Origin of the sequence: Edwardsiella hoshinae NBRC 105699 = ATCC 33379, from assembly GCF_000474215.1 — a bacterium.
Classification (GTDB): domain Bacteria; phylum Pseudomonadota; class Gammaproteobacteria; order Enterobacterales; family Enterobacteriaceae; genus Edwardsiella; species Edwardsiella hoshinae.
The window spans coordinates 115343-162173 of sequence record NZ_BAUC01000021.1; the positions used below are offsets into that span (position 1 = coordinate 115343).

The 46831-nt window shown below is 51.3% G+C and carries 48 protein-coding genes, 1 tRNA gene and 2 pseudogenes; 28 read left to right on the plus strand and 23 right to left on the minus strand.

The window, feature by feature from the left end; genetic code table 11:
• Positions 1-64: 64 nt before the first annotated feature.
• From iscX to trmJ, 9 genes are all read right to left on the minus strand, one after another.
• The gene (gene iscX, locus EHO01S_RS10165; RefSeq protein ID WP_024523856.1) at positions 65-265 is read right to left on the minus strand and encodes a Fe-S cluster assembly protein IscX; all 201 of its coding nucleotides are present in this window, start codon (positions 263-265) and stop codon (positions 65-67) included.
• Between the two features lies 1 nt (position 266).
• On the minus strand, positions 267-602 hold the full coding sequence (fdx, locus tag EHO01S_RS10170; RefSeq protein ID WP_024523857.1) for an ISC system 2Fe-2S type ferredoxin: 336 nt from the start codon (positions 600-602) through the stop codon (positions 267-269).
• Positions 603-604: 2 nt separating this feature from the next.
• A complete protein-coding gene (gene hscA / locus EHO01S_RS10175; RefSeq protein ID WP_024523858.1) occupies positions 605-2455 on the minus strand; it encodes a Fe-S protein assembly chaperone HscA in 1851 nt (616 codons plus the stop codon).
• Between the two features lie 30 nt (positions 2456-2485).
• Complete coding sequence (gene hscB / locus EHO01S_RS10180; RefSeq protein ID WP_024523859.1) at positions 2486-3004, minus strand: co-chaperone HscB; 519 nt, start codon at positions 3002-3004, stop codon at positions 2486-2488.
• Between the two features lie 67 nt (positions 3005-3071).
• A complete protein-coding gene (gene iscA, locus EHO01S_RS10185) occupies positions 3072-3395 on the minus strand; it encodes an iron-sulfur cluster assembly protein IscA (protein WP_005289574.1) in 324 nt (107 codons plus the stop codon).
• 66 nt (positions 3396-3461) lie between these two features.
• Positions 3462-3848 carry a Fe-S cluster assembly scaffold IscU gene (iscU, locus tag EHO01S_RS10190; RefSeq protein ID WP_024523860.1) on the minus strand — a complete coding sequence of 129 codons (387 nt, stop codon included), beginning with the start codon at positions 3846-3848 and terminating at the stop codon, positions 3462-3464.
• Between the two features lie 30 nt (positions 3849-3878).
• Positions 3879-5093 (minus strand): IscS subfamily cysteine desulfurase, encoded by a 1215-nt coding sequence (locus EHO01S_RS10195; protein ID WP_024523861.1) that lies wholly within the window; start codon positions 5091-5093, stop codon positions 3879-3881.
• Positions 5094-5162: 69 nt separating this feature from the next.
• A complete protein-coding gene (iscR, locus tag EHO01S_RS10200; protein WP_024523862.1) occupies positions 5163-5660 on the minus strand; it encodes a Fe-S cluster assembly transcriptional regulator IscR in 498 nt (165 codons plus the stop codon).
• A gap of 224 nt (positions 5661-5884) precedes the next feature.
• The gene (gene trmJ / locus EHO01S_RS10205) at positions 5885-6622 is read right to left on the minus strand and encodes a tRNA (cytosine(32)/uridine(32)-2'-O)-methyltransferase TrmJ (RefSeq protein WP_024523863.1); all 738 of its coding nucleotides are present in this window, start codon (positions 6620-6622) and stop codon (positions 5885-5887) included.
• Between the two features lie 228 nt (positions 6623-6850).
• On the opposite strand from trmJ, the gene suhB reads away from it, so the two are divergent.
• On the plus strand, positions 6851-7654 hold the full coding sequence (gene suhB / locus EHO01S_RS10210) for an inositol-1-monophosphatase (RefSeq protein ID WP_024523864.1): 804 nt from the start codon (positions 6851-6853) through the stop codon (positions 7652-7654).
• Positions 7655-7840: 186 nt separating this feature from the next.
• On the plus strand, positions 7841-8872 hold the full coding sequence (locus tag EHO01S_RS10215) for a PRD domain-containing protein (RefSeq protein WP_024523865.1): 1032 nt from the start codon (positions 7841-7843) through the stop codon (positions 8870-8872).
• A 49-nt stretch (positions 8873-8921) separates the two neighbouring features.
• Here EHO01S_RS10215 and glyA read toward each other — a convergent pair whose 3' ends face one another.
• Positions 8922-10175, minus strand: coding sequence for a serine hydroxymethyltransferase (gene glyA / locus EHO01S_RS10220; RefSeq protein WP_024523866.1), 1254 nt, complete (start codon positions 10173-10175; stop codon positions 8922-8924).
• 357 nt (positions 10176-10532) lie between these two features.
• Here glyA and hmpA point away from each other — a divergent pair, with 357 nt between their 5' ends.
• The 3 genes from hmpA (at position 10533) to EHO01S_RS10235 (ending at position 14087) form a co-directional block, all read left to right on the plus strand.
• Positions 10533-11726: an NO-inducible flavohemoprotein gene (hmpA, locus tag EHO01S_RS10225; RefSeq protein ID WP_024523867.1), complete on the plus strand. Its 1194-nt coding sequence runs from the start codon at positions 10533-10535 to the stop codon at positions 11724-11726.
• Positions 11727-12340: 614 nt separating this feature from the next.
• The gene (locus EHO01S_RS10230) at positions 12341-13549 is read left to right on the plus strand and encodes a tyrosine-type recombinase/integrase (RefSeq protein WP_024523868.1); all 1209 of its coding nucleotides are present in this window, start codon (positions 12341-12343) and stop codon (positions 13547-13549) included.
• 64 nt (positions 13550-13613) lie between these two features.
• Positions 13614-14087 (plus strand): hypothetical protein, encoded by a 474-nt coding sequence (locus EHO01S_RS10235; RefSeq protein WP_024523869.1) that lies wholly within the window; start codon positions 13614-13616, stop codon positions 14085-14087.
• 51 nt (positions 14088-14138) lie between these two features.
• On the opposite strand, the gene EHO01S_RS10240 is transcribed toward EHO01S_RS10235, so the two are convergent.
• The 3 genes from EHO01S_RS10240 to EHO01S_RS18305 all read right to left on the minus strand — a co-directional run bounded on the left by EHO01S_RS10240 (position 14139) and on the right by EHO01S_RS18305 (position 16914).
• Entirely contained in the window at positions 14139-14837 is a 699-nt protein-coding gene (locus EHO01S_RS10240) for an inovirus Gp2 family protein (protein WP_024195773.1), read from the minus strand.
• A gap of 301 nt (positions 14838-15138) precedes the next feature.
• The gene (locus EHO01S_RS10245; protein ID WP_024523870.1) at positions 15139-16665 is read right to left on the minus strand and encodes a YfjI family protein; all 1527 of its coding nucleotides are present in this window, start codon (positions 16663-16665) and stop codon (positions 15139-15141) included.
• Between the two features lie 24 nt (positions 16666-16689).
• Positions 16690-16914 (minus strand): helix-turn-helix transcriptional regulator, encoded by a 225-nt coding sequence (locus EHO01S_RS18305; RefSeq protein WP_016239813.1) that lies wholly within the window; start codon positions 16912-16914, stop codon positions 16690-16692.
• Positions 16915-17017: 103 nt separating this feature from the next.
• Between EHO01S_RS18305 and EHO01S_RS10250 the strand changes: the two genes are divergently transcribed.
• Positions 17018-18868, plus strand: a complete 1851-nt coding sequence (locus tag EHO01S_RS10250) for a hypothetical protein (RefSeq protein ID WP_024523871.1) — start codon at positions 17018-17020, stop codon at positions 18866-18868.
• Positions 18869-19885: 1017 nt separating this feature from the next.
• On the opposite strand, the gene EHO01S_RS17555 is transcribed toward EHO01S_RS10250, so the two are convergent.
• From EHO01S_RS17555 to EHO01S_RS10280, 6 genes are all read right to left on the minus strand, one after another.
• Positions 19886-20251 (minus strand): hypothetical protein, encoded by a 366-nt coding sequence (locus tag EHO01S_RS17555; protein WP_232238239.1) that lies wholly within the window; start codon positions 20249-20251, stop codon positions 19886-19888.
• A 493-nt stretch (positions 20252-20744) separates the two neighbouring features.
• Complete coding sequence (locus tag EHO01S_RS10260) at positions 20745-23783, minus strand: type III restriction-modification system endonuclease (RefSeq protein ID WP_197923099.1); 3039 nt, start codon at positions 23781-23783, stop codon at positions 20745-20747.
• A gap of 1 nt (position 23784) precedes the next feature.
• Positions 23785-25656: a site-specific DNA-methyltransferase gene (locus tag EHO01S_RS10265; RefSeq protein ID WP_071991012.1), complete on the minus strand. Its 1872-nt coding sequence runs from the start codon at positions 25654-25656 to the stop codon at positions 23785-23787.
• 60 nt (positions 25657-25716) lie between these two features.
• A complete protein-coding gene (locus EHO01S_RS10270; protein ID WP_001568524.1) occupies positions 25717-26571 on the minus strand; it encodes a DUF4391 domain-containing protein in 855 nt (284 codons plus the stop codon).
• Positions 26564-29830, minus strand: coding sequence for a helicase-related protein (locus EHO01S_RS10275; RefSeq protein ID WP_024523874.1), 3267 nt, complete (start codon positions 29828-29830; stop codon positions 26564-26566). The genes EHO01S_RS10270 and EHO01S_RS10275 overlap by 8 nt, the downstream gene beginning before the upstream one ends.
• Before the next feature lie 14 nt (positions 29831-29844).
• On the minus strand, positions 29845-30024 hold the full coding sequence (locus EHO01S_RS10280) for a helix-turn-helix domain-containing protein (RefSeq protein ID WP_001568522.1): 180 nt from the start codon (positions 30022-30024) through the stop codon (positions 29845-29847).
• A gap of 288 nt (positions 30025-30312) precedes the next feature.
• On the opposite strand from EHO01S_RS10280, the pseudogene EHO01S_RS18865 reads away from it, so the two are divergent.
• The 18 genes and pseudogenes from EHO01S_RS18865 to EHO01S_RS17565 form a co-directional block, all read left to right on the plus strand.
• A pseudogene (locus tag EHO01S_RS18865) lies at positions 30313-30604 on the plus strand (group II intron reverse transcriptase/maturase); the annotation flags it as partial.
• A 448-nt stretch (positions 30605-31052) separates the two neighbouring features.
• Positions 31053-31928: a GTPase family protein gene (locus EHO01S_RS10285; protein ID WP_024523875.1), complete on the plus strand. Its 876-nt coding sequence runs from the start codon at positions 31053-31055 to the stop codon at positions 31926-31928.
• Between the two features lie 260 nt (positions 31929-32188).
• Positions 32189-32902, plus strand: a complete 714-nt coding sequence (locus tag EHO01S_RS10290; protein WP_021553286.1) for a helix-turn-helix transcriptional regulator — start codon at positions 32189-32191, stop codon at positions 32900-32902.
• Entirely contained in the window at positions 32899-33534 is a 636-nt protein-coding gene (locus EHO01S_RS10295; protein WP_024523876.1) for a hypothetical protein, read from the plus strand. The genes EHO01S_RS10290 and EHO01S_RS10295 overlap by 4 nt, the downstream gene beginning before the upstream one ends.
• 35 nt (positions 33535-33569) lie before the next feature.
• Complete coding sequence (locus EHO01S_RS10300) at positions 33570-34022, plus strand: YfjS/YafY family lipoprotein (protein ID WP_024523877.1); 453 nt, start codon at positions 33570-33572, stop codon at positions 34020-34022.
• Positions 34019-34471 carry a hypothetical protein gene (locus EHO01S_RS10305; RefSeq protein ID WP_000734138.1) on the plus strand — a complete coding sequence of 151 codons (453 nt, stop codon included), beginning with the start codon at positions 34019-34021 and terminating at the stop codon, positions 34469-34471. The genes EHO01S_RS10300 and EHO01S_RS10305 overlap by 4 nt, the downstream gene beginning before the upstream one ends.
• 62 nt (positions 34472-34533) lie before the next feature.
• The gene (locus EHO01S_RS10310) at positions 34534-35076 is read left to right on the plus strand and encodes a DUF4339 domain-containing protein (RefSeq protein ID WP_001104018.1); all 543 of its coding nucleotides are present in this window, start codon (positions 34534-34536) and stop codon (positions 35074-35076) included.
• 59 nt (positions 35077-35135) lie between these two features.
• On the plus strand, positions 35136-35588 hold the full coding sequence (locus EHO01S_RS10315; RefSeq protein ID WP_020837115.1) for an IrmA family protein: 453 nt from the start codon (positions 35136-35138) through the stop codon (positions 35586-35588).
• 76 nt (positions 35589-35664) lie between these two features.
• The gene (locus EHO01S_RS10320) at positions 35665-35898 is read left to right on the plus strand and encodes a DUF905 domain-containing protein (protein ID WP_024523878.1); all 234 of its coding nucleotides are present in this window, start codon (positions 35665-35667) and stop codon (positions 35896-35898) included.
• A 119-nt stretch (positions 35899-36017) separates the two neighbouring features.
• Positions 36018-36836 carry a DUF932 domain-containing protein gene (locus EHO01S_RS10325; RefSeq protein ID WP_001234406.1) on the plus strand — a complete coding sequence of 273 codons (819 nt, stop codon included), beginning with the start codon at positions 36018-36020 and terminating at the stop codon, positions 36834-36836.
• Positions 36837-37103: 267 nt separating this feature from the next.
• Entirely contained in the window at positions 37104-37574 is a 471-nt protein-coding gene (locus EHO01S_RS10330) for an antirestriction protein (RefSeq protein ID WP_024523879.1), read from the plus strand.
• A gap of 11 nt (positions 37575-37585) precedes the next feature.
• Positions 37586-38065 carry a RadC family protein gene (gene radC, locus EHO01S_RS10335; protein WP_000437750.1) on the plus strand — a complete coding sequence of 160 codons (480 nt, stop codon included), beginning with the start codon at positions 37586-37588 and terminating at the stop codon, positions 38063-38065.
• Positions 38066-38085: 20 nt separating this feature from the next.
• Positions 38086-38307, plus strand: a complete 222-nt coding sequence (locus tag EHO01S_RS10340; protein WP_000691981.1) for a DUF987 domain-containing protein — start codon at positions 38086-38088, stop codon at positions 38305-38307.
• Positions 38308-38330: 23 nt separating this feature from the next.
• Positions 38331-38690 carry a type IV toxin-antitoxin system YeeU family antitoxin gene (locus tag EHO01S_RS18335; protein ID WP_000066236.1) on the plus strand — a complete coding sequence of 120 codons (360 nt, stop codon included), beginning with the start codon at positions 38331-38333 and terminating at the stop codon, positions 38688-38690.
• Positions 38691-38740: 50 nt separating this feature from the next.
• Entirely contained in the window at positions 38741-39118 is a 378-nt protein-coding gene (locus EHO01S_RS10350; RefSeq protein ID WP_001194695.1) for a TA system toxin CbtA family protein, read from the plus strand.
• Complete coding sequence (locus tag EHO01S_RS10355) at positions 39115-39606, plus strand: DUF5983 family protein (RefSeq protein WP_000777682.1); 492 nt, start codon at positions 39115-39117, stop codon at positions 39604-39606. Before EHO01S_RS10350 ends, EHO01S_RS10355 begins: the two co-directional genes overlap by 4 nt.
• A 31-nt stretch (positions 39607-39637) precedes the next feature.
• The gene (locus EHO01S_RS10360) at positions 39638-39841 is read left to right on the plus strand and encodes a DUF957 domain-containing protein (RefSeq protein WP_000413747.1); all 204 of its coding nucleotides are present in this window, start codon (positions 39638-39640) and stop codon (positions 39839-39841) included.
• Positions 39842-39921: 80 nt separating this feature from the next.
• Positions 39922-40766: pseudogene (locus tag EHO01S_RS17565) on the plus strand (DUF4942 domain-containing protein).
• 132 nt (positions 40767-40898) lie between these two features.
• Here the strand turns inward: EHO01S_RS17565 and EHO01S_RS10370 are convergent.
• A tRNA-Asp gene (locus EHO01S_RS10370) sits at positions 40899-40975 on the minus strand.
• A gap of 133 nt (positions 40976-41108) precedes the next feature.
• Complete coding sequence (gene dnaQ, locus EHO01S_RS10375; RefSeq protein ID WP_024523880.1) at positions 41109-41840, minus strand: DNA polymerase III subunit epsilon; 732 nt, start codon at positions 41838-41840, stop codon at positions 41109-41111.
• 67 nt (positions 41841-41907) lie between these two features.
• Here dnaQ and rnhA point away from each other — a divergent pair, with 67 nt between their 5' ends.
• A complete protein-coding gene (rnhA, locus tag EHO01S_RS10380) occupies positions 41908-42378 on the plus strand; it encodes a ribonuclease HI (protein ID WP_024523881.1) in 471 nt (156 codons plus the stop codon).
• Here the strand turns inward: rnhA and EHO01S_RS10385 are convergent.
• A complete protein-coding gene (locus EHO01S_RS10385) occupies positions 42375-43097 on the minus strand; it encodes a class I SAM-dependent methyltransferase (protein ID WP_024523882.1) in 723 nt (240 codons plus the stop codon). The genes rnhA and EHO01S_RS10385 overlap by 4 nt on opposite strands.
• Before the next feature lie 31 nt (positions 43098-43128).
• Between EHO01S_RS10385 and gloB the strand changes: the two genes are divergently transcribed.
• On the plus strand, positions 43129-43884 hold the full coding sequence (gene gloB / locus EHO01S_RS10390) for a hydroxyacylglutathione hydrolase (RefSeq protein WP_024523883.1): 756 nt from the start codon (positions 43129-43131) through the stop codon (positions 43882-43884).
• Between the two features lie 69 nt (positions 43885-43953).
• Positions 43954-45333, plus strand: a complete 1380-nt coding sequence (gene mltD, locus EHO01S_RS10395; protein WP_035370461.1) for a murein transglycosylase D — start codon at positions 43954-43956, stop codon at positions 45331-45333.
• A 55-nt stretch (positions 45334-45388) separates the two neighbouring features.
• Here mltD and EHO01S_RS10400 read toward each other — a convergent pair whose 3' ends face one another.
• A complete protein-coding gene (locus EHO01S_RS10400; RefSeq protein WP_024523885.1) occupies positions 45389-46174 on the minus strand; it encodes an endonuclease/exonuclease/phosphatase family protein in 786 nt (261 codons plus the stop codon).
• A 301-nt stretch (positions 46175-46475) separates the two neighbouring features.
• Between EHO01S_RS10400 and EHO01S_RS19420 the strand changes: the two genes are divergently transcribed.
• The gene (locus tag EHO01S_RS19420) at positions 46476-46685 is read left to right on the plus strand and encodes a transposase (RefSeq protein WP_024523886.1); all 210 of its coding nucleotides are present in this window, start codon (positions 46476-46478) and stop codon (positions 46683-46685) included.
• Positions 46686-46831 lie beyond the last annotated feature (146 nt).

Sequence of the window (46831 nt, forward strand, 5' to 3'; positions counted from 1 at the left end):
GGGTGGCTTGCCCGGGCCAGGGCACTACGCCCACTCGCCCAACCCAACAACGGGGCAGCCCTGCTCACTCTGCTTCATCTAACCAAACCAGCAGGATCGCTTCCAGAATTTTTTCATTGGATGCGGCAGGATCGTCGTCGAACTCGTCAAGATCACAAATCCAACGATGCATATCGGTAAAACGCACGCTCTGTGGCGAGACGTCCGGGTGAGCGTCATACAGCGCCTCGCCGATGGCGCGGCTATCGTGCCATTTCAGTCCCACTTCAGTGCTCCCGCGCATGGTTGACGGTATAACGCGGGATCTCGACCACCAAATCCTCCCCTGCGACCCGAGCCTGGCAGCTCAAACGACTTTCCGGCTCCAAGCCCCAGGCCTTATCCAGCATGTCATCCTCGAGCTCACTGCTCTCCGCCAAGGAGTCGAACCCCTCACGCACGATGCAGTGACAGGTGGTACACGCACAGGATTTCTCACAAGCGTGTTCGATTTCAATCCCGTTACGCAGTGCGGCATCGAGGATTGTCTCGCCTTCCTGGGCCTCGATCACCGCGCCCTCGGGGCAGTGTTCCTGATTGGGCAGAAATACGATTTTTGGCATGTTTAAACCTCATCCACAGAGTGACCGGCCAGTGCACGACGGATGGAAGCATCCATGCGTCGCGCGGCAAATTCTTGAGTTTGTGCATCCAGCGCCTTGATCGCTGCTTCGATCGCCGCCGTATTATCGCCGGCGGCGGCGGTTTGCAGCGCATCCTCAACCTGGCGGATTGCCGCCAGTTCCTCTGCGCTCAACAGGGCACTGTCCTGTTGTAACGCGCCTCGCAGGCTTTCCAGCACACGCGCGGCCTCGACTTTTTGCTCCGCCAACATGCGGGCGCTGAGATCGTCTTCGGCGTTCGCCATCGACGATTGGATCATGCCGACAATCGCCTCTTCGCTCAGCCCATAGGAGGGCTTCACCTGGATGGCCGCCTGCACCCCAGTGGATTTTTCCATCGCGGTGACGCTGAGCAGGCCATCGGCATCGACCTGGAAGGTGACGCGAATATGCGCGCCGCCCGCCGGCAACGGCGGAATACCGCGCAGGGTGAAGCGCGCTAGGGAGCGATTGTCTTGCACCAGCTCACGCTCGCCCTGCACCACATGGATCATCATCGCCGTCTGGCCATCCTTGAAGGTAGTAAACTCCTGCGCTCGGGCCACTGGAATGGTGGTATTACGCGGGATGACCTTTTCGACCAGGCCGCCCATAGTCTCTAACCCCAGAGACAGCGGGATCACATCCAGCAGCAGCATCTCGGCGTCCGGTTTGTTGCCGACCAGAATGTCGGCCTGGATCGCCGCGCCGATCGCCACTACACGATCGGGATCAATTGCGGTCAGTGGCGGACGACCGAAGAAGTCTCCGACCAGAGTGCGTACCAACGGAACGCGTGTCGAGCCACCGACCATCACCACCTCAAGCACCTCATCGACACCGACGGCGGCATCTTTTAGCGCTCGACGGCAGGCCAACAGGGTACGTTTCACCAACGGAGCGATCAGCGCGTCAAACTGCTGGCGAGTCACCTGCCCCCGCCACTGGTCGACACGCACCTCAACCTGCTCCTGACTGCTGAGCGCGATCTTGGCCTCCACCGCGGCGTCCAAGAAGCGGCGTGCCAATCCGGCATCGCTGCGATCATGTAGCCCAGACTGCTCACGCAGCCAATCGGCTAACAGATGGTCGAAATCATCGCCGCCCAACGCGGAGTCTCCCCCGGTGGCCAACACCTCGAAGACCCCGCGACTCAGACGCAGGATGGAGATGTCAAAAGTACCGCCGCCGAGATCGTAGACCGCAATCACCCCTTCCTGCCCCGAATCCAAACCATAGGCGATGGCGGCGGCTGTCGGCTCGTTGAGCAGACGCAATACATGCAGCCCAGCCAAGCGCGCGGCGTCTTTGGTCCCCTGACGCTGCGCATCGTCAAAATAGGCCGGGACGGTGATCACCACCCCATCTAGCTCGCCGCCCAATGATGCCTGTGCCCGCGCGGAGAGTGCGGCAAGGATATCGGCAGACACTTGGATCGGGTTGACATTGCCCGCGGCGGTGATCAGTTGTGGCAGGCCATTCTCACTGGCCGTCATTTGGTAGGGCAAGTGGGGATAGCGCGCCTGTATGTCGGCCAGTGAGCGCCCCATCATGCGTTTGATCGAGCTGACGGTGTTGAGCGGGTCCGTGGCGGCCTGCGCACGCGCCTGCGTGCCAACGACTCGCCCTTCCGCCTGGTAGCGCACCACCGAAGGCAACAGGTGGCGTCCCTGCTCATCGGCCAGCGTTTCGGCCTGGCCGCTACGCACGGTCGCCACCAGAGAGTTCGTGGTGCCCAGATCGATACCCGCCGCCAGTCGACGCTGATGCGGTGCGGCGCTTAGCCCCGGCTCACTGATTTGTAATAACGCCATGTTCGCTTCCGTTAATCCGTCAAAATAGGGTTACATCCCCAGCAGCCGTTCTTCTAGCTGTTCAACCTGCTGGTGAAGTTTGTCGAGAAAGCGCAGCTTGCGTACGCTGTCGGCTGCCGATGACCATTCTTGACGATCCAATTCACCGACCAGCTGCGCGCTGCGCGTCTGCACCATTTTAGCGATCCTGGCAGCAAAGTTCATTAATGCCGCGTCGGCGTCGGCCTGCTGCGCTAACGTCTCCAGCTCTTCACGTAGCGCCATCTGCTCCATCAAAAAGGCCGTATCGTGCATCGTCTGCTGTTCATTCTTGATGTCGATGCCATGCAACGAGAGCAGATATTCGGCGCGCTTGAGAGGATGCTTCAGGGTCTGGTAGCCGTCATTGATGGTCGCGGCCTGTTGGATGGCGAGGAGACGCTCGCGCTCCGGCGCGGCGGCGAAACGATCGGGATGAAACTGGCGCTGCAACGCCTGAAAACGCGCAGCGAGCAGATTGCCGTCGACCTCATAACGTGTCGGCAACCCAAAAAGCGTGAAATAGTCCATGCCGTACTCTGATGCTGATAACGGAAATGCGGCGCCGTAGGGCGCCGACGGATGACGATGCGTGGAATTAGACGTTGAAGCTTTCGCCGCAACCACACTCGTTTTTGACGTTCGGGTTGTTGAACTTAAAGCCTTCGTTCAGCCCTTCTTTGACGAAGTCCAGCTCGGTGCCGTCCAGATAGACCAGGCTCTTACCGTCAACGATGACTTTCACCCCTTTATCTTCGAAAACCACATCGTCCTCATTCAGGACATCGACAAACTCCAGCACATACGCCATGCCCGAACAGCCCGAGGTTTTTACCCCCAGACGCAGGCCCAATCCTTTACCGCGATTGGTCAAAAATGTCTGTACGCGCTTTGCAGCGGAGTCGCTCATGGTAATCGACATACAACAACCTCAGTCAAAAATAGTCAGGGTGACGGCGGCCGAAAGGGCCGCCGCAGTCCGCGGTCATTACTCCGCGTTATGTTTGCTCTTATAATCGGCGATCGCCGCCTTAATGGCGTCTTCCGCCAGGATCGAACAGTGGATCTTCACCGGTGGCAACGCCAACTCTTCGGCGATATCGGTGTTCTTGATCTCCGCCGCCTGCGCTAGGGATTTCCCCTTAACCCATTCGGTCACCAGCGAGCTGGAGGCAATGGCAGATCCGCAACCATAGGTCTTGAAACGGGCGTCTTCAATGATACCCTCGTTGTTGACTTTAATCTGCAACTTCATCACATCGCCGCACGCCGGCGCGCCGACCATGCCGCTACCGACGGTCGGATCGCTATTATCAAAGGATCCGACGTTGCGCGGATTTTCGTAGTGGTCGATCACTTTATCGCTGTAAGCCATATCGATGCTCCTAAAATGGTGTCCTGAGGATTAATGGGCAGCCCATTCGATGGTGCTGAGATCCACGCCCTGCTTATGCATCTCCCACAGCGGAGAGAGGTCACGCAGACGGCCGATGGCGTTACGCACCAGATCGATGGCGTAGTCGACTTCTTCTTCCGTGGTAAAGCGCCCCAGAGAGAAGCGGATGGAGCTGTGCGCCAGCTCATCATTCAGGCCCAGTGCTCGCAGCACGTAGGATGGCTCCAGACTGGCGGAGGTACAGGCCGAACCGGAGGAGACGGCCAGATCCTTCAGCGCCATGATCAGAGATTCCCCTTCAACAAAGTTAAAGCTGACATTCAGGATATTCGGCGCCCCCTGCTCCAACGAGCCGTTCAGGTAAACCTCTTCGATATCCTTCAGCCCGTTCCACAGACGATCGCGCAGAGCGCGCAGACGCGGAACTTCCGTCGGCATCTCTTCCTTAGCGATGCGATAGGCTTCGCCCATCCCGACGATCTGGTGGACTGGCAGCGTACCGGAACGCATGCCGCGCTCGTGACCGCCGCCGTGCATCTGCGCCTCGATGCGCACACGCGGCTTACGGCGTACGTACAGCGCCCCGATGCCTTTCGGGCCATAAATCTTATGGCCCGAAAAGGACATCAGATCCACCTTCAGTTTGCTCAGATCAATCGGCAGTTTGCCCACACTTTGCGTGGCGTCGACATGGAAAATGATGCCACGCGCGCGGCACATCTCGCCGATGGTCTCAATATCCTGAATGATACCGATCTCGTTGTTGACATGCATGATGGAGACCAGGATGGTGTCATCGCGCATTGCCGCTTCCAGCTCTTGCAGATCGATCAGACCGTTGGATTGCGGCGCCATATAGGTCACCTCAAAGCCCTCACGCTCCAGCTGACGGCAGGTATCCAGCACAGCCTTATGCTCGGTCTTGCTGGTGATGATGTGCTTACCTTTCTTCTGATAGAAGTTAGCCGCCCCTTTGATCGCCAGGTTATCAGCCTCGGTCGCGCCAGAGGTAAACACGATCTCGCGCGGATCGGCCCCGACCAACTCGGCAATGTTGTTACGCGCCACATCTACCGCTTCTTCGGCCTGCCAGCCGAAGCGGTGAGAGCGGGAGGCCGGGTTACCGAAAGTACCATCGAGCGTTAGATACTGCATCATCTTCTCAGCCACGCGCGGATCAGCCGGCGTCGTGGCGGAGTAGTCCATATAAATCGGTAATTTCATTCTATTGCTCCGGACATCACTTCCAAAAATGATTTGTTTACGGGTGATCATTCAACGCCGTGCCTGCGCTTAAGCGCGCAGGTTCACGTTAATCATGTCCTGACGTCCAGCTGGCACGATGTTACGCCGAACGTCCATATCCTGCCGGTCGGCCACCACCAAGACCTCTTGGTTATTGACCAACTCCGCCAGTGAAATGTTATTGAGAAAACCGCTGATACGTTCGCTCAAATCACGCCATAAGGCGTGAGTCAAGCAGCGCGTGCCTCCCTGGCAGCCCCCCTTGCCCTGGCAACGGGTCGCGTCAACCGACTCATCGACCGCCGTGATCACGGCCCCCACGGCAATCTCTGCGGCATCTTTGCCTAACAGATAGCCACCGCCGGGACCACGCACGCTGGCGACCAGGCCGTTTTTACGCAGGCGAGAAAACAGTTGCTCCAGGTATGAGAGAGAGATCCCCTGGCGTTCTGAAATATCCGCCAACGGTACCGGCCCTTCCTGAGAGTGAAGTGCCACATCAAGCATGGCAGTTACGGCATAACGCCCTTTGGATGTCAGTCTCATGGCTAATAGTCCCTTTGGGAGTAAGAAGTGAAACATGCACGCTTATTCAACACGTTCATCCTCTCATTCCCGACCATTTCAGTCAACTATTTATCCTACTATTTTACTCAGGTATTGCCGTGCCGACCGGAGGGCGTTTATCCGTAAAAACCCGATGATAAGCTGATGGCCACTCGTCATGCAAAATACCCTAGTATCCTACTATGCTATAACGGCCAGACGCGTTAACTTTCGTGCCGTTCTGCGTGGTACTTATCAATAGAGGCCAAAATGCCGCGCAGAATGTTCAGTTCCTGTGCCTCGGGACGCGCACGGGTAAACAAGCGACGCAGGCGGTTCATCACCTGCCCCGGATTCTTTTCACGGATAAAGCCAGTATGATGCAGCGTCTGCTCCAGATGGTGGTAGAAACGCTCCAAATCATCCACCAGCGGATAGGCCGCATCGTCTGCCGGCGGGTACTTCGCCGCTTGGCGATCCAAGTGAGCGACACGGATCTCATAGCTGAGGATCTGCACTGCCATCGCCAGGTTTAGCGAGCTGTACTCCGGGTTGGCCGGGATCTGCACATGGTAATGGCACTTCTGCAATTCATCATTGGTCAGACCGACACGTTCACGGCCAAACACGATGGCCACTGGCGCATGCTCTGACTCCTGCGCCGCACGCTGACCGCACTCACGCGGCTCTAGCATCGGCCAAGGCAACGAACGCGAACGGGCGCTCGTCCCCACTACCAGGCTACACCCAGCAATGGCCGCGTCGAAGCTATCCACGATGGTGGCATTGCCAATCACGTCACTGGCGCCGGCAGCCAGGGCGATAGCCTGTGAATCGGGGCGCACCAGCGGATTAACCAGGTACAGATTGGTCAGCCCCATGGTCTTCATGGCGCGAGCCGTCGACCCCATGTTGCCGGTGTGGGAGGTTTCCACCAGCACGATGCGAATATTGTCCAGCATGCTTACTCATTACACGGTTGAATTGAGCTGACCATTTTACCATAAGCGACTATTAATGGTTTCGATTGATTTAGTCGTCGTAAACTCACAGGGATAAGCCTTTGATCTACATCACAGCTTCAATTAGCTTACGTCGAATCGTAAAACAGCGTGGTTGTTTGCCATACGCTTTGCTATACTCTGCGCCGTCTAAATTTCCCGTTCTTTAACATCTAGTGGAAGATTCCCATGCATCCGATGCTGAACATCGCCGTGCGCGCCGCGCGCAAGGCCGGTAACCTGATTGCCAAAAGTTACGAAACGCCCGACGCAGTAGAAGCCAGCCAGAAAGGCAGCAATGATTTTGTGACCAACGTTGATCGTGATGCGGAACACCTGATCATCGAGACCATCCGCAAGTCTTATCCTAAGCACACCATTATCAGCGAAGAGTGTGGCGAACTGTTGGGTGAAGATCACGAGATCCAATGGGTAATCGATCCGCTGGATGGCACTACCAACTTCGTTAAGCGTCTGCCGCACTTCTCCGTCTCCATTGCCGTCCGTATCAAAGGGCGTACCGAAGTCGCTGTTGTCTACGATCCGATGCGTAACGAGCTGTACACGGCTACCCGTGGTCAGGGCGCACAGCTCAACGGTTACCGCCTGCGTACCGGCCAAGCGAAAGATCTGAATGGCACCATTCTGGCTACCGGCTTCCCGTTCAAGGTGAAACATCACGCCGCTACCTACATCAAGATGATCGATAAGCTGTTTACGCAGTGTGCCGACTTCCGTCGTACCGGTTCCGCCGCGTTGGATCTGGCCTATGTGGCCGCTGGCCGAGTGGATGGCTTCTTCGAGATCGGCCTGAAGCCGTGGGATTTTGCTGCGGGTGAACTGCTAGTGCGTGAAGCGGGTGGCCTGGTCACCGACTTCGTCGGCGGTCACGGCTACCTGGCGAGCGGCAACATCGTCGCCGGCAACCCACGCGTAGTTAAATCGCTACTGGGTGCCCTGCGTGATGAACTGAGCGATGCGCTAAAGCGCTAATGCCACGCGCTGCATGACTGACACCCTGCCCGCTTGCGCGCAGGGTGTTTTTTTATCTGCCCCCCGCGTAACCAATATGCGTCACGTCCCGGCGCAAATTCGGTCTACTCCGACGGCGTGCCGTAACGGACTTTGCTATGCTTAAGCTTGATTGATTCCAGCGTTATCCAGGCCGGGGGAAAACCTATGCAGAACGCAAGCCCGCCGCCCGAGGCTCGCACACCCGCCGCTCGGCGCTGTACCTTGGCGCTGACCTTATTGATCGCCGACGCGCCACTGACATCGCAGCGTCTATGCCAGATTAACCACCAGCTCCCCCAGGAGGCGGAGGCCGATCTGAGTCATCTGATCGGCGAGATGATGCGCTATCACGCCTTACATCTCAGTTATCACCCACGTCAAGGCTATCGCCTGTATGGTTCGGCCTATGAGTGGCGTCTGTGTCTACTGCATTGGCTCCAACGGGGAATACGGCTCTCCCCCGAACGCTCACAGAGCCTGCTGTCCAGCGCACTGCAACAGGTCGGTGCCCCGTTCCCCCCTGAGACGACTCTAGCGCGACTTGACGCCTTACTCGATCAAAGTACCCCGCCATCCTGCTTCACTTTCAGCGCCCGCCAGAAACAGATCATCGGCTTGATGTTGCTGTTTGCCTACCTACAACACCAACGTCATCCGCTAACTACCCTGCTGCCCTGCTGGCTCCCCGCCATCCATCGCCGCGCCTTACAGCAGAAGTGTGAATATGACAGTGCAGGCGCGCTGTGTCAGTTCCTCTTCAAGCATCTCGCTTTTGAAGTACGCCAACAGGAGCAGCTATTCACTACTCTGATGCTGAGCCTGCTAAAGAATCACAACGCCGCGCCGCGAGATAACGAGCAGGATCGTATCCTGATGCAAGAGGTCGAAGGAAGTGTGGAGCACGTAGAGGTGTGCAGCGGCATCCGCTTTCCCCAACGAGAGCAACTCTGCTCTCGGCTCTTCGCCCATCTGGGCGCCGCCATCGAGCGCGCGCGCTTCGGTATTCGCATCGGCACGCCACTGCTGGCTGAGTTGGAGTCGCATCACCCGGGTCTCTTGACCCTGACCCGCGACAGTATCGCCGGATTGGAGCGTCATTACCGCATCCGCTTCTCTCCCGAGGAGTTAAGTCTGATCGCCGTCAGTCTCGGAGCCTGGTTGATGCAAGCGGGCAAACTGCAAGAAACGGCATCATAAAAAAGCCCGCACGGCGGCGGGCTCGATAATGCAAGTTAAGTCTGTACGATCAGGCATAGACCGGCAGACGGGCGCAGATCGCCAGAACCTTCTGCTGGGTGCGCGCGATCACCGCTTCATCATGGATGTTATCCAGCACGTCGCACATCCAACCGGCCAGTTCACGCGAGTCCGCCTCGTTGAAGCCACGGCGCGTGATCGCCGGGGTACCGACGCGGATGCCGGAGGTGACGAACGGACTTTGCGGATCGTTTGGTACGCTATTTTTGTTAACGGTGATGTTGGCGCGCCCCAGAGCGGCATCCGCCTCTTTACCGGTTATCTGCTTGTCGACCAGATCCACCAGGAACAAATGGTTTTCGGTTCCGCCGGAGACGACCTTGTAGCCGCGTTGCAAGAAGACCTCGACCATCGCCTTAGCATTTTTCGCAACCTGTTGCTGGTAACGGGTAAACTCAGGCTCCATCGCCTCTTTCAACGCCACCGCCTTAGCGGCGATAACGTGCATCAACGGGCCGCCCTGCGCCCCAGGGAACACGGCGGAATTCAGCTTCTTATACAGCGCCTCATCCAACCCTTGCGCCAGGATCAGACCACCGCGCGGACCAGCCAAGGTCTTGTGAGTGGTCGTGGTGACGACATGGGCGTGAGGAAGCGGATTCGGATAGACGCCAGCGGCGACCAATCCTGCCACATGCGCCATATCCACAAACAGATACGCACCGATGCTGTCGGCGATCTCGCGCATCCGCGCCCAATCGACGACGCCGGAATAGGCGGAGAAGCCGCCGATAATCATCTTCGGACGATGCGTCTGCGCCTGTACGGCCAAATCGTCATAGTCAATTCGGCCCTGGGCATCGATGCCATAAGGCACCACGTTATACAACTTACCGGAGAAGTTAACCGGAGAGCCGTGAGTCAGATGGCCGCCGTGCGCCAGATTCATCCCCAATACCGTATCGCCTGGCTGCAACAATGCGGTATAAACGGCGAAGTTAGCTTGCGACCCGGAGTGCGGTTGTACGTTGGCATAATCGGCACCGAATAATGCCTTGGCGCGATCGATAGCCAGTTGCTCGACCTGATCCACATACTCGCAACCGCCGTAATAACGCTTGCCCGGATAACCTTCAGCATATTTATTGGTCAATTGGGAACCCTGAGCCTGCATGACTCGAGGACTGGTATAGTTCTCCGAGGCGATCAGCTCAATGTGCTGCTCCTGACGCTCCACTTCCTGCTGCATTGCCTGCCACAATTCGGCATCGTAATCGGCAATGTTCATTTCACGCTTTAACATCCGTTTCTCCTGACTCAGCTAACCGTTTTTGAGTAAATCTTGGCTCCCACAGCCAATACAACCCCACCCAAACGGGTACTCGACCACAGTGTAATCTGTTTTTAGCTTGTTAAAAACACCCTTCCCTGATTTTTACGCAAACGTTTGGCTTGGGATGACACAAGGGAAAATGCCAGCACTAACCGATGTTACATTCGTGTACTAAGCCACGTTCGCTCGCATAAAAAATCATCACTACCGTAACGCTAATCGCTGCACATCGGCAATGACTGATTTACAACGACGCCAAAAATGATTAAGTTGTATTTTAAATGCAATTTAATCATTGCCGACCATCACACCAGTAAAGGAAACGCTATGTTAGATGAGAAGAGCATCGCGATAGTGCAATCAACACTGCCCCTACTGCAACAGTATGGGCCAGGGCTGACCAATCACTTCTATCAACGTATGTTAAGCCATCACCCTGAGTTACAAGCCATTTTCAATATGAGTCATCAGCGCAACGGCGCTCAGCGTGAGGCCTTATTCAATGCTCTTTGCGCCTATGCCGCACACATCGATCATCCCGCCACATTGAGCACCGCCGTAGAGCGCATCGCCCACAAGCATGCCAGCTTCGCTATCCAACCGGAGCAATACGCCATCGTCGGCCACCATCTGCTCAAGACCCTGGAGGAGGTGTTTAATCCCGGCGAAGACGTGTTGACGGCCTGGAGCAAGGCCTACGCTGTATTGGCGCAAATATTTATTGAGCGCGAGACTCAGTTGTATCGGCAACAGGCAGCACAACCGGGCGGCTGGCAACATCAGCGTGCATTTCGCATCAGTGAAAAACGTAAGGAGAGCACGCTGATCACCCGCTTTACCCTGGTACCCGTGGATGGAAAACCCGTAGCTGACTTTCTACCGGGACAGTACCTGGGGGTCTATGTCCGCCACCCCAGTCTAGCTCGTCAGGCAATCCGTCAATACTCCCTGACTCACGCGCCGAATGGCTGCGATTACCGCATCGCCGTCAAACGCGAGGAGCAAGGTGCCGTCTCGCGCTACCTGCACGATGTCGCACAACCTGGCGAGACGCTATACCTGTCCGCCCCTTGCGGGACGTTCACCCTCGACGTGCCCCCACCGACGCCAGTCACGCTAATCTCTGCCGGCGTCGGCGCCACGCCACTACTCAGCATGCTCGACAGCCTGAGCACCCAGGGACACCAGGCGCCGCTCTACTGGTTGCATGCCGCCGAAAACGCGCAAGTATGGGCCTTCGGCGCGGAGGTCGAACGCCTGCTATCGACGCTACCCCAAGCACAGGCCCATCTCTGGCTACGCCAGGATACGCACGCCGCGCCAGTTCTCCGACAAACACGTTGCCATGCTGGCATAATGGATCTCACTATGTTGGGCAAGGCGTTGAACGATACCAACATGCAGTTCTATTTCTGTGGCCCGGTTGGTTTTATGCAGCACGTGGCTCAACAGCTAGTCGCCCAGGGTGTCGATACCGGGCGTCTGCATTATGAATGCTTCGGGCCACATAAGATCTTGTGAGCCCAAATACCACAACTACGTAGGCCTAATAGAACGGATGGCGACAGCACGTCGCCCATCCATGTTCGCCCCCCTCCGCCACAACCCTGCTACGCGAACGCTTCCTGCGCACTAATTGCTCAACAGAGAGGCGGTGTAAATCGCCGACCAACCAGCGCGGACTACGCTGACACTGTCCCGGGCTGATGGGACGGTGGCACAATAACCGCACTCAGCCTCGCCAGGGAAGGATGAATGCGCATGAATAGCCGCATGCGGTTCAACACAGACTCACCTTGCGATGGTCAACCTGGGGCAGTAAGAGATGCCGCATGACTTAACCGGCGCTCGGCGTAGAGTAGCGGGGATGGCACCAGACTCAAGCGACGCCGAGAAAAGAGATAAAGAAAAACCCCGGTTCATTGCTGAACCGGGGCTTAGAATAGTGGCGGAACGGACGTCCGCTTGATATAAATCCGATTTGGTACGACAACGTCAACTAAACCCGCACAAATACAGTAAATCACACTATTACCCGTCCGATGTATGTTAGCCCAATCCAAAGAAAGCTTCAATTAATGGCATACCAGATGGCATACTGAAGACATACTTAGATTTAAAGGAAGCCACCACTTATGGCCTTACTCACGGATACCAAAGCCCGTCATATCAAACCCAATGACAAACCGATTTCGCATGGTGGTGTCACTGGCCTTACACTACATCCCTCTTCCACTAAAGGACGCGGAAAGTGGGTGCTACGCTACGTCAGCCCTGTCACTCAGAAACGACGTAATGCCGGTCTTGGCTCTTACCCTGAAATCGGTATTGCCGAAGCGGCTAAACTCGCGCAAACCATGCGAGAACAATTATCGGCTGGAGATGACCCTCTTGAACTCAAAAAAGCGGAGACGACCAAAATCGTAATTCCGACTTTTGAAGAGGCTGCACGAAAAGTTCATACTGAGTTGCTGCCAGGATGGCGTAACAAAAAGCATGCCCGGCAGTGGATATCTACACTCGAACAGCATGTGTTTCCTGCTATGGGGACCGTTCCTCTTGATGCGATTACGCCAGCCAATGTTGCGGATGTTTTGCGTCCTTCGTGGATGACTATCCCCGAAACCTCCGGACGGGTAAAACAGCGTATTCATAAAGTAATGCAGTGGGCCTGGGCTCATGGGTTCTGCTCAGCCAATCCTGTTGATGTTGTAGACCACCTCCTTCCCCAGCAGGTCAGCGCCAGTATACGTACTGAACATCAGCCTGCCATGCCATGGAAAGTCATACCGTTATACATCGCCAGCCGCGTTTATACTGAAGATCGTTACAACGTTAGCCGAGGATTACTATTGTTTGTCATACTGACAGCATGTCGTTCGGGCGAAGCTCGTGCGATGGAATGGTGCGAAATTGATTTTAAACGCAAGATCTGGACCATCCCACCAGGTCGAATGAAAGGCGGTGTCCGGCACAGGGTACCTCTGTCTCAGCAGGCAATTGGGCTACTTGAACAAATGAGAGGATTACATGAGATGCTGGTATTCCCTTCCCCCAGAAAACAAACTGTTCTCTCCGATATGGTTTTGACATCATTTTTGCGTAAAACCAAAGCTATCAGCGATACCCAGGGACGATTTGCTGTCGCGCATGGATTTCGTTCCAGCTTCCGTGACTGGTGCAGTGAACAACGCTATCCGCATGATTTAGCTGAACGAGCACTGGCTCATACTATCAGGAACAAATCTGAAGCAGCCTACCATCGTACCGACCTGTTGAATGAACGACGGCCGATGATGCAGGCATGGGCAGATTACGTTATGTCTGCGGTCTCGACGACCTGAGAAAGCCGTTTTCGCATCTGCAGAGACTTTCAACCCCACTCATATAATAGACCTGGAGGCGTTTTTGTTTACCATTGGAGCTGCACGTGAAGAGGCGAATAGATTTCGGGAACTACTCGAAAAATGCGATCCGTCAACAACCTACCTCATCCCTCACGGCTTTCCTGTCATGAGTTGCAAGCTTTGCTCAATGTTACTTTCCTTCCACTTTCTACAATTATGGCCCGAACTGGAATTGAAAGGGGTCACTGGAGTCACCGGTAAAAATGGCGCGATTACTCACTTCTGGCTGGAAGTGGGTGATTACGTTATTGATATCACAGGGGATCAATACAACGTCATCAGCACCAGCGAACTAAACGAAGCTATCGTAAAAAACAGGCCTTTTGTGCCTGTTCACGTCGCTCACCAAAAGGACAGCTATCTCTATAATTTATTTAAAATACAAGGGAGTGAACTCTTAACCTATGGTTTTCCGACAATCGGTAATGATTTTATTGATGAGATGGAATGCGATTATCGCCAGCTTGTCGGGTGAGGATGAATAATGCAGACCTGTACTTTTATCGGCAAGTCTGCAACTGAAGTTCTATTTGTCGCTCAAGGATCGCTGTATTAGCTGGCTTGTGCCAAAGTTGCGATAACCGTCATGGAAGTCTTTACTGTAGTCTTTGGCCAGATAGGCTACCCGTAGCAGAAAGTCATAATAATCAGCACTTAACGTTAACGCATCATCCCGAGTGAACCACGCGCTGTGATTCTTCGGAAAATGCGGGAGATAAGCATATTCAGGATAATCAAGACCAATGGCGCTGCACCAGGCTTTCTGTATCCGGGTCCCCATATTATCAGCGTCAGGCTTTGTATAATCTCCCAGATAGGCATAGGCCTCTCTGTCAAACAGCAGAACCAGATGGTAGTGAGGATGTTCCCCGGTAACCCGTTCCCTGGCCCAGATATAGCCGAGTGGCACAGGCTCACCAGGCCTGCCAGAACGCTTGTGTTCTTCCCTTAACTGGCTTTTAAGGGATTCCATAGCCCGAGTAATGGCTTTCTCATCATCCTTCTGAAAGCATATCGGCAAGTCCGGCTCTCCTGGCACATGGGACTGAGCAAACCTCAGGTCAGCGCGCAGAGCGAATATCCGGTTATAGTTTTCCAGATAATTAGATATTACAGTCAGCGATCGACGAAGCATATGTCTTGATATTTTCGAATCATATTTATCTTCAGCTTCCTTCTGCAGTAATTTAAACTCTCTCTCGGTTAAATCATAAGGTAATTTCATAATAATATCTTTCAGCAACATTCATTAGATATAGGGTAGCAAGCAGCTACCCATGCAATTAGGCATACAGGTTCCCTGCAGGGATGTATTATCTCTGCTGATATATAGGTTTGATTATTATGCTGACATATACCGACGTTTAGTGTATTGACGTAAGAGCACCTACAAACAACGATAAATATATTACATATACCGACTAATCAATACGGATAATAATCCTACTCTCAACAACGAAACCCGCAGCACACTAAGGGTTATGAGATGCATAACCTCCTGATAAATCGTAAAAATCACTCTGAAGTTATTCTCTCAGAGGGACGCTACTGATAGCACTACCTCCCCCATGATATTCTGGTATACCTTTCAAAGCCTTGTGTTCTGTATCCAGTTCTGAAGGTGCCATTTCGGAAGCCAGGTATTTGACATAATGCGTTCCGCTTTCGTCTTCCCACAACTGGACTTTACCTTCATCAGCAAGCTGTTCCAGAACAGGCTCAAGATCAGCTTTTTTTCTGAGCGAACGATGTATATCCTGCATCATGTCACGCCTTAAAAAATCATAAGACCCATTTTTAACGAGGTGATTTTCAAGCCACCTGAGTACTCTTTCAGAATGGGAAGGCCCCCTGACCACATCCATTTTTACAATAAAATGATTAAGATGCCATTCCGCTATTAACAACGCAGCCTCCAGAGTTTCCAGCGTAATAACGGTTGAGTCAGGAGTGATAAACAACTGCATCACAGCAGCACTCCTGGCTGTATGTTCGCAGTACCGTGCAGCCCAGTCGTTATAATGGTACAGCTTTCCCCCCGGCTGCATCAGATACTTAACGTGCCTGCCAACATCATGTAACCGCTTCCTTGCATCAGGTGCAAAAGTCATACAGATACGGGGTTGATTTTTTTTTCTGCGTTCAATCCCTGCAAGTAAATGTTTTTTCTGAATGGCATAAAACTTTTCTAGGTCGGACTCATCGCCAGAAACCAGCTCACCAATATCAATTAGTGTGGTGAGCAATGTAAGATCCATGGTTAACGTGCGCGCATAAATTCCCGTAGATCGTATTGTGTTACCCAGTGATTTCAGTGTGCTGTCATGTAGCTCCGGTTGTGTCATCAACAGTATACCAAGCCGGGGATCTTTAATATCTGTGACACCCGTTGACGCACGACTGATCCGATAATCATCACCACACCATAGCGTATTATGAATTGCGATCTTACGGCGCATGATGCTTTCATACAGAGCACTTCCCTCGTCAGAGGTGATACCCAGACTGGAGTATTGCCCCAGCTCTTTCAGAAGGGCTTCCGGCGTGGGATCCGTTACCGTCAGATGCACCCTTACAGGCTTAACCGGTTCATTTCTGAGACATTCATCCAGTTCATTTCTGGCTGTCTCCACTCCCTCTTTCTGGCGTACAGCTTTCTGAAACGATTTCTTAAGGCTCTTACATTCTTCATCCCATAGCACGTGTTGCCGTTCATACTCCTTCAGTCTGACTGAAAACACCTCTGCCAGCTCACGTTCAGTCTGATGAATTTGCGCCATAATGAGCCTGTATACTGTCGTTTTTTTGCTTCCGGACCTTGCCAGTATTATGTGAAAATGCGATACAGGAACGATAATATCATCATCAATTTCAACATCATACATATCCTGGCAGGCCAGAGCCATGCTCCCCTGGAGGGTTGCAAAGATAAGCTCAACCGCCGCGCTGGTTTTGCCATATATGAAAGATATGATTTGTTGAAAAAACGTCAAAATTGCTCTGGTGTTCAGATTAACATGATGATTTTGAGTTTTTTTATGGGTAAGCTTCATTGCATAGTCTCTTTTGAGAAAAAATTAAACGCTTCTGGAGGCGATCCACTCATCAACGGAAGTGGAACGCCATCCAACGGAAGCAGCACCAAGTCTCACGGGTTTTGGAAACGTTTCGTCGTAATACCTGGATTCGGGATTTAGCTTTTCATAGATAGTTGACCGGGACAGACCGACTATCTTCGTCAGTTCTCTCATGCGCAGAATGCGCTGTTGTGGCTCTGATTGTCTGGTGTAAACAGATGACATTTTCGATTCTCCTGTTGGATGTCTCTGGCTGTGGTCGCAATTTTCCACAGGAGCTGAAATACTGTCTCCGTAAAAAAAACAAAACCAACCGCAGGGAGTGACAATGCACACTTTTGCCAGTCTGATGTACGATGTTTATCGGTCTTTTGGCTTATTCAGTAAAGGGAACAGGCGGGCTGCTATACGGGGGGCTGCGACCTTTTCCAGCCATCAGCGCTTTTTCGGTAATCGTGAGGATGAAAGACATCAGGAACAGAAACACTATGATGAAATCATCGGGGTTCTTGATGCAGAACAGGTGTTCAGCACAACTCAACGAAGGGAGATTTTTTACAAATACGAGCAACTTTATAATGCCCTGATGGCTCGCCCCGTCTTTACTGAACTGAGCCGGGAACAAATAAAAAAGCGATATGCTCTGCATATAATCCCCAGATTAATCGCACTTGACATATATAAAACGTACAAAGACGAAAACAAAAACTGTTTTTATCACCATATACACCAGTTCTTGCTGAAAGATTATTGCCCATGCTGGCAGGATAAAAAGAAAGGGGGTTTATCTGCTGTCCAGAAGTATCTGAAAAGTTTAGCAAGAAAACAAAAGTTCTCTCATACAGATTCAGAAAACCTGGCGCCTCTTTTCAAAGTAATTGAAAATATCCGCCCAGGTAATACACAGAAAAAAAGCACGCTGGAAGCATCAATTATAGACTGCATTAAGGCGTATTCTGGCATTGTTGACGATGATACGCTTAACAGCGTCAGAGTCAGTCTTGATAATATAAAAAAAGCCCATTACTCCCTGACCGTACTCCTTAATGTCGAACGAAAACTCCCTGTCATTAACATCATATCACGGTACTACAGAAACTATGTAGACAATGGAATAAAACCCGGAAATATATCAGCAATGTTATGCAGACTACTGTATGAGCCAGAACCCCATGATTTTATCCATCATGATACCATGATTAACTCAATTGCGGATTATTATCATGAGAGAGTAATAAAACCGTTCTCCCTGAATATAAACGAGGAATGTTTACAGAGTATCAGCGCATTAAAAAACATCATTTTCAACTTCAATGATAAAACCATTATCTCCGAAGCACAGTTAACTGACATCGCTGTAAAATTAAAAAAAGAATCCCATAAACAGTTTATTCAACCGTATATTGAACTCTGGAAGGTTATAGATTTAATCAGTAAAGGCGAAACAGAGGAAGCATTTGAGAAAGTCAAAACTATTTCTCTGGACGATTTACCTGCAGGATATCTGGCATCCGCTTTTTTAGTTATCCATATTGCATTACGTATAAAATTTGAGAGAAAAAACATTAAAAATGGTGTTTTCTCATCATCTGTAACATCCATCCTGGAAAATCAGGGGGGGTACGCTGACTATATTCCCGTCAGTCAGGCTTATACAGAAACCCACAGTGACGGTTCTGTGATGAAAAGTACTCTCCTTTCTGAATCCATTTTATCAGATGCCAACAATCTGACCATCATGCGTTCGGTAAGGATGTATAATAACATGGTCAGGAGAATAAGTGACTGTAATGACCTTGAGCTGGAAGGCATTTATCCTGAGTCTGTTTACGGGCTTCTGGATAAAGTTGATACTATCCTGGGTAAGATACTCAACATTATCTTTTCTAAAAAAATCACTTCCAGTCAGGATTTAGCCTTCATCCTGAAAAATAATGAAATTCTGACCCGAAGTGAACTGAATGATAGCCTTACAGGCATACTGGTTAACTGTCCTCTTTTGGCGTGCGTACGGGACATCGAGAGTCTGATAAAATATCTTCGCTGTCCGGGGGAGGAAATAAGAAATATGATTCTTTCAGTTGATAAAAATTTGTGGGATTTGATATATGGAGCCCTGAAGATTCTGGAGGAAGAAAGAAAGATACAGGCGGGAAAAACACAGGGAGGTGGAAGATAAGTGCATATTTTTGCATCTCCCCCCGGCTACAGTGGCTACGCGTAGCCACTGTAGCCGGGGGGGCTTACATTGAAAGTAACATTTTACTATTCATAAAATGCCGGTAAATCAATACTCTGGGTATGCTCCGGCTTTTTTTGTGCTATATCAATACCCGAACCAGGTCACTGCTGCTCCCAGGAGAAAAATTGGTTCGTAGCAATTCGTTTATTACTGGAACAAATCCAATAATTTATAAAACGCTTCGTTAACCACTCTATTTAGTCAATCTAGGCTAGCACCACCCCATGATTATGCCGTGACAAACAACAATACCGGGTAATTTTAAGTGATTATATAAGGTTCATTTGTGCGGTAGAGAGGTTACGACTATAATGTAAGCTCCCCCAGAGCGTCAGTATCAACAGGATAAACAGATTTAACTGCCTCAATATTTTTATTGTCGGATAATACTAGCTTTCACGAATTTGCAGAATATATTTTTGTTAGGTTATTTAACCTCCGCTCTGACGATTCCGGTAGTCCTAGCAGGATAAGAAATTATACCAACTCTACGGTATAAAAATTAATTGACTGAGCATTAATATATTGAACATGGATACACTCGTTTTATCATTAGTTGTAATGATAACAGGCTTGTTCCCGAAGAGTTATTAACTTTCCATGGAAAGCTCATTGCTTCATGCATTATATCCATCTCCAGCAAAAATTGATTTACTCAGGATTAACTTCAGCTATATCCTTGACTGCTCCACTTCCCTGAAAACTGCAAATACGTGCTGGACTGCTACTCTCCAGATTATATCCAAGAGTTCGAAGAGCTGGTTCATCGTCAGAACCATCTGAGCAAACTCGAAATCAAAATTCACGAAGAAGGGGAACAGAATTTCGTCGTTAACCGTAAGTCACCCCGGAACGGGCCTTCTCTGCGGAGGAAGGCCATTTTACTTAAGGCATAAGCGGTAGAGTTGAGTGATAACCCTTCCATAATTTCATTTTCTAACACACTAATTTAATTTAGTGTGAATTTCCACTTTTAGTCATTATCGCTATCGCTTCATCGATAGTCGGTATTGTAAAGAGAGAATTCTCTCTACAATCCTTGCGAATAACCTTCCTGTTTTTTTGAACAGAAATGTTTTCGCACCAGGCTAATGTCCCGGTGAAATGCTTTTCTTCCATCCTCATATCTAGAAAAGCAAGTCGATCATTAAGGGATTGCATATCTTCAGTTACAGTAGAAGGACCTGATTCTAACAGTTCCAGACGGCTTTCCACATCAGCAACCTTGCCTTTAACCTGTGAGACGTCTTCTGCCAACTTTTCATGTCTGTGGATAGTATAAGCAAGTGCTCGTGAGTCTTGGGCGAATATCTCAGCCATTTGCGCTAAGGCAGATCCTTTCGCTTCTGGTGGAGGTGGGTATATATACCTAATGCTTAGTCAACGACAGTATGGCCTCATGGGATAACCATTTTTGAAAGTGCTCACCAGCTGCGCTTCGGTCGCTCGAAATGACTCAATACAAACCTAGTTGGAGCTATAACTTTCGCCGTAGGAATTAATGACCATTATTTGGCCAGCATCAACAGGCTGGCCATCTAAAGTAACAAGTCGTTTAGTTGCACGCTCTGGAAAGATAATATCCTTTGACTGCCTATCTTCTTCAATGTCCTTTAGTACCTTAGCCAAGGAGGTTTTCAATGTTCCATTGGGCGCATACAAAGAGCACACGCCGTCAATGCTATTAATTCTGGTAAAGTCTAACTACTCCACCAGTTTATTGATGCTGTAACAGTTCTCCAGATCCAGTCCAAGTTTCATTTCGACTTCTTTTTCAAATCGTTCATTTCAAAAAACTGTGCATTAACACAGCTCACGCATACCTACTTGAAAACTCGTCCATCGAATTAGATACCGTAAAATTCACCTCATCACCCAATGCTTCAAAGTGTGCATAACCACATTTGATTTTGGTATTTTCCTCCGGACGTCTTTCCACGGAGAAGAGCGTGCTTTTGGTTTCGACAACGAAGTAGAGTTTTTCCTTGCCATCCTTTTCGATTAGAACCGCCCAGTCGGGGTTATAGCCGCCTAATGGGGTATCGATTTTGAACCAACCAGGGAGTTTGGCGTAAAGTTTGATATCCTCGTTTCGCTCGAAGGCCGAAGCGAATTCCAATTCGATATCAGAGTCGTAAACCACGTGGTCGAAGACGGACTTCTCGACTTTAACCATGTTGTCTTTCAAGTAGCCAAATAACTCGTTCTGTTGGAATAACTCCTGAGCATAGAACTGATCATCACCAATCTTTTGGTACTTGATGCCGTCGACAATAAACAGGCGCATCTGACTTTTGATAATGTTGGCAGACTGCTCAATAAACTTCTGCGGGTTGTTCTTGAATGATTCCAGGCGGCCACTTTTGTTGATAATGGCAACTATAGTGCGGCGCGTCAGGTTGGTTTCATTCTGTAAATAAGTGATCAAATCGGGCAAATCGAACGCGCGGGATTCGTACACACGGGTTGTTTCCTGAACTTGTTGTGTATGCACTCCACTACGGTCTATTTCAGTCTTCGCCTTGCGGTAAGTGAAACGAGCCTTGCCCACCTGAAGGTTAACTTTGATCTCTTCGGCGCACTTTTCGATCAGCGCGTTGGTATCAAAGTCCACACGGAACGTGGTTTTGTATTTAATACGATCCCACAGCGCCTGGAACTCGGGGCTCAGATAGACCGCTTTGTTCAAGGAAACCTTAACTTTGTCATCACGATTCTTGATGTTCAGATTACCGGATACTTTTTTCAGTACCGACACAATCTGTGCTACATAGGGCTGAAATGCCTCAGGCAACGCCAGAGTACCATTCTTCAATGACGCCTTAAGGCTATCCTGCACTTTACCCTTGCTGTCAATATGGCCTTCGCTCTGCAAGTGTTCCCACAACTGCTTCGACGCCTCGGCACCTAAGTATTCGTGATTGTGGTCGTCAACCGGTACCACGATATTGGCAAACAGGTGCTTCTCGACCACGCCAAACTTGATGCCTTCCTCGTTTTCTATTTCCTTCTGCAATTGCTCTGCAAATTGCTCGTAGGATTCATTAGCCATCACAGTGAGGGTATTCACCGCAAAGCCATGCACCCGCTCGCCATCCTGATTCACACAAATGCGCAAGCCACGACCGATCTCCTGACGTTTTTTAATGACCGATGTGGTTTCGTTCAGGGTGCAAATCTGGAACACGTTGGGGTTGTCCCAGCCTTCCTTGAGCGCTGAATGGGAAAAAATGAATTTCAGTTTGCAATCAAAACTCAACAACCATTCCTTATCTTTCATAATGGTGTTGTAAGCACTGCCATCAGATTCGCTGCTTGCCGCCTTGCCATCTTTTCCAATTTTAGATTCTTTGAGCATTTCCTTGCCTGACGAATCTTTTTTCTTATCGATCGCAAAATAACCGTTATGCACGCCTTGTGCAGCTGTATCCAGATCGGCACCTTCAAATAACTGGCTGTACTTGGGTTTGCGAATGGCGCGATCGTATTCTTCCTCAAACATCAGGGCGAACTTACCCTTTTGCGGGTTACCGTTTTCGTCATACCAGCGGTAGTTGGCAACCTTATCGATAAAAAACAGGCTCAGCACCTTAATGCCCTGTGGGCGCAGGCGCATTTCTTTATCGAGATGCTCTTCAATGGTTTTGCGGATCTGCAGGCGTTTAAATTCATCCGGATCAACTTCTCCCAAGGCCTGACCTAGTTTCAGAATATCGGGCTTACTGGTAAAGCTGATGTATTCATTGCCCTGTTCGCAGTAGATGTCATCAATAATGTAGCCGTCATATACATCGCGGCCACCGCTGTACCTGGTATCCAGCAAATCAGCTCCGCTGGTCACCGTGACTTCCTTGCGCTTGATGCTGCCATTCTTCAGGCGAGCATCAATTTCGATTTTGGCACTGATCGGGCTTTTTTTATTGTTCACACTGACCAGCTTGATATAGGCCTTATTGTGGTAGTCCTTAACCTCAATGCCTGCCACTTCAATCTGCTTAACCAGTTTTTGCTCGTAGGCATCAACAGAGTCCAGCTTGTAGAGCATATGGTGCTTTTCCACATGGGTCGCCGAATAACGCAGTGTACACATGGGGTTAAGCGAGGCGATGGCTTCTTTACTCTTATCGGTGGTGTCAACGCTTTGAGGTTCATCGATAATCACAATCGGGTTGGTTTGCTGGATAAATTCAATCGGCTTGGCACCGGTCATGCGGTCGTGTGCGCGGTGAATAATGTTGGCTTTGTTCTCTTGCTCCGGGTCGGTAAAGCTTTTCCGGAATGCATCGATATTGATCACCATAATCTGTATATCAGGGCTGGTCGCAAAGTTACGCACATCCGACAGCTTACTGGAATCGTAAGTGAAATAGTCAAAGGCAACGTTTTCGTACAGCTCTTTAAAATGAGTCGCCGTAATTTCCAGTGACTTCTGCACACCTTCTTTAATGGCGATGGACGGCACCACAATAATAAACTTGGTAAAGCCATAGAGCCGGTTCATTTCGAACACTGTACGCAAGTAAACGTAAGTTTTACCAGTACCTGTTTCCATCTCCACCGTTAAGTGAATACCGTCTTTGGAGTCAAAAGTCTCCGAAGGAGCTAGGCCATTTTTCAGCTGTATTGTGCGGATATTGGCATGGATGTCTTCATCCAGCAGGCGTAGGCGGTTACCAATACCCAAGCTATCTTCCTTAGTACCATAAAACAGCGAGCCTTCCTCCCAGGATTGCAAAGGTGCCACCGTGAAATTGGTATGGCAGATTTCCTGACCAGCGAATACTCCCGTTACCGACTCAATCGCCTGACGCTGATAATCCAGATTGGCATCGAACTGAATCTTCATACTCATCTTACAGGCTCCTTACGTCTTCGATACCGGCCTGCTTGAGAATCTGTACCGCGTTGGTTTTTACCACGTCGTCGGCAAAACCGGCGTCTTTGAAGACTACGCGCATAATTTCTGGATTCAGTTCGTCTTTGAGCTTGGCAATGCCTTCCACCACGTCGAGGGTAATATCGTCCGACAGACAGATCATCAGCGCACCCATGCCGATATCAAAGACTTTATGACCCGCCACGCTATGTTCGGTAATCGGCAAGGTCAGATCCAGACCGTACTTCAGCAGCACCTCGTAGAGCACATCCTCTTCTTCACGACCATGTTTGATATTGGAAATCTGATCTTCCAGATCCTGCTCCGTCAGATCAAAGTCCAGCTCCCAAGGCTTAATATTGGTGGAGTCGAGCTTGAGTACTTTGAAGCCAAGGTCGCCTTGGTAGTCAGGATTTTCTTGTTTAATTTTGGCTGCCGCCCGGCGAATGCGTTCTTTGCTTATTTCAGCGATGGTTTTATAGCCTGATTTATACGCTTCGGAGCTCGCACTGATCAGCTCAGGAAGTTGAACCATAATGTATCGTCTAGACCCATTATCTTGAAGATTCAGATGGAGAACTGCTTGTGCAGACGAGCATGATCCGGAAAAGAAATCCAAATATATACCTGATTTGTCTGATTCGTCATTTATCTCAAATCCGAAGAAGAATTCTATTAGCGATGTAGGCTTTGGAAAACTAAATATATTGGGACCAAGCAGCTCCTCTACTTCTTTGGTACCCTCTTGGTTAAAGGGGCCATTTAAAAGTGAAAGAGGCTTTCCTTTCCTTTCATTACCTTGCTCGTCAATAAGATATACCTTATATCTCACACTGTAAGAGCCATCAGCCTTTTTCTTAATGACGACCTCATTATCTTCGATAGCTTTCAACAATCGTTCTTTTGCCCAGACCCACTGTTTCTTGGGCTTAATAATATCGCCATCATACTCAATGTCATATTGAAGGTTTTTCCTATCATCCATGCTTGTCGTCATAAGAGGCTGAGTAAAATAGCCACCTCTTGTGTTATATTTTTCGTCCTTCTTATTATAAGTTCCCCTTTGATCCTCAGATAACTTTGAAGATATATTTATCAATTCTGATTTTGAGTAACAGAGAATATACTCATGAACCTCGATAAACCCTTTAGTCTTGGCTCCAGCCCCATACTTATTTTTCCATGAGATAGAACCAACAAATCTCTCTTCACCAAATACCTCGTCACACATCAACTTAAGATTGTGATACTCATTATCATCTATTGAAATAAATATAATGCCATCATCCTTCAACAGGTTTCGAGCAAGCTTAAGACGAGGGTACATCATATTTAGCCAGTCTGTATGATAGCGCCCATTGGTCTCCGGGTTACTTGATAAGCTTCGACCGTCACCATCCACCTGACCGGTAATCTCTTTGTAATTTTTGATATTGTCTTTAAAGTTATCTTTATAAACAAAATCCTTACCGGTGTTATACGGTGGATCGATATAGATCATTTTTACTTTTTTATGATAGCTCTTTTGCAGCAGCTTCAGCACTTCAAGGTTGTCGCCTTCGATAAACAAGTTCTGAGTGGTATCCCAATCGACAGACTCTTCTTTGCAGGGGCGTAAGGTACCGGCACTTGGGGTTTGTGCCAGCATGCGGGCTTTGCTTTTGCCATTCCAGGTAAAGCTGTAACGCTCTTCACGGCCATCAATGTAGCCACCCAGCACTTCTTTTAAAGCATCAAAATCCACTTTACCTTCGGTAAATACCTCCGGAAATAGTTCTTTGAGTTTGCTGATATTGTCAGCGACTATGTCCATGCTTTTTGAGTCCACTTCTGGGATGACGTTTTTCACTGTATTTCCTCTTGATCCTTTTGCTTTCGGCTTATTTCAGCTTCTACTATTTCAATTCGTTTACAGGGTTTCTGCGATCTGCCTGAGCCGCTGTTCCTGTTGTTTAATCTGGGTATTCAACACAACCTGCTGGCTGAACTCGGCCTGTTTTATCTGAGCGCGTAGTTTTTTAATGTCCTGCTCGATTTGACGGTAATGTTGCAATTGTTGCCGCTGCTGCTCTGCAGCTTCGCCATTCACTAAACCATCCACCAAACAAAAGCGTCCACTGACTTCAGCACACTGAAGCGCTTGTACACGGCACATAAAGGCTTGGTAGAACTGCCAGAAATTACTGTGCGGCAAGCTGGTAAAGTTCAGGCTGTTAAAAAACGCTTGTTCACTTTGAGTTTTGCAGCCCAACCTTAGCCAAGGTGATAGCTGTAACTCTTCAATGACCCACTTGGCTTGATCCGCTCTGTTTATGCGCTTGTCCGCCAGGCAGATAGCCAGTTGTTCTTTGTCGGGTTGTTTTTCGCGAACATTTGAATCCGAATCGCTAGTGCCCTCTGTGCCTTTGTTTTCAGCGTGCACAAAGAAAATTACTAATGGGTAAGGTATCGCCCTGTTGATCAGCTGACCAATTCGTTCTGCACTTTTGGTAGTGCTTAATTCCACGTGCAGAAAGGCCAGCTCACCATAGTCGCGCAGGTCGTCACTAAAAGGCACAATATTGATAGTGCTGGGCTTTAGGGTGTAGAGCCAGCGGATTTTATCAACATCGTCCTTCAGAGCCTTTTTGTCTTTAGCGTCCAGGTCGGCGTGCTCCTGAAACATTTTTTTGAACAGAGGCTTATTGAGCACACAGCTATTGGGCACGTTCAAGCCTTCGAGAAAGGCTTCGAATTGTGGCAAGCCTAACCCCATATCAGACATCACGCTCTCCTTGACCTTCTGTTCCCTGAGTAACGGCTGTCAATATCAGGTAGGACACCACCATAAAGTCTTCAATGCCCTGACTGGAGGTGGCGGTAAGTACGGTACCACCTTTGACAAACAGGCTTTCAATGCCTTTTTCTTCGCTCTTCCCGGCAATGCTATCTACGGCGACGGTTAATAGGTGCTGAAAGTGGCTCATATCACGCCCGTGACGTGTCATGCGGTTAACTTCAGTGATGGCGGGTTGATCGGGCGCTTTGTGCTTAAAGGCTTCACGCTTGAGCAGATCGAGTATTTTTTTACTTTGGGTGAAGTTCAGCTCAACCACAGTGCTACCTCCGGCATCAGCGGTCACATAGATCAGGAAGTAAGGTGCCAGCGGATAATTATCATCTACCTGAACCGCTTTTTTACCGCTGCGGATATTCTTCAGGCAGAAGATGACGCCGGGTTTGATGCCATCGGCGACCATATCTTCGTCAATGCTGACGGCGGCATACAGGCCTAGCGGTGTTTGCTCCAGCGTTGCGAGACGGGCCTTATCGTTCATGTAGCCTGACAGATCCATGCGGAAGTCATTGAGGGTAAGGTCGGTAATGGATACACCGCCACTCATATCCTCCAGATCGACTACTGCGTCTTTGAGTTGCTGTAGTTGTCTGCGCCGATATTCAAGGTCATTCATGTCTTTGGCGTTTTCATCGATGACGTTCTCTTCGCCAGTTGCAGATATATCCAGCAACACCATACGCCCCGAGACACGCGCTTCCAGATTGATGTATTCATCCAGCTCCATGTTGGGCCAGAAGTTGATGAGCTGGATTTGCGTGTTTTTACTGCCAAGACGGTCAATACGGCCAAAACGCTGAATGATACGTACCGGATTCCAGTGAATGTCGTAGTTGATGAGCGTATCGCAATCCTGCAGGTTCTGCCCCTCACTGATGCAGTCGGTGGCTATCAGTAAATCCAGTTCGGTAGTGGCGGTTGGGTCTACTTTGCCGCGCTCTTTGGATACCGGAGAGAAGGCGGTCAGAATATTGTTGAGGTCAGAACCTAAGCCCGTCATGGTGGTTTTATTGGTACCGCCGCCCGTCACCAATGCACTGTGAATGCCCAGTTCGGAATGCGCCCAATGCGCCAGATGGACATACAGGTATTGAGCCGTGTCGGCGAACGCGGTAAAGACGATCATCTTTTTATTGCCAGGATTTAGCGGATTAGCCACCTTGCTGGCAATGGTTTTTTTAAGCAGCTCTAGCTTTGCATCACGGCCTACGTTCACACTTTGTGCTGTTTTGGCAATGTGGCTTAAAAACTCACGGTCGGCCTCCAGTTCCTGCCTAAAGCGGATGAGATCCATATCCTGCAGCAACACTTTGGTTTTGTTGCCTACCATGTAACTTTCCAGCTCCGTGGACTCCAACTCAAAGTCGTGGATATCTTCGATATTCAGCTCGGACAGTTCTTCTGATTCATGAGCATCTATTTTGGCCAACAGTCGGTCGACCTGCTGAGCAAGCTTTGTGGCCGTAAGCGTGAACGAATGAATTGAGCTTTCCATTCGCTTGAGTAAATTGACGCGCATGAGGTGAATCAGACTTTCTTCACGGTCTACCTGTTTGAACACGCCTTTACCTGCGCCTACGGCTTTATCGTAACGACGGGCGTATTCGGCTTTTTTAGCTTCGCGCACGAATTTCAGCGGAGAATAACCCGCTAGGGATAGCCGCCGGATGGTTTTGTTGACCTCTTTTAACGGCGGAAACTCGCCGGATGCATCAATGTCGGCATAGATGTTTTTCGGTGGCAAGCGAGTTGGGAAGCGGCCGATATCTTCGGTGCCGTAGTACTTTTCTATGTGTTTGCGGGAACGGGCAATGGTAACGATATCGAGCAGTTTGAAGTAGTCAAAGCTCATAATGTCGAGCAATGCTGCGGTGGTACGCTTTTCGACCGGCTCACTGACCCATTTGTTAAATTGCTTCTGGGCAAGCCGCAGAGTGGATTCAATATTTTTGATACCCTGTTCGGCAAAGGCATCATCCCGACCTTCAGTAATGAAGGCGACCTGATTTTTCAGATCGTTCATGCGGTTGTTGACCGGCGTTGCCGACAACATCAGCACCTTGGTTTTTACGCCTGAGCGGATAATGTCGTTCATCAGGTGCTCATAGCGGCTTTTACCTTCCGCCTTGCTCGGTGTATTACGGAAGTTGTGGGATTCGTCGATGACCACCAGGTCGTAATTAGCCCAGTTCACTGTCTCCAGATTGATTTCGCCCGAGTAGCCTTTCGGTCGAGTCAGATCGGTATGGTTCAGTACGTCGTAATTAAAGCGGTCAGTTGCGAGCAGGTTGCGCTTATCGTTGACCGTGTACATGGTCCAGTTGTCACGAAGCTTTTTCGGGCATAGAACAAGCACCCGATCGTTACGCAGTTCGTAGTATTTGATCACAGCCAAGGCTTCAAAGGTTTTACCCAAACCCACGCTGTCGGCAATGATGCAACCGTTGTGCTTTTCGAGCTTATCTATTGCACCCAGCACTCCGTCTTTCTGGAATTTGTAGAGTTTGCTCCAGACCAGGGTATCTTTAAAGCCGGTTTTACTGCGGATGATGTTGTCTTGGTCGATGTCTTCGAGGAAGTCTTTGAACAAATGAAATAACGTGAGGAAATAGATAAAATTGGCCGGTTGATCGACGGCAATTGCATCCAATTTGGCAATCAGATCATTCTTTATGTCACGAAGATTCTGTGCATCAGCCCAGACATTATCAAACCACGTCAAAAGCTGCCGGGTGCTCTCAAGGTCAGACAAGCCTATGTTCATGTGCAGGGAGTCGCAGCGCACGTCGCCAAGCCCAGTTGGACTGAGCGTGGCACTGCCGCTGATGGCAAAACTTTGCTCGGTAGCCCCAAGATGAATAATATTCTGCCCCGGCTGAGGCCTTACACTGGCTTTCACTTCAGCCTTGTTTGCCAGCCATTGCGAAAACTCACTGGCGATGCGTTTTTGTTGCAGCTGATTCAGCAGGCGAACGTCTGAATCAGAACCAACCAGGTTCTGCAGATTGGTCGAATCCCATTCGCTGAAAATAATCCTTGCAGACTCCAGCTGCTTCAACTCGTGCCTCAGCGAGGCAAAGCCATATAAGGTAAACAGGCTGGACAGAACAGAGAGCCTGGAACCAGAAAAGGAATGTTTTTTCAGTTCGATACCAACATGACCGCTAGTTTTGTTATCCAGTAACACCCCGAAATTCCCTATTATTGTCTGTCATTCTTTTGTTCTTCTCTCCACTTTTCGATGTCTTCACGCTTGAAACGCCAGGATGTGCCCACTTTGAAGGCAGGTATTTTCACTGACATTACCATACGGTAAACAGCTCGCTCGTTGAGCTTGAGGTACGACGCGACATGCTTGACGGTCATTATTTGCACACTCATTTGCGTTATCCGCACTCTGTTGAGGGTAATGTCTCAGTGTCGAAATAGTACAAGGTTGCCATCATACGTTCAACATTATCACCCGTTGTCAAGCAGATAGAAGCCATCCAGGTCAGGGGGAATGACTAGGAATTACTCCCCAAGGGTAGCGTACGTCTACACACATCAAATTACCTCCCGGACAGGGACATAGTAGAAATATTGTGTATTGCAATTATGGATACTGTCATCGTCTAGGTAGTTCGCCAGCTTTATAGTGTTTTACTGAATTTGGCCACCTGAGCAGAGGTGATATGGGAGAGTGATTTTCATACGCTCTCGTATGGTTTCCGGCCTGAATGCAGTGTTCATCACGCGATCCGCACGGTGAAATTACAGCTCACAGACTGTGGGGAAACCCGTGGCGCTGGGTGATTGAAGACGACCTGTCCAGTTACTTCGACACCGTACACCATCGACTGCTGATGAAAGCCGTACGCCGCAGGATCAGTGACGCACGTTTTATGGCCCTCCTGTGGAAAACCATCAAGGCGGGCACATCGAGGTCGGTCTCTTTCGGGCGGTAAGTGACGCCGCGCCAGCTGACGTTGCCACGAATATTCGCCAATACGCTGCCAGACTTCGGTATGAAAGCGCAGAATCAATGACCGGTAATCGGCCATGCTTTCGCGGTACGGCAGAGTCAACGTAAAGCAGAACACCACGAGTCGTGGGTAATGGTCAACGGCCTGTTGCAGAAAGGCTCGTGTATTTGTCGTGTCAGTCGAATTGCCGGAGACAATGGAGGGAGAATAAGGATTCATAACGGCGCTCTCAATGAACACTGGTGTGATGGACAGGAGTGTGATGTTGCAGGTGTGCTGCTCATCATCGATCCCATATCATTACGTTCGCTCACTAAGACGGAGTGCCTTTCGTCATTTAACCTGTCACAATCCAAATAATTTCAGACAGATATTATCTCCGTGAATCCCCCGCCTCCTTAACCGGAGCGCGGGGATTTTTCTTTTTCACGTTGAGAACTCTGTATGACTAAACCTCACGGCCTTCAGGCCCTTGAACAACCGCTGGCGTCGCTTCCCGATACGCTTCGCCAGCTTATTCTTGAACGTATTCAGAATCTCACCCACTATGAGCCGGTGATTGGTATCATGGGCAAAAGCGGTGCCGGTAAGTCTTCGCTCTGTAACGAACTCTTCCGGGGTGAGGTCTCCCCCGTCAGTGATGTGAACGCCTGTACCCGTGAAGTGCTGCGCTTCCGGCTGCGCAGCGGGCGTCACAGTCTGGTGATTGTTGATTTACCGGGTGTGGGAGAAAACGGGCAACGGGACCATGAATACCGTGCCCTGTACCGGCGTATGCTGCCGGAACTGGACCTGGTTCTGTGGGTCATTAAGTCCGATGACCGGGCGCTGTCGGTGGACGAGCAGTTCTGGCGCGGTGTGATGCAGCCTTACCAGCAGCAGGTGGTGTTCGTGATTAACCAGGCCGACAAAATAGAACCCAGCCATGAATGGGATACCCGTTCTGGTACTCCCTCAGCACAGCAACAGAAAAATCTTCAGGAAAAGCAGGTTGCCATTACCACGATGTTTAAGCCACATCACCCGGTCTGCGTGGTATCCGCATGTACCGGATGGGGCGTGGAGGATATGGTAGCAACCATGATGCGCTGTCTGCCGGACCGCGCCACCAGCCCAGTAGCGACACAGTTGCACGGGAGGCTCTGCACGGAGCCGGTAAAGTCGCAGGCCCGTGACGGCTTCGGTGAGGCGGTGGGGCGGGTGTTCGATACGGCAGAATCATCGTCATTCCTGCCTGCGCCGCTGAAGACGGTGATACGTACCGTGCGTGATGCTGTGGTGTCTGTAGCCCGCGCGGTCTGGGACTGGATCTTCTTCTGAATGAGTAAAAGGTCATCAGGACTGTAGTGAATGACTCTGTTTATTCACCGCCTGGTAGATGATTATTTCCAGGCAGACATAACCTGTCCTGACCAGCAAAAGATACCACCAGTCATAAGCGCGTCACCACTGCCGACGTTGCATCCACACAGTCTTCTTGCACCAGGCGTTTCGCTACGTATGACGGACACAACCTGTCAGTCCCATCCTTTACAGTAATACCTTCTTTATTAATGAATTACCCAACACGGAGATAATACATGTCTCAGGCTGAGCGTCGTTATGACCGCCTGTCTGTCCGGCTTTCTCTGATTATCAGCCGTCTGCTCGCGGGTGAAACGCTGAATATGCGCAAACTGGCCGCTGAGTTTGGCGTCTCGGAGCGTACCCTACATCGTGATTTCCGCGAGCGTCTGATTTATCTCGACCTCGAATATCAGGATGGCTGCTGCCGTCTGCTGACCGGAGGCCGTCAGGAGATTCGGGAGGAGGCCGCAATGCAGTTTGCCCGTCAGTCAGGCACTGGCGCGTTGTTTCCTGATATGGACCACCATCTGGTCAATTCATTGCTGAGCAGCAAGGACTCCTCGCCATGTCTTATCTGGCATCCGGGGGCATCCGTAACGTCTTCCCGCCCAGGCATCTTCACACGACTGGTCAGGGCGGTATCAGAAAACAGGAAGGTAACCCTGCTGGCTGACGGATGCCGTTGCGACAACCTTGCCCCCTACCGACTGATTTTCAGCGCCGGTGGGTGGTTTCTGGTGGGGGAACACCTTGCCCGGATAACCGTTTTTGCACTGCACACAGTTCACTCCGTGACGTTTCACGCGGAAACCTTCACACCAGACGGACATTTCACCCGCATTCTGTCACACCCGGATTTTTTACAGGCGTTACCTCATTTTCATGTTTTTCATTCACTACTCGCTGACGGCAGTTACGGGCAGCTTACCCATAAGGAACAGGCATGAAATTACTCACCTCGGCGGCGCTGGCCGCCAGCCTCTGCATTACCTCTGTGACCCCAGCCATCGCAGAAAATATCGTGGGTTCAGTTAAGGCCTGGCAGTACATGCAGGTTGATGGCTGGAAATCCGCTGATGGATACGATGATAACCGCATGCATAACGAGTTATACCAGGCGGTCGTTCTTGATAATTATCCCTGGACGAATCACTTTCTGCTTCGTAGCAGAGGCGGTAGTTCGCTTTATCTGGCAGACAAGAAAGCTAAAACTGTCAAATACATCGATATAAAACCTCGCGACGAGTATCCGTTACATCTTCAGGTAGTTTATCGGGGAACTGATGACGGGAGTGGCTGTTATTTCGCCATTGTAGATGACCGAATGGCAAACTACTGGACGATTGTTGAAGATCGTCTTCTCTATCAGGACCCACCTGTTGAAGACGTAGATGCGAAAGCTGCTGAGCTTAGAAAACAACTCACGCCGGAAGTCGTGATGATGGTGAAGGATAATTGTATTGACAAACAGCAGCAGGCTGCACTGGCAGCTAAGCGTTCTGAAAAAGATCGAGAGTTGCAACAGTGGGTAGCGAAACAGAGCCTGGCGGAATTATGTCGTCGTACCGGCAACTGCTGACCCGCTGAAAACAACCATAACAGGGAGTTTTTAACATGAATATATTTACTACGCGTCTGACGACCTCTCTGGTGGTCATCGGCACTCTGCTGCTCTCCGGCTGCGACAGCAAGGAAGATGCAGGCGTGAAGACGATTGCCCGATTTAAGGACCTGACTCCGCCGCCCTTCAGCGACGTGGTGGCGCATAAATCCGATATCGAGCAGGAATGGGTAAAAAAGGATGCCTTCGGCACACCGCTATACACGGTAATGAAAACTCGCCAGTCGCCGGAAGGCTGTGAGTCCGGCAGTTATTACTACATTGCTGATATGCAGCAGAAAACGGTGCAGCCGCTGATAGCAGCCCTGTGTCTCGCGGACAATATTACTCTGAGCTTCCTGATCGAGACCGACAGCTACACGGGTGAGAAATCGGTGGTGTATTCGCACGATGGCAAGGAAATGGGGAAACTCTTGCTGCCGGATAACCAGGAGAACCATCCATGAAGAAGCTGAAAGGTGTTATCTCTGCTGCAGTCCTGAGTCTGTATTTGCTGACACCGGCCCATGCTGATGGCGGTTTTCAGGGTGCCATCAAAGGCGGCATTCCGGCCTACACCCGCGATGTAAAACACAACAAACCCTTCTGGTGTAACCAGTACAAACTGGTGAGAAAGATGTGTGAAGTGGTTTCGCAATCGGAAAATGGGCGCGTTGCCATTGTCAGAATGGTCCCCACCGACTGGAAATGCCCCAACGGTATCTGGGGTGTGGTTGACCGTTCTAATGGTGACGCCATGGAGTTGGTCCCGACGGCGAAAATGTCCCTGGAGCAGTACTGCAGCAAGGCATTCAGTGCAGGTTTTGTCAAACCACAGAACAGGAAATCACTGGCCGACGTCGTGATGTACTACAACGGCAAGCCAGTCGGTTCTTTCGAATACATTGAAGAGTGAACTCCCAGCCTCAGGGAGAAGCTTCCCGTATTCATTTAACACATTAAAAATAAAGGAAAAGAATGAACTGGCATTATGAGAAAAATGGCGTGCGTCACGACAATGTGACCGAAGCCGACATAACCGAACGTATTCAGCGCGGGGAGCTGAATGCCTCAACGCTGGTATGGCAACAGGGCATGACGGAATGGCAGCCGCTGTCAGCCACGCCGCTGGCAGATGTCCTGAAACAATGTGCGGTTCCCCCCGCGCTGCCCGGCAATCGTATCCCCGGAAGCGTGGTCTGGACGCTGGCCTTTGCGCCCCTGATTGGGTATGCCTTGGAGATGTGGACGGCCGGGCTGAGCGGAATGGAATTTGAAGAGGCGTATGCCGCCGTGACGGAGGGGCAATACTGGTTTATCACACTGATACTGAATATTGCGCTGGGGTATCTGGATGAACGACGGCTCCGTAAATCCGGCGTTGATACCGCCGCCTTTGGCTGGCTGGCCTGGCTGGTTCCGTTTTATCTGTGGCGTCGGGCAAAAGCCCTCGGACAGAAACCGGCTTACTTCTGGGTCTGGCTGGTCACGCTGACAGTGACAGTCCTGGGCGCAGGATAACCGGCATCAGCGCTGTCCGGCCCGGATGAGCAGGCAAGTTAAATCAAGGAACAATATCAATGAACAACATGCTGAAAAGTGTTATTTCCGCTGCGACCCTGAGTCTGTGTCTGCTGACACCCGCTCATGCAGAAGAGCAACGTTATATCAGTATCCGCAATACGGACACTGTGTGGGTGCCTGGTAATATCTGTGTTTACCGGTTCCGCCTTGACAACGGCGGCAGCGGGGAAGGCTTCGGGCCACTGACCCTTTCCCTGCGCCTGAAAGACGAACAGGGTAATACACTGGCTGTGGGGGAGATGGGCGTTGAGCCGTTTGGCGACAGCGATGCCTCCCGAACTCAGGATGCCTCACTGGAACATGAATGTGTGGAAAACGTCAGTTCCGTCGAAATCATGAAGGCGACGGAAGCCTCTGAGGGTTACCAGACTGACCTGCCGCTGTCCGTGTTTGACCCGCAGTATTATCGTCCACTACCGGTGTCGGTTGCCGGAGGTAAGGCATCCTGATGCCATCATTACCCGGCTGTTCCAGCCCCTGTCGCTTATGCAACAGGGGCTTTTTGTTATTAAGGAAACAATCTGTATGCCAGAACTTACTGTACTGCCTTATGGTCCGTTTACCCGCCAGCAGTCAGCGGCTGTGGCGTCACAATACACCAACGTTGCTACAGAGGATGACCAGAACACACATTTTCGCCTGGTGGTCCGGAATACCGACGGCAGGATGCACTGGCGGGCCAGGAACTTTGAGCCGGAGGCGGGTTACTGGCTGAACCGCTATCTCACCAGCGATGGCATTCGCAGAGCCACAACGTAATACATACTACCGTTACCTTCAGCATACCACCCGCAACGATGTTATAAACAGAGCTAGGCCACACCTCCTTCGGGAAGTGTGGCCTTTCGTATTTTTATCGAGAGAATAAGGAGTTATCCATGCGACTCGCCAGCCGCTTTGGCCGTATCAATCAGATCCGCCGCGACCGCCCCTTAACCCATGAAGAATTAATGCAGGTTGTTCCCAGCGTCTTCGGGGAAGGTAAGCACGTGTCCCGTTCAGACCATTACAGCTACATACCGACCATTACCCTGCTGGAGAACCTGCAGCGTGAAGGATTCCAGCCGTTCTTTGCCTGCCAGACCCGCGTCAGGGACCAGAGCCGCCGTGAGCATACGAAACATATGCTGCGCCTGCGTCGCTCCGGGCAGATAACCGGTCAGCAGGTGCCGGAAATTATCCTGCTCAATTCGCATGACGGTTCGTCCAGTTACCAGATGTTGCCGGGGTATTTCCGTGCCATCTGTACCAACGGTCTCGTCTGCGGGCAGTCATTTGGCGAGGTGCGAGTGCCACACCGGGGAAATGTCGTGGAGAAAGTGATTGAAGGCGCTTACGAAGTCCTCGGTGTGTTCGACCGGGTGGAAGAGAAGCGTGATGCGATGCAGTCGCTTTTACTCCCGCCACCGGCACAACAGGCTTTTGCCAGAGCCGCGCTGACGTACCGCTTCGGGGAAGAGCACCAGCCGGTGACGGAAGCGCAGATACTGACACCCCGCCGCTATGAAGACCGTCAGGATGACCTGTGGTCGGTTTTTAATCGGTGCCAGGAGAACCTGCTCAAAGGGGGGCTGCCAGGACGTACTGCCAAAGGCAAACGCAGCCATACCCGCGCGGTGAAAGGCATCGACGGCGACGTTAAGCTCAACCGGGCACTCTGGGTGATGGCGGAAAAACTGCAGCAGGCGCTGAGCTGATGCCACCACTGCCTGATAACGCCCACCCGGCCGCCATTAATCCTGCCCCCTGGAGAACAACCCCGGCAGCCGCCCCATCTCCGATGACGACCTGTGCGCCTGTGCTCACACCTTCTTTATCGTCCCGGTGAACTCAGTTTCTGCCGGTTAAGTCTCGCTGACGGCCACTGGCCCTCACACTGTGATGAAGACGGCTATGCGCAGTCCTGTCCGTCACTCCGATTGAACCGGTATCCCCAACATAATGAATGAAAGAGGAAAAACAACATGACCGATAACACTCTGCCACTGTTCACACCCGCAGCAGATGCTCCTGCTGCGGCTCAGCATCAGATTATCGCTATACCGGTAACCGATGAGAACCGCATCAGCTTCTGGCCGCAGCACTTTGGCAGCATTCCGCAGTGGATAATCCTTGAGCCGACCATCTTCGCGTGGATGGACCGCTTCTGCACGGACTACAGCGGCGGCATCTGGAATTTTTACACGCTGAGCAACGGCGGCGCGTTTATGGCCCCGGAAGTGGAGAACGATGAACTCTGGTCGCTGTTTAACACGATGAACGGCAACGGCGGTGACATGAGTGCCGAAGCTGCAGGGATTGCGGTCTGTCTGATGGCTTTCAGCCACCATGCCTGCCGTACCGAATGCGACGCCATGACGGAGCACTACTACCGCCTGCGGGACTACGCGCTCAACCACACGGAATGCAACGCCATCATGCACATCATCGACTGAGGTCAGCCGCTATGGAGCAACAGTTACCGTTGTTTGCCCGTGAATTAGCCCCTGCCGACCAGCAGACAGTCAGGAAAGCCTTATCTCTGCTGGAGTGCCAGCTACGTGAAACCGGCGCGTCATTTACTTCCAGCCATGCCGTCCGCGACTGGCTGCGCCTGCAGCTCGCGTCACTGGAGCGGGAAGAGTTTACCGCGCTCTTTCTCGATAACCAGCATCGCCTGATAGCCCACGAAACGCTATTTACCGGCACCATCAACCATACGCAGGTCCATCCCCGCGAAGTGGTGAAGGCCGGTCTGAAGCATAACTGCGCCGCTGTCATTGTCGCCCATAGCCATCCCTCCGGGGAGGCTGAACCCAGCAAGGCAGACCGTCAGGTCACTACGCGTATTCAGCAGGCGCTGGACCTGGTTGATATCCGCTTGCTGGACCACCTGGTGGTCGGCGGCATGGAGATCACCTCGTTTGCAGATCGTGGCTGGCTGTAGCACAACAGGAGAATAACCGAATGAAAATTATCAGTAAACGTCAGGCTATGGCGATATACCGCCAGCATCCGCAGTCCCGGTTGTTTCCCTTCTGCACGGGTAAATACAAATGGTCTGGCAGCATCTGCCACTACGCTGGGCAGGAGGTTCAGGATATCAGCGGTGTGCTCGCGGTCTTCGCTGAACGCCGTCAGAACCGCAACGGCCCCTATGTCGTATTACGCAGCGTCACGCTGAATTAACACACGTTTAAGGAAGGCTAAAATTGTCGAATAAAATACCGACAGTAAACCACGATATCACTGAACCCTGGTGGGGGCTTAAACGCAGTATCACGCCCTGTTTTGGCGCACGGCTGGTGCAGTCGGGCAACTGTCTGCATTATCTCGCTGACCGGGCCAGCATCACCGGACAGTTCAGCGACGGGGATTTACGGCATCTCGACCAGGCATTTCCACTGCTGCTCAAACAGCTTGAACTGATGCTCACCAGCGGTGAACTCACTCCCCGCCATCAGCACTGTGTCACGCTCTATGCAAAAGGGCTGACCTGCGAGGCCGACTCCCTCGGCTCGCATGGTTACGTATACCTGGCGATTTATCCGACACCAGCGGCAACCGCGTAAAGCTTCTTACTACTTACCCTCGTTTTACCCATCAACAAAGAGATCCCACTATGCAAACCCAACCACTATCCTCAACGCAGGAGGCTACATCACGCCCGTCACCGGTGGAGATCTGGCAACGGCTTCTGAGCCACCTGTTGGATCGTCACTACGGTCTGACGCTTAACGACACGCCGTTTGGCAACGACGGTGTGATTCAGGAGCATATCGACGCCGGTATATCACTGTGCGACGCCGTGAATTTTATTGTGGAGAAGTACGATCTGGTGCGCATCGATCGTCACGGTTTCAGTACAGAAACACAGTTGCCGCGTCTCACCAGTATCGATATTCTCCGCGCCCGCAAAGCCACCGGGTTGATGACTCGCAACGATTACAGAACGGTGACCGACATCACCACCGGTAAATACCGTGGGGGGCATCGATGAAGTTATCCCTGACGGTAGAAGCCGACGCCATCAACGTTCTGGCCCTGAATGCGGGCCGGATCGCTGTGGATATTGACGGCATTGAACTGGCTGCGCTGATCGATGTGGTCTGTGATAACGGTTATTCCCTTCGCGTTGCTGACTCCCCCGGAAAGCTGGTCGTTGAAGATCCGCTTCCACCCGTCGCCCGCGTTAATGGCATCCAGTGCAGTACCGCGCATATTACGGAGAAAGACAACGCTCTGCTGTTTACTCTTTCACACCAGAATGAAGACTTTGGTGAGTCGGAATGGATTAGTTACACCGGGTCGGGTTATCTGCTCCACCTGGGTGCCTGGTCATTTCCGGTCTTACGCCTCAAACGTCTCGGTCTGTCGAAAGCCTGCCGTCGGTTAGTAGTGACGCTTATCCGTCGCTACGCCGTTGGCATTGTTCATCTGGATGCCTTTGGCGAAGTGCTGCCGGGCTTTGACATTTTCGACTGGTAAATCTTCTCACCAATAAGCACAGGATATTCTCATGGAGAAATTAACCACCGAAGTGGCTCTCAACGTTCTGATTGACTGGCTGCAGGACAACATCGATTGTGGGAACATGATTATTTTCGACAACGACGAAGACAACACCGATTCAGCAGTGCTGTTGCCCTGGATTGAACGTGCGCGTCAGGACGTTCGCGATCTCCGTCATCTTCAACTTCTGCGACAGACCAGTACAGATTAACCACCGAACAGTACTCATCACTTACTCATAATCGCCAGCCCTCACCGGCTGGCGCTTTGCTTTATATAAGGAACGAAATAATGTCAGAGCTTACTCTCACCAAACCCGAAGTATTAACCGGCCACACCGACGTGATTTGCTCCACCAGCATTGAGCGTATTGTCACGGGACGTAATGCCGCGCTGGCGCAGATTGAAGTGCTCATGCAACAACTGGACGATGTTTCGATGCTGACCCGCAGTATCGGGGGAAAAACCGCGCTGGACTGGGCTATGAAGCAGGATTTCCGTTGCGGCTGCTGGTTGATGGAGAAACCAGAAGCGGCGATGAAAGCTATTACCCGTAATCTCGATCGCAGCATATGGCGAGACCTGATGAAGAAGTCGGGCATGATTTCGCTCATGGATGCTCAGGCTCATGACCAGTGGTACAACAGTCTGGAAAAGGATGACATTCCTGCCGTCAGCGAAGAGAATATTCTCAGCACGTTTGAGCAACTGCATCTGAACAAGGGCGAGGTGTTTGAGCGCGGAGTGATAAATGTGTTCAAAGGTTTAAGCTGGAATTTTAAGACAAATTCCCCTGCAAGTTTGGGGCGAAAATTATCGTTACCGGACTAGTCAAGTTCGATCGGTGGGGATTTGGGCTTAACTGGGGCTGGCAGCGTGACCGGTTAGCTGACCTTGAGCGTATGCTGATGCTTCTTGATGGCAAACCGGTTCCCTACAACCGCGCTGACGTTACCCGTCGTCTCAGCGATCATATCCATGAGAACAGGCACAGTAACCGTTACGAGGATGAGATGTTTGTGATTAAGTATTTTCAGAAGGGAACTGCACACATCGTATTCAAGCGACCTGAGTTGATTGATAAGCTGAACAACATCATCGCCCGACACTATCCGGGAGCACTGCCAGCGAGATGAGAGGTGAGTGAGTTGTCCGAAGCTATCTCAGGTGAGCCAGTGCAAGCCGGACGGCAATGGCATACTGGATGGCATACCGAAAAAAACAAGCATAAAAAAGGCCATGCTAATCAATAGCATGGCCTCGAATAGTGGCGGAACGGACGGGACTCGAACCCGCGACCCCCTGCGTGACAGGCAGGTATTCTAACCAACTGAACTACCGCTCCGCGTTGTCCCCGTTGGGGGAACGAGGCGCATATTACGGGGCGAGCCGGGTGGCGTCAACCCTTTTTCTTCCTCCTCCTATCGTTCGCGCATATTTTGTACTTTGTGGCGATTTTTCAGTAAGTTTTAGCCTTATCAGCTACGCCACAAGCAGCTGCCGCCCTTCTTCTGCACCAAATCTAGACGTTGCTCATGCGCAGCCAGTTCCGCTTCGCTGGCGTGCACTACCCGTAACCCCTGAGCTCCGCGCACCACCCGCCGGATCTCCGAGACCTGTACCTGCGTCGCATTATCGCCCTCACTGGCAAAGGCCAACGACGTCTGGCCGCCGGTCATGATCAGATAGACATCGGCCAGGATCTGGGCATCGAGCAATGCCCCGTGTAGGGTTCGCTTGCTGTTATCGATCTCATAACGGTTGCACAGCGCATCCAGACTATTACGCTTACCGGGGAACAGGCGGCGCGCCATCACCAGACTGTCAGTAATCGTACAGAAGGTTTCCGTCTTAGGCAGATCGCGCGCGAGTTTAGCGAATTCGTAGTCCATAAAGCCGATATCGAACGGCGCATTATGGATCACCAGCTCTGCCCCCCGGATAAAATCGAGGAACTCATCGACAACATCGGCGAAACTGGGCTTGTCCAACAAGAAGTCATCGCTGATGCCATGCACCGTAAACGCCTCCGGGTCGACCAGGCGATCCGGCTTGAGGTAGACGTGAAAGTTGCGGCCGGTCAGCCGACGGTTAATGACTTCGACAGCGCCGATCTCAATGATGCGGTGCCCTTCGTAATGAGCACCGACCTGGTTCATACCGGTGGTTTCCGTATCGAGGACAATTTGGCGGGCGATTGGGGTATTCATTTTGCTGTGCTCATCGTGTCACTTTATGTCAGACTCACGGTTTTGATCAGGGAATAGTCTACCAGAGATGTTAAAGCAGGTTGAGATTTTCACCGATGGTTCCTGCCTGGGAAATCCGGGACCGGGCGGTTATGGCGCCATACTGCGCTACCGGCAGCATGAGAAGGCGCTCAGCGCCGGCTATCGTCTAACGACCAACAACCGCATGGAGCTGCTGGCGGCGATCGTCGCACTGGAAGCGTTGACCAGCGACTGCCAGGTAAAGCTCTACAGCGATAGCCAATACGTGCGCCAAGGTATCACCCAATGGATCCATGGTTGGAAACGGCGTGGCTGGAAAACCGCAGACAAGAAACCGGTCAAAAATGTCGATCTGTGGCAACGATTAGACCAAGCCATTCAATCGCATCAGGTTGAATGGATATGGGTTAAAGGCCACGCAGGCCATCCAGAAAACGAACGCTGCGATGAGCTAGCGCGCCAGGCCGCGGGTAAACCGACACGAGATGACGAGGGCTACCGCCCCGAAGGGGGCTAACCCGGACGCCGTAGGCTCTTCGCCGCGCCGCCCAAGGCCCGGCGAATCCCCGGACGAGCGCGCAAAGCGCGCTGCGGCGTCAACGTCAACGGAATAGTGCGCTTACGCGCCACGATCAACATCAGACACCCCATCGCCGGGAAATGTTTACTCAGTAACGACATTGACGGCTGATGCCAGGGCAACACCTGAAAACGGGAAGCTTCCAACACCTCATAATTCAAGAGAGTCAACCAATCCATGATACGCCCCATGCTAAACATGCGGCTATTGTAAGGGGGACGACGGCGTAATCCCGGCACCAACCGCCCTATTCCTAGCAGGCTGAAGGGACTGAATCCGCTGATGATCAGCCAACCGTCATCCACCAAGATCCGATCGACTTCGCGCAACACCTGATGTGGGTTAGTCGCATAACCCAGAGCATGTCCCAGTAGACAAGCATCCACCGACTTAGCGGCGAAAGGTAAATGGGCTAAATCGGTGATGACCTGAAGATGCTCTCCCTGCGCGGCCACATTCACTTGATGTGATATGGTACAACGGTCTGTCGCTAGATCGGCGCTCAACGCCCCCAACTTTAGCAGATGGTAGCCAAATAGTTTCGGCCACCAGGGCGTCAGGCGTAACTCCAACGCGGCCCGGTAGTGCATCCCCCAGGGGATACGCCGCCAGGTGAACGGTTCGCTAGATGAGGAGTTACTGAGTGCCGCTTTCATCGCCACCTCTGACTTTGGAGAAGATAACATCATGGATCTTATCGGCCTTCCTGTCCTACAGGATAACTACATCTGGCTGCTAATCAATCCGCAACGTCAATGCCTGATCGTCGATCCGGGTATCGCTACACCGGTTTTACACTATTTGACAGAGAATCGGATAACCCCTAAAGCCATTCTGCTTACCCATCACCATAATGACCACGTTGGCGGCGTTGCAGAGATCGTTAAAGCCTACCCTGATATGCCGGTTTACGGCCCGGCAGAAACCCGCGAGGCGGGATGCACTCAGGTGGTGGCCGACAACGAGACATTATCTCTGCTCGGACTTCAGGTTACTGTCCTCGCCGTCCCTGGGCATACGCGAGGCCATGTGGCCTACTACAGCGCGCCCTACCTGTTTTGCGGCGATACCCTGTTTTCCGCCGGTTGCGGTCGCCTATTTGAGGGTACGCCACAGCAGATGTTTGACTCGTTGCAACGCATTTTGCAACTTCCCGATAACACATTGGTGTGTTGCGCACACGAATATACCGAGTCAAATCTGCGGTTTGCACGCCATGTCTTACCACAAAACAGGCTAATAGAAACATATCAGCAACACGTAGCGGCGTTGCGGGCAAAACACCAACCTACGGTGCCTACAACCCTACAGATTGAGAAGGAAATTAATCCTTTCTTACTCTGTTATGATGATGATTTGCAAAGGAATGTAGGTTTTCCTGCGCAACCTAATGAGATTTGGCGAGTTTTTGCCTGTCTACGTGACATGAAAGACAGCTTTTAAAGCTTTTTCTTGTGTTACGCGACCAAGCAAAGTATTATTGCTCGTCTTTTAATCACCAGTGACACACACATGAAGGCTAAAGCGATAATCTTCGCCTCTGTGTTGTTAGCAGGCTGCCACGGGGGTTCCCAGCCACAGCCAGAGCAACATGCACAGAGTTTGTCTTCTGTCAGTCGAAGTGAAGCAGGACAGCCCTCGGCCGCACGAGCGACCTCCGCGCGATGGGGAAACACCAGTAGTACCATCGCGCAGGATGATTTATGGGGCTTCATTAGTGACGACATGAAGATGAAGGTTCCGGATAACTACCGGGTCCGTGAGCAAAGAAACAAGTACTTACGCAATAAGAGCTATCTCCACGATGTAACATTACGGGCAGAGCCGTACATGTACTGGATTGTCGAGCAGATTAAGAAACGTAATATGCCGATGGAACTGGTACTGCTACCCATAGTGGAGAGCGCTTTTAATCCGCATGCAACGTCATCGGCCAATGCCGCCGGGCTATGGCAGATCGTGCCTCAAACGGGTCGTAATTACGGATTAAAACAAAATCAATGGTATGACGGTCGCCGAGACGTCGCCGCTTCAACCACGGCAGCGCTGGATATGATGCAGCGCATGAACAAAATGTTCGATGGTGACTGGCTGCTGACCCTCGCCGCCTTTAACAGCGGTGAAGGGCGTGTCATGCAAGCGATCAAGGCTAACAAGCGCAAAGGGCGTCCGACCGATTTCTGGTCGCTTTCGCTGCCGCGTGAAACGTCGGTGTATGTGCCGAAGGTGCTAGCGTTAAGCGACATCATCAAGCACAACCAACGCTATGGGATTAAGCTACCGAAGTCGAACCAAGAGCGCGCCTTGGCACGCGTCGAGGTTGGTCAGCAGATTCAGCTCAGCCAAGCGGCCGAGATGGCGGGCATGTCGCTGACCAAACTGAAGTCGTTTAATTCAGGCTATAAACGTAACGTGACGGCTCCGCAAGGCCATGGTCCGCGTTACATCATGGTTCCCTTGGCGCATGTTGATCGTCTTAAGGACTCATTGGCCGAACGTGAAATCGCGGCGATTCAGCCCGATGTACAGTTGGCTGATAACCGTACGGCCACGACCTACAAGGTACGCAGTGGTGATACCATCTCAGGGATCGCCCGCCGTTTGAACATGACACAACGGGCGCTGCTAAGCATGAATAATCTGCGTGGCAGCACGTTAAAGGCGGGGCAGACGCTGAAAGTATCTACCAACGGTGGGGCGCGGATGCTGGCGGACAACACCATCACCTACAAGGTGCGTAAAGGTGACTCGCTCTCCAGTATTGCACGTCGTCATGGCGTCGAGCTTGATGACGTAATGCGTTGGAATAGTAAGGTGAACGATAACGGCCAGATCCAGCCGGGCGACTTGCTGACTCTGTATGTGAAAGATAAACAAGACGGCAATAGCTAATCGCTGACGTCTTCGAGTATAAAAAAAGCGCCCTCATGGCGCTTTTTTTATACCGCTACTCGGGACGAAACTCGACCAATAGCGGGTTATGATCCGATGCCTGAGTGACTAATACCGAGGCCTCGACTACGCCCAGTCCACGATAAAACACGAAGTCCAACGGCCGGCCAAAGGCGGTACGCCGCTGATCGTTAGTAAAATGTACCTCACGTAGATCCATGCCGCTGGCAAAGCGCCTCAGAGCATTCAGGCGGCGATTACTCCAGGCATTGAAATCCCCCGCCATGATCACCGGCCCCTTATGCAAGGCGATCTGCTCACCGATAGGATCTAACTGTTTGCTATACACCTCAACGCCCAGACTAAAATTCACCGCATGGATGTTGACCACCATCAGCAAACGCCCATCAAATAATGGATAAACCGTCACCAACGCCGACTTTGCCAGACGGATCAGCGGCTCTTTCTCACGTAATGGACAGCAATAGATCGGATGTGCCGCCGCCAGCGTCATAACGCCTGATGGGTGCTGCGGTAGGGAAAACGCCGGGACCTGATCGGCAGTCAGATAGTTACTGGTTGCGAAGCGCACCAATTCGGGCGTGGTCTGCGCCTCTTGCAGCAGCACTAACTGTGAGCGCCGCCCATATTCTCTCAACACCTTGAGCCAATCGGCGCGTTGCTGCTTGAAGATATTCCAGACCATTATGCGTAGGATATCGTCGCTCGGCAACGTATGCGTCGCCGTCACGGGTTGGCCAAGCTCATGAATGGCGCCGGGGAAAATGCGCATTGCCGGCATACCCGCCGTGTAGCGCATAGCAAAGTTCTTTTTGCGCACGTTTACCGCCTGTTGCTCAAAATACACCGTAGAGACGAGCCGGGATGGCGCACACACTACGTAATCGTAACGAGTCTACTCTTCTGTTATAGGCATGCACAGCATGAAATACAATCGATATAGCAGCGAGACGCACGCAACACCTCAGCCAGGGAAAATATAGAGATAGCCTACCCCACCATAAAGACAGAGTGGCAGTGTAGGTCCGGATTGGCACTGCCCATACCCTGCCCCAAATCCTGCTCCAGACAAAAACAGAATTCCAGCATGATAAACACGTCCCTGAACGGAGGTAGTGCTAATGAAAAAGTCACGATACACCAAAGAGCAAATTATCTTTGCGCTGAAGCCGACGGAGCTGGATACATCCGAGCCGGATGTCTACCACAAGCAGAGTATCTCCGACGCCATGTTTTACACATGGCTAAAGAGGACAGAATCTGCGTTCGACAGAGGCGGCAGGGAGGCTGGCGTGCAGACGTCCTTTCCCGTAGCCACTGAAAACCGATAATGATTCTGAAGTATTGGATAGGTGAATGTATGAAAGACGGATGAGCATCGACAGCTCACTTCATTCGGTAGATTTTATGCTCGCCTATCCAATATCCATAGGATAGCAATGAAAAAAGGCCCATGTTAATAAATAACATGGGCCTC

Bases quoted from the DNA above. Each gene is read 5' to 3' on its own strand.
- EHO01S_RS10245 (WP_024523870.1), bottom strand. From the start codon at position 16,665: ATGAAGCTTACCCATAAAAAAACTCAAAATCATCATGTTAATCTGAAC.
- EHO01S_RS10290 (WP_021553286.1), top strand. From the start codon at position 32,189: ATGTCTCAGGCTGAGCGTCGTTATGACCGCCTGTCTGTCCGGCTTTCT.
- EHO01S_RS10360 (WP_000413747.1), top strand. From the start codon at position 39,638: ATGGAGAAATTAACCACCGAAGTGGCTCTCAACGTTCTGATTGACTGG.
- EHO01S_RS10320 (WP_024523878.1), top strand. From the start codon at position 35,665: ATGCCAGAACTTACTGTACTGCCTTATGGTCCGTTTACCCGCCAGCAG.
- EHO01S_RS10295 (WP_024523876.1), top strand. From the start codon at position 32,899: ATGAAATTACTCACCTCGGCGGCGCTGGCCGCCAGCCTCTGCATTACC.
- EHO01S_RS18305 (WP_016239813.1), bottom strand. From the start codon at position 16,914: ATGTCATCTGTTTACACCAGACAATCAGAGCCACAACAGCGCATTCTG.
- fdx (WP_024523857.1), bottom strand. From the start codon at position 602: ATGCCAAAAATCGTATTTCTGCCCAATCAGGAACACTGCCCCGAGGGC.
- iscR (WP_024523862.1), bottom strand. From the start codon at position 5,660: ATGAGACTGACATCCAAAGGGCGTTATGCCGTAACTGCCATGCTTGAT.
- rnhA (WP_024523881.1), top strand. From the start codon at position 41,908: ATGTTAAAGCAGGTTGAGATTTTCACCGATGGTTCCTGCCTGGGAAAT.
- suhB (WP_024523864.1), top strand. From the start codon at position 6,851: ATGCATCCGATGCTGAACATCGCCGTGCGCGCCGCGCGCAAGGCCGGT.
- EHO01S_RS10305 (WP_000734138.1), top strand. From the start codon at position 34,019: ATGAAGAAGCTGAAAGGTGTTATCTCTGCTGCAGTCCTGAGTCTGTAT.
- trmJ (WP_024523863.1), bottom strand. From the start codon at position 6,622: ATGCTGGACAATATTCGCATCGTGCTGGTGGAAACCTCCCACACCGGC.
- iscA (WP_005289574.1), bottom strand. From the start codon at position 3,395: ATGTCGATTACCATGAGCGACTCCGCTGCAAAGCGCGTACAGACATTT.
- EHO01S_RS10310 (WP_001104018.1), top strand. From the start codon at position 34,534: ATGAACTGGCATTATGAGAAAAATGGCGTGCGTCACGACAATGTGACC.
- EHO01S_RS10315 (WP_020837115.1), top strand. From the start codon at position 35,136: ATGAACAACATGCTGAAAAGTGTTATTTCCGCTGCGACCCTGAGTCTG.
- glyA (WP_024523866.1), bottom strand. From the start codon at position 10,175: ATGTTAAAGCGTGAAATGAACATTGCCGATTACGATGCCGAATTGTGG.
- EHO01S_RS10230 (WP_024523868.1), top strand. From the start codon at position 12,341: ATGGCCTTACTCACGGATACCAAAGCCCGTCATATCAAACCCAATGAC.
- hmpA (WP_024523867.1), top strand. From the start codon at position 10,533: ATGTTAGATGAGAAGAGCATCGCGATAGTGCAATCAACACTGCCCCTA.
- EHO01S_RS19420 (WP_024523886.1), top strand. From the start codon at position 46,476: ATGAAAAAGTCACGATACACCAAAGAGCAAATTATCTTTGCGCTGAAG.
- EHO01S_RS10350 (WP_001194695.1), top strand. From the start codon at position 38,741: ATGCAAACCCAACCACTATCCTCAACGCAGGAGGCTACATCACGCCCG.
- EHO01S_RS10250 (WP_024523871.1), top strand. From the start codon at position 17,018: ATGCACACTTTTGCCAGTCTGATGTACGATGTTTATCGGTCTTTTGGC.
- iscU (WP_024523860.1), bottom strand. From the start codon at position 3,848: ATGGCTTACAGCGATAAAGTGATCGACCACTACGAAAATCCGCGCAAC.
- hscB (WP_024523859.1), bottom strand. From the start codon at position 3,004: ATGGACTATTTCACGCTTTTTGGGTTGCCGACACGTTATGAGGTCGAC.
- gloB (WP_024523883.1), top strand. From the start codon at position 43,129: ATGGATCTTATCGGCCTTCCTGTCCTACAGGATAACTACATCTGGCTG.
- EHO01S_RS17555 (WP_232238239.1), bottom strand. From the start codon at position 20,251: ATGGCTGAGATATTCGCCCAAGACTCACGAGCACTTGCTTATACTATC.
- EHO01S_RS10330 (WP_024523879.1), top strand. From the start codon at position 37,104: ATGACCGATAACACTCTGCCACTGTTCACACCCGCAGCAGATGCTCCT.
- EHO01S_RS10385 (WP_024523882.1), bottom strand. From the start codon at position 43,097: ATGAAAGCGGCACTCAGTAACTCCTCATCTAGCGAACCGTTCACCTGG.
- mltD (WP_035370461.1), top strand. From the start codon at position 43,954: ATGAAGGCTAAAGCGATAATCTTCGCCTCTGTGTTGTTAGCAGGCTGC.
- EHO01S_RS10195 (WP_024523861.1), bottom strand. From the start codon at position 5,093: ATGAAATTACCGATTTATATGGACTACTCCGCCACGACGCCGGCTGAT.
- EHO01S_RS10270 (WP_001568524.1), bottom strand. From the start codon at position 26,571: ATGTCTGATATGGGGTTAGGCTTGCCACAATTCGAAGCCTTTCTCGAA.
- EHO01S_RS10300 (WP_024523877.1), top strand. From the start codon at position 33,570: ATGAATATATTTACTACGCGTCTGACGACCTCTCTGGTGGTCATCGGC.
- EHO01S_RS10340 (WP_000691981.1), top strand. From the start codon at position 38,086: ATGAAAATTATCAGTAAACGTCAGGCTATGGCGATATACCGCCAGCAT.
- EHO01S_RS10355 (WP_000777682.1), top strand. From the start codon at position 39,115: ATGAAGTTATCCCTGACGGTAGAAGCCGACGCCATCAACGTTCTGGCC.
- hscA (WP_024523858.1), bottom strand. From the start codon at position 2,455: ATGGCGTTATTACAAATCAGTGAGCCGGGGCTAAGCGCCGCACCGCAT.
- EHO01S_RS10240 (WP_024195773.1), bottom strand. From the start codon at position 14,837: ATGAAATTACCTTATGATTTAACCGAGAGAGAGTTTAAATTACTGCAG.
- dnaQ (WP_024523880.1), bottom strand. From the start codon at position 41,840: ATGAATACCCCAATCGCCCGCCAAATTGTCCTCGATACGGAAACCACC.
- EHO01S_RS10215 (WP_024523865.1), top strand. From the start codon at position 7,841: ATGCAGAACGCAAGCCCGCCGCCCGAGGCTCGCACACCCGCCGCTCGG.
- EHO01S_RS10280 (WP_001568522.1), bottom strand. From the start codon at position 30,024: ATGAGTGTGCAAATAATGACCGTCAAGCATGTCGCGTCGTACCTCAAG.
- EHO01S_RS10260 (WP_197923099.1), bottom strand. From the start codon at position 23,783: ATGAGTATGAAGATTCAGTTCGATGCCAATCTGGATTATCAGCGTCAG.
- radC (WP_000437750.1), top strand. From the start codon at position 37,586: ATGGAGCAACAGTTACCGTTGTTTGCCCGTGAATTAGCCCCTGCCGAC.
- EHO01S_RS10285 (WP_024523875.1), top strand. From the start codon at position 31,053: ATGACTAAACCTCACGGCCTTCAGGCCCTTGAACAACCGCTGGCGTCG.
- EHO01S_RS10325 (WP_001234406.1), top strand. From the start codon at position 36,018: ATGCGACTCGCCAGCCGCTTTGGCCGTATCAATCAGATCCGCCGCGAC.